Source organism: Marinobacter sp. ELB17 (genome assembly GCF_000169375.1).
In the GTDB taxonomy this organism is placed as follows: Bacteria; Pseudomonadota; Gammaproteobacteria; order Pseudomonadales; family Oleiphilaceae; genus Marinobacter.
The window spans coordinates 1-57,671 of record NZ_AAXY01000023.1 but is presented as its reverse complement, the minus strand read 5'-3'; the positions used below and the strand labels follow the sequence as shown (position 1 = coordinate 57,671).

General features: G+C 55.4%; 51 protein-coding genes, 2 tRNA genes and 1 pseudogene (1 of these 54 running past the window's edge). 19 read left to right on the top strand and 35 right to left on the bottom strand.

What is annotated here, in order from left to right; genetic code table 11:
- The 4 genes from MELB17_RS18260 to MELB17_RS18245 all read right to left on the bottom strand — a co-directional run.
- Positions 1–1,458: the 5' portion of a malate synthase G gene (locus MELB17_RS18260; protein WP_007351809.1), read on the bottom strand. 723 nt of this gene lie to the left of the window's left edge; only the first 1,458 of its 2,181 coding nucleotides appear in the window; it begins with the start codon at positions 1,456–1,458; the stop codon falls past the left edge of the window.
- A 100-nt stretch (positions 1,459–1,558) separates the two neighbouring features.
- The gene (locus MELB17_RS18255) at positions 1,559–2,629 is read right to left on the bottom strand and encodes an RNA-guided endonuclease InsQ/TnpB family protein (protein ID WP_007351808.1); all 1,071 of its coding nucleotides are present in this window, start codon (positions 2,627–2,629) and stop codon (positions 1,559–1,561) included.
- Positions 2,630–2,789: 160 nt separating this feature from the next.
- A complete protein-coding gene (gene cysS / locus MELB17_RS18250; RefSeq protein ID WP_007351807.1) occupies positions 2,790–4,184 on the bottom strand; it encodes a cysteine--tRNA ligase in 1,395 nt (464 codons plus the stop codon).
- A gap of 77 nt (positions 4,185–4,261) precedes the next feature.
- Positions 4,262–5,932 (bottom strand): glutamine--tRNA ligase/YqeY domain fusion protein, encoded by a 1,671-nt coding sequence (locus tag MELB17_RS18245; RefSeq protein WP_007351806.1) that lies wholly within the window; start codon positions 5,930–5,932, stop codon positions 4,262–4,264.
- 148 nt (positions 5,933–6,080) lie between these two features.
- On the opposite strand from MELB17_RS18245, the gene MELB17_RS18240 reads away from it, so the two are divergent.
- A complete protein-coding gene (locus tag MELB17_RS18240) occupies positions 6,081–6,590 on the top strand; it encodes a peptidylprolyl isomerase (protein ID WP_007351805.1) in 510 nt (169 codons plus the stop codon).
- Positions 6,587–7,312, top strand: coding sequence for a UDP-2,3-diacylglucosamine diphosphatase (lpxH, locus tag MELB17_RS18235; RefSeq protein ID WP_007351804.1), 726 nt, complete (start codon positions 6,587–6,589; stop codon positions 7,310–7,312). The genes MELB17_RS18240 and lpxH overlap by 4 nt, the downstream gene beginning before the upstream one ends.
- A gap of 1 nt (position 7,313) precedes the next feature.
- Here lpxH and MELB17_RS18230 read toward each other — a convergent pair whose 3' ends face one another.
- A complete protein-coding gene (locus MELB17_RS18230; protein ID WP_007351803.1) occupies positions 7,314–7,745 on the bottom strand; it encodes a MaoC family dehydratase in 432 nt (143 codons plus the stop codon).
- Between the two features lie 250 nt (positions 7,746–7,995).
- Between MELB17_RS18230 and phbB the strand changes: the two genes are divergently transcribed.
- Positions 7,996–8,745 (top strand): acetoacetyl-CoA reductase, encoded by a 750-nt coding sequence (gene phbB, locus MELB17_RS18225; RefSeq protein WP_007351802.1) that lies wholly within the window; start codon positions 7,996–7,998, stop codon positions 8,743–8,745.
- A gap of 100 nt (positions 8,746–8,845) precedes the next feature.
- Here the strand turns inward: phbB and MELB17_RS18220 are convergent, their stop codons facing one another.
- The 4 genes from MELB17_RS18220 to MELB17_RS18205 all read right to left on the bottom strand — a co-directional run bounded on the left by MELB17_RS18220 (position 8,846) and on the right by MELB17_RS18205 (position 12,309).
- A complete protein-coding gene (locus MELB17_RS18220; RefSeq protein WP_007351801.1) occupies positions 8,846–9,808 on the bottom strand; it encodes a hypothetical protein in 963 nt (320 codons plus the stop codon).
- A gap of 3 nt (positions 9,809–9,811) precedes the next feature.
- Complete coding sequence (gene yghU / locus MELB17_RS18215; RefSeq protein ID WP_007351800.1) at positions 9,812–10,690, bottom strand: glutathione-dependent disulfide-bond oxidoreductase; 879 nt, start codon at positions 10,688–10,690, stop codon at positions 9,812–9,814.
- A 77-nt stretch (positions 10,691–10,767) separates the two neighbouring features.
- Positions 10,768–11,538: a ferredoxin--NADP reductase gene (locus MELB17_RS18210; RefSeq protein ID WP_007351799.1), complete on the bottom strand. Its 771-nt coding sequence runs from the start codon at positions 11,536–11,538 to the stop codon at positions 10,768–10,770.
- Positions 11,539–11,562: 24 nt separating this feature from the next.
- Positions 11,563–12,309 (bottom strand): tRNA-(ms[2]io[6]A)-hydroxylase, encoded by a 747-nt coding sequence (locus tag MELB17_RS18205; protein ID WP_007351798.1) that lies wholly within the window; start codon positions 12,307–12,309, stop codon positions 11,563–11,565.
- 196 nt (positions 12,310–12,505) lie between these two features.
- Between MELB17_RS18205 and acnB the strand changes: the two genes are divergently transcribed.
- Positions 12,506–15,109: a bifunctional aconitate hydratase 2/2-methylisocitrate dehydratase gene (acnB, locus tag MELB17_RS18200; protein WP_007351797.1), complete on the top strand. Its 2,604-nt coding sequence runs from the start codon at positions 12,506–12,508 to the stop codon at positions 15,107–15,109.
- A gap of 188 nt (positions 15,110–15,297) precedes the next feature.
- Here acnB and putP read toward each other — a convergent pair whose 3' ends face one another.
- The 12 genes from putP to MELB17_RS18140 form a co-directional block, all read right to left on the bottom strand.
- A complete protein-coding gene (gene putP / locus MELB17_RS18195) occupies positions 15,298–16,788 on the bottom strand; it encodes a sodium/proline symporter PutP (RefSeq protein ID WP_007351796.1) in 1,491 nt (496 codons plus the stop codon).
- A 240-nt stretch (positions 16,789–17,028) separates the two neighbouring features.
- Entirely contained in the window at positions 17,029–20,208 is a 3,180-nt protein-coding gene (gene putA / locus MELB17_RS18190; RefSeq protein ID WP_007351795.1) for a bifunctional proline dehydrogenase/L-glutamate gamma-semialdehyde dehydrogenase PutA, read from the bottom strand.
- A gap of 245 nt (positions 20,209–20,453) precedes the next feature.
- Positions 20,454–21,227, bottom strand: coding sequence for an AraC family transcriptional regulator (locus tag MELB17_RS18185; protein WP_007351794.1), 774 nt, complete (start codon positions 21,225–21,227; stop codon positions 20,454–20,456).
- Positions 21,228–21,325: 98 nt separating this feature from the next.
- A complete protein-coding gene (gene tmk, locus MELB17_RS18180; RefSeq protein WP_007351793.1) occupies positions 21,326–21,955 on the bottom strand; it encodes a dTMP kinase in 630 nt (209 codons plus the stop codon).
- Positions 21,952–23,070 carry an endolytic transglycosylase MltG gene (gene mltG, locus MELB17_RS18175; protein ID WP_007351792.1) on the bottom strand — a complete coding sequence of 373 codons (1,119 nt, stop codon included), beginning with the start codon at positions 23,068–23,070 and terminating at the stop codon, positions 21,952–21,954. The genes tmk and mltG overlap by 4 nt, the downstream gene beginning before the upstream one ends.
- A 5-nt stretch (positions 23,071–23,075) precedes the next feature.
- Positions 23,076–23,936: an aminotransferase class IV gene (locus tag MELB17_RS18170; protein WP_007351791.1), complete on the bottom strand. Its 861-nt coding sequence runs from the start codon at positions 23,934–23,936 to the stop codon at positions 23,076–23,078.
- A gap of 128 nt (positions 23,937–24,064) precedes the next feature.
- Positions 24,065–24,298, bottom strand: a complete 234-nt coding sequence (gene acpP, locus MELB17_RS18165; protein ID WP_014871749.1) for an acyl carrier protein — start codon at positions 24,296–24,298, stop codon at positions 24,065–24,067.
- A 133-nt stretch (positions 24,299–24,431) separates the two neighbouring features.
- Entirely contained in the window at positions 24,432–25,175 is a 744-nt protein-coding gene (gene fabG, locus MELB17_RS18160) for a 3-oxoacyl-ACP reductase FabG (protein ID WP_007351789.1), read from the bottom strand.
- Positions 25,176–25,242: 67 nt separating this feature from the next.
- Positions 25,243–26,181 carry an ACP S-malonyltransferase gene (fabD, locus tag MELB17_RS18155; RefSeq protein ID WP_007351788.1) on the bottom strand — a complete coding sequence of 313 codons (939 nt, stop codon included), beginning with the start codon at positions 26,179–26,181 and terminating at the stop codon, positions 25,243–25,245.
- A 162-nt stretch (positions 26,182–26,343) separates the two neighbouring features.
- Positions 26,344–27,375, bottom strand: a complete 1,032-nt coding sequence (gene plsX / locus MELB17_RS18150; protein ID WP_007351787.1) for a phosphate acyltransferase PlsX — start codon at positions 27,373–27,375, stop codon at positions 26,344–26,346.
- Between the two features lie 25 nt (positions 27,376–27,400).
- A complete protein-coding gene (gene rpmF, locus MELB17_RS18145) occupies positions 27,401–27,580 on the bottom strand; it encodes a 50S ribosomal protein L32 (RefSeq protein WP_007351786.1) in 180 nt (59 codons plus the stop codon).
- A 135-nt stretch (positions 27,581–27,715) separates the two neighbouring features.
- On the bottom strand, positions 27,716–28,270 hold the full coding sequence (locus tag MELB17_RS18140) for a YceD family protein (RefSeq protein ID WP_007351785.1): 555 nt from the start codon (positions 28,268–28,270) through the stop codon (positions 27,716–27,718).
- 91 nt (positions 28,271–28,361) lie between these two features.
- Here MELB17_RS18140 and MELB17_RS18135 point away from each other — a divergent pair, with 91 nt between their 5' ends.
- Positions 28,362–29,015: a Maf family protein gene (locus MELB17_RS18135; protein ID WP_007351784.1), complete on the top strand. Its 654-nt coding sequence runs from the start codon at positions 28,362–28,364 to the stop codon at positions 29,013–29,015.
- A 59-nt stretch (positions 29,016–29,074) separates the two neighbouring features.
- Here the strand turns inward: MELB17_RS18135 and MELB17_RS18130 are convergent, their stop codons facing one another.
- Genes MELB17_RS18130 through rluC form a run of 3 tightly spaced genes read right to left on the bottom strand, consistent with a single transcriptional unit; the run spans position 29,075 to position 31,770 of the window.
- A complete protein-coding gene (locus MELB17_RS18130; protein WP_007351783.1) occupies positions 29,075–30,100 on the bottom strand; it encodes a S49 family peptidase in 1,026 nt (341 codons plus the stop codon).
- Positions 30,101–30,130: 30 nt separating this feature from the next.
- Entirely contained in the window at positions 30,131–30,778 is a 648-nt protein-coding gene (locus tag MELB17_RS18125) for an HAD family hydrolase (protein ID WP_007351782.1), read from the bottom strand.
- Complete coding sequence (gene rluC, locus MELB17_RS18120; protein WP_007351781.1) at positions 30,775–31,770, bottom strand: 23S rRNA pseudouridine(955/2504/2580) synthase RluC; 996 nt, start codon at positions 31,768–31,770, stop codon at positions 30,775–30,777. The genes MELB17_RS18125 and rluC overlap by 4 nt, the downstream gene beginning before the upstream one ends.
- A 612-nt stretch (positions 31,771–32,382) precedes the next feature.
- Here rluC and rne point away from each other — a divergent pair.
- Together rne and MELB17_RS18110 are read left to right on the top strand one after the other, a co-directional pair.
- Positions 32,383–35,661 (top strand): ribonuclease E, encoded by a 3,279-nt coding sequence (rne, locus tag MELB17_RS18115; protein WP_007351780.1) that lies wholly within the window; start codon positions 32,383–32,385, stop codon positions 35,659–35,661.
- Between the two features lie 2 nt (positions 35,662–35,663).
- Positions 35,664–36,206 (top strand): YecA family protein, encoded by a 543-nt coding sequence (locus tag MELB17_RS18110; RefSeq protein ID WP_007351779.1) that lies wholly within the window; start codon positions 35,664–35,666, stop codon positions 36,204–36,206.
- 60 nt (positions 36,207–36,266) lie between these two features.
- Here MELB17_RS18110 and MELB17_RS18105 read toward each other — a convergent pair whose 3' ends face one another.
- Positions 36,267–37,178 (bottom strand): PHP domain-containing protein, encoded by a 912-nt coding sequence (locus MELB17_RS18105; RefSeq protein ID WP_007351778.1) that lies wholly within the window; start codon positions 37,176–37,178, stop codon positions 36,267–36,269.
- Between the two features lie 116 nt (positions 37,179–37,294).
- On the opposite strand from MELB17_RS18105, the gene MELB17_RS18100 reads away from it, so the two are divergent.
- The 3 genes from MELB17_RS18100 (at position 37,295) to MELB17_RS18090 (ending at position 38,700) form a co-directional block, all read left to right on the top strand.
- Positions 37,295–37,594, top strand: a complete 300-nt coding sequence (locus MELB17_RS18100; RefSeq protein WP_007351777.1) for a YciI family protein — start codon at positions 37,295–37,297, stop codon at positions 37,592–37,594.
- A gap of 138 nt (positions 37,595–37,732) precedes the next feature.
- The gene (locus MELB17_RS18095; RefSeq protein WP_007351776.1) at positions 37,733–38,404 is read left to right on the top strand and encodes a TIGR04211 family SH3 domain-containing protein; all 672 of its coding nucleotides are present in this window, start codon (positions 37,733–37,735) and stop codon (positions 38,402–38,404) included.
- 5 nt (positions 38,405–38,409) lie between these two features.
- On the top strand, positions 38,410–38,700 hold the full coding sequence (locus MELB17_RS18090; RefSeq protein WP_036185443.1) for a PilZ domain-containing protein: 291 nt from the start codon (positions 38,410–38,412) through the stop codon (positions 38,698–38,700).
- 78 nt (positions 38,701–38,778) lie between these two features.
- Here the strand turns inward: MELB17_RS18090 and rraA are convergent, their stop codons facing one another.
- Positions 38,779–39,255, bottom strand: a complete 477-nt coding sequence (gene rraA, locus MELB17_RS18085; protein WP_227498963.1) for a ribonuclease E activity regulator RraA — start codon at positions 39,253–39,255, stop codon at positions 38,779–38,781.
- 164 nt (positions 39,256–39,419) lie between these two features.
- Entirely contained in the window at positions 39,420–41,792 is a 2,373-nt protein-coding gene (ppsA, locus tag MELB17_RS18080; protein ID WP_007351773.1) for a phosphoenolpyruvate synthase, read from the bottom strand.
- Between the two features lie 396 nt (positions 41,793–42,188).
- On the opposite strand from ppsA, the gene iscB reads away from it, so the two are divergent.
- Both iscB and MELB17_RS18070 read left to right on the top strand, forming a co-directional pair.
- Complete coding sequence (iscB, locus tag MELB17_RS18075) at positions 42,189–43,532, top strand: RNA-guided endonuclease IscB (RefSeq protein WP_083796431.1); 1,344 nt, start codon at positions 42,189–42,191, stop codon at positions 43,530–43,532.
- 56 nt (positions 43,533–43,588) lie between these two features.
- Positions 43,589–44,404, top strand: coding sequence for a pyruvate, water dikinase regulatory protein (locus tag MELB17_RS18070; protein ID WP_007351771.1), 816 nt, complete (start codon positions 43,589–43,591; stop codon positions 44,402–44,404).
- Between the two features lie 29 nt (positions 44,405–44,433).
- On the opposite strand, the gene MELB17_RS18065 is transcribed toward MELB17_RS18070, so the two are convergent.
- On the bottom strand, positions 44,434–47,358 hold the full coding sequence (locus MELB17_RS18065; protein ID WP_007351770.1) for an insulinase family protein: 2,925 nt from the start codon (positions 47,356–47,358) through the stop codon (positions 44,434–44,436).
- A gap of 199 nt (positions 47,359–47,557) precedes the next feature.
- Between MELB17_RS18065 and MELB17_RS25805 the strand changes: the two genes are divergently transcribed.
- The 3 genes from MELB17_RS25805 to MELB17_RS18055 are packed head-to-tail and all read left to right on the top strand — an operon-like array spanning position 47,558 to position 49,065.
- Positions 47,558–47,743, top strand: a complete 186-nt coding sequence (locus MELB17_RS25805) for a hypothetical protein (RefSeq protein WP_007351769.1) — start codon at positions 47,558–47,560, stop codon at positions 47,741–47,743.
- A gap of 48 nt (positions 47,744–47,791) precedes the next feature.
- Positions 47,792–48,217 carry a hypothetical protein gene (locus MELB17_RS25800; RefSeq protein ID WP_007351768.1) on the top strand — a complete coding sequence of 142 codons (426 nt, stop codon included), beginning with the start codon at positions 47,792–47,794 and terminating at the stop codon, positions 48,215–48,217.
- Positions 48,214–49,065, top strand: coding sequence for a 6-carboxytetrahydropterin synthase (locus MELB17_RS18055; RefSeq protein WP_007351767.1), 852 nt, complete (start codon positions 48,214–48,216; stop codon positions 49,063–49,065). Before MELB17_RS25800 ends, MELB17_RS18055 begins: the two co-directional genes overlap by 4 nt.
- A 178-nt stretch (positions 49,066–49,243) precedes the next feature.
- On the opposite strand, the gene MELB17_RS18050 is transcribed toward MELB17_RS18055, so the two are convergent.
- From MELB17_RS18050 to gltX, 3 genes are all read right to left on the bottom strand, one after another.
- Positions 49,244–49,319 (bottom strand) — tRNA-Glu (locus tag MELB17_RS18050).
- An 11-nt stretch (positions 49,320–49,330) separates the two neighbouring features.
- A tRNA-Ala gene (locus MELB17_RS18045) sits at positions 49,331–49,406 on the bottom strand.
- A gap of 143 nt (positions 49,407–49,549) precedes the next feature.
- Entirely contained in the window at positions 49,550–51,037 is a 1,488-nt protein-coding gene (gene gltX / locus MELB17_RS18040) for a glutamate--tRNA ligase (RefSeq protein WP_007351766.1), read from the bottom strand.
- Positions 51,038–51,303: 266 nt separating this feature from the next.
- Between gltX and MELB17_RS18035 the strand changes: the two genes are divergently transcribed.
- The 4 genes from MELB17_RS18035 to nadS all read left to right on the top strand — a co-directional run bounded on the left by MELB17_RS18035 (position 51,304) and on the right by nadS (position 54,513).
- The gene (locus tag MELB17_RS18035; protein ID WP_198136518.1) at positions 51,304–52,380 is read left to right on the top strand and encodes a zinc ABC transporter substrate-binding protein; all 1,077 of its coding nucleotides are present in this window, start codon (positions 51,304–51,306) and stop codon (positions 52,378–52,380) included.
- A 170-nt stretch (positions 52,381–52,550) separates the two neighbouring features.
- Positions 52,551–53,744 carry a trans-sulfuration enzyme family protein gene (locus tag MELB17_RS18030; protein WP_007351764.1) on the top strand — a complete coding sequence of 398 codons (1,194 nt, stop codon included), beginning with the start codon at positions 52,551–52,553 and terminating at the stop codon, positions 53,742–53,744.
- A 32-nt stretch (positions 53,745–53,776) separates the two neighbouring features.
- Positions 53,777–54,232 carry a type II toxin-antitoxin system RelE/ParE family toxin gene (locus tag MELB17_RS18025; protein WP_007351763.1) on the top strand — a complete coding sequence of 152 codons (456 nt, stop codon included), beginning with the start codon at positions 53,777–53,779 and terminating at the stop codon, positions 54,230–54,232.
- A complete protein-coding gene (gene nadS / locus MELB17_RS18020; protein ID WP_007351762.1) occupies positions 54,229–54,513 on the top strand; it encodes a NadS family protein in 285 nt (94 codons plus the stop codon). Before MELB17_RS18025 ends, nadS begins: the two co-directional genes overlap by 4 nt.
- Positions 54,514–54,587: 74 nt before the next feature.
- Here the strand turns inward: nadS and MELB17_RS18015 are convergent, their stop codons facing one another.
- From MELB17_RS18015 to MELB17_RS26370, 4 genes and pseudogenes are all read right to left on the bottom strand, one after another.
- Positions 54,588–56,180: an MBL fold metallo-hydrolase RNA specificity domain-containing protein gene (locus MELB17_RS18015; protein WP_007351761.1), complete on the bottom strand. Its 1,593-nt coding sequence runs from the start codon at positions 56,178–56,180 to the stop codon at positions 54,588–54,590.
- 84 nt (positions 56,181–56,264) lie between these two features.
- Positions 56,265–56,777: a hypothetical protein gene (locus MELB17_RS18010; RefSeq protein WP_227498960.1), complete on the bottom strand. Its 513-nt coding sequence runs from the start codon at positions 56,775–56,777 to the stop codon at positions 56,265–56,267.
- Between the two features lie 32 nt (positions 56,778–56,809).
- Positions 56,810–57,124 (bottom strand): DUF1778 domain-containing protein, encoded by a 315-nt coding sequence (locus MELB17_RS18005; protein WP_007351759.1) that lies wholly within the window; start codon positions 57,122–57,124, stop codon positions 56,810–56,812.
- Positions 57,125–57,203: 79 nt separating this feature from the next.
- Positions 57,204–57,609: pseudogene (locus MELB17_RS26370) on the bottom strand (polysaccharide biosynthesis protein); the annotation flags it as partial.
- Positions 57,610–57,671: the final 62 nt, after the last annotated feature.

The following is a 57,671-nucleotide window of genomic DNA, read 5'->3' as shown; positions in this document are numbered from 1 at the left end:
CCACGTGGCCTGCTTCATTTTCCCTTTGCGGATAAACGGAGCGAGCTTCATGGAGGTGTGGATTTCGTCACCGGTGCGGTCCAGGAAGCCGGTGTTAATAAACGCCACGCGATCTTTCGCGGCGTGAATGCAGGCCTTCAAGTTCACCGTGGTGCGGCGTTCTTCATCCATAATGCCCACTTTCAAGGTAAAGCGCGGCAAGCCCAAAGCGTCTTCCACCCGGCCGAAAAACTCGTTGGTAAACGCAACTTCTTCCGGGCCGTGCATCTTCGGCTTAACAATATACACCGAGCCTTGGGTGCTGTTCTGAAACCGGCTGTTGCCTTTCAGGTCGTGTATGGCCATCAGCGATGTCATCACGCCATCCAGCAGGCCTTCCGGCACTTCGCTGCCATCTGCCAGCAGAATCGCCGGGTTGGTCATCAGGTGGCCCACGTTACGGATGAACATCACGCTGCGGCCCTTCAGTTGCAGTTCGCTACCATCGGCGGCGGTGTAAACGCGATCCGCGTTCATCTTGCGGGTTAACGGCTTGCCACCTTTTTCAAAGGTTTCTTCCAGACTGCCATTCATCAGGCCCAACCAGTTGCGGTAGGCCAGAACTTTGTCGTCTGCGTCTACTGCGGCTACCGAGTCTTCACAATCCATAATGGTGGTCAGCGCCGATTCCATCAACACGTCTTTAACGTGGGCACCATCGGTTTTGCCAATGGGATGGGTAGCGTCAATCTGGATTTCAAAGTGCATGCCGTTTTTAACCAGCAAAATGCCCGTAGGGGCGTCTGCCGAACCTGTGTAACCCACAAAACCGGTTTCATCTTTCAAGCCGATGTTGTTACCGTTTTGCAGATCCACAACCAGTTTGCCACCCGCAACATGATAGAGTGCTGCGTCTTTGTGACTGCCAGAGGCTAAAGGCGCTGAACTGTCCAGAAGGTCACGGGCAAATTCGATGACGAGCTCGCCGCGCTTGGGATTGTAGCCTGCAGTTTTTTCGGCGCCGCCTGTTTCAGGGATCGCGTCAGTGCCGTAAAGCGCATCGTACAAACTACCCCAACGGCTGTTGACTGCGTTCAGGGCAAAGCGAGCGTTCATGATTGGCACAACAAGCTGTGGCCCCGCCATGACGGCTACTTCGGGATCTACGTTAGCCGTGGAAATGTTGAAATTAGCGGGCTCGTCAACCAGATAACCGATTTCTTTCAAGAAATCTTTATAAACGTGCATATCCGGAGTCTGGTGCTGGTGATTATGGTTCCAGGCGTCCAGTTTTTCCTGCAGGGAATCGCGTTTGGCTAGCAGCTCACGATTGCGGGGCGCAAGATCGTTGACGATTTTGGCGAAGTCTGCCCAGAATTTGCCTGCGTCCAGACCCGTTCCAGGGATCGCTTCATTATTAATGAAGTCGTATAAATTCCCGGCAACCTGAAGACCGTCAAGCTGTACGCGTGATGTCATCGTATTTCCCTCAGTAAGTTAAGAAATTCCCGAACGCAATATTCTACGTGATAGCGCGTATCGGATCATACCCCAATTGACATCCTTCCCCACCAAACGCCTAACCGGCTTTTTGGAAGGGGATTCCTACCTCTAGACGCTTATGCCCAAGCGCGAGAATGTTCCTGGCCGCATTGGAATCGCGGTTGTGAGTGACACCGCACTCACAGGTCCATGCCCTTATTCCAATACCTGCTCTACCTTTCGGACTGTTGGGGCTCAAAGAGCCACAACACGAGCAAGTCTGGGTGGTGTACCGTTCATCAACTTCCAGAAAAATCCCGCCTGCGCTCTCGCATTTGTATGACAACAGGGTTTTTAGTGTGGACCAGCCAGCGTCGAGCACCGACTTGGCCATAGTGGTTTTTGCCAGGCCGGAGCTGGACACATTGCCGACAACGATCAGGCCGTTGTTATTGACCAGCTCACGACTGAATTTGTGCAAAGCATCGTGCCGGCGATTGCGGATTTTGGCGTGAATCGCCTTCACCCGCTGCTTTTTTCTCGCTCGCTGGGCCACCGCCAGCTTTTGCTGCTGATCCCGATAGAAGCGACCCGCTTGCAGCGGCTCGCCCGAACTGGGCGTGGCCGTGGTCTTCAGGCCCAAATCCAGACCCACGCTGCCAGTGCCACACCAGCGATCGGGTTTTACCGAGGCAACCACGCAGAAATACCACCGACCTCGGGCGTCCTCAGAAAAGCAGCCAGAGCGGAATTTGTACTGAGACAAACCGTAGCTGTCCCAGACCCGATAATGCTGACCGTGGAACCGAACCTGCCCGTTGCTCCAAACCGCGGCGCCGGTGTTCACCGGCACCCAGCCGAGCGACCGGCGAACCCCGTGGGTTTTACGCCACGCGAGTTTGGATTTTCGGAACTGCTTGCGGCGTGTGACGTATTCCTGGGCAACGACCTGAAGTGTTTGGCTGTGAAGGCCTAGAAGCTTGCCGGCACCCTTGGTATAAGGATGAAAATCGAAGGCCGACAGAAACTGTCCTCTCTCCCGAATGCTGCGATGACTGAGTTCATTCACAAAATTCCACACACTGTTAACAGCCGCGGCCTGACCGCGCAGCACATTAGCGTGTTTGTCCCGAACTCGGACTTTGAAGGTTTTGGTGAACTCAGCCATACTGTATATAATCACAGTTTTTTTGCTAAGACAAGACCTCTGTCGAGGTCACGCTATCCATCCCCACCCAAATGTTAAGAAAGTCGCTCCCGCTCCACTTGAGTCAATTGGATGGGGTATTTTCTTAATAAACTAAGGTTTAGACAGCGTTTTAGGCGGCTTAGCCGCGCCGCCAGCTGGTACCCTCGCGGGAATCGTCCAGAATAACTCCCCGCGCTAACAGCTCGTCACGAATCTGATCCGCGCCGGCGAAGTCGCGGGTTTTACGGGCGTCCGCACGGGACTGAATCATCGTTTCAATTTGCCCGGCACTCAACTCATTGCCCTGCCCGCTGTCACTCTGGAAAAACAGCTCCGGGTCTTGCTGTAACAAACCCAGCACCGAGCCCAGGCGTACCAGCACCGTAGCGCTGGCAGCGGCGGCTTGTTCGTCACCGTCACGGCGCTGCTGGTTCATCTCGCCGGCGAGCGCGTGCAGAGTCGCCATCGCGCCTGCACAGTTGAAATCGTCATCCATGCGCTTGACGAACAGAGTGTCGTGTGCAGTCCGCGCCACCGCATCGCTGGCCAGCGGAGTGACACCGCGCAGCGCATTGTAAAGCTTGGTCAGGCTACGACCGGATTCAATAAGATTGTCTTCTGAGTAATCCACCTGGCTGCGGTAATGGCTGGACACTAAAAAGTAGCGCACCACTTCCGCCGGATAGGTTTCCATAATCTCGCGGATGGTAAAAAAGTTGCCCAGTGACTTGGACATCTTTTCTTTGTTCACCCGAATGGCGCCGGCGTGCATCCAGGTATTCACAAACGTGTGTCCGGTGGCGCATTCGGACTGGGCAATTTCGTTTTCGTGGTGGGGGAACAACAGGTCTGGCCCACCACCGTGAATATCAAAGGTGTCACCCAGGCAGTGATTGGCCATGGCCGAGCACTCAATGTGCCAACCCGGGCGACCATTGCCCCATGGCGACGGCCAGAACACTTCATCAGGCTTCGCCGCTTTCCACAGGGCAAAATCCGCCGGGCTGCGTTTTGCCTGTTCTACGTCCACCCGGGCGCCCGCCAGCAGGTCTTCCAGTTTTTTCTTGCTGAGCTTGCCGTAATCCGCAAACGACGATACCAAAAAATACACATCGCCGTTGTCTGCAGCGTAGGCGTGGCCACCGGCAATCAGAGTTTCAATCATCGCGATCATGTCGCTAATGAACGCTGTAGCACGGGGTTCAGCGTTGGGCGACAACACACCAAGACGGGCTTCGTCTTCGTGCATGGCGGCAATCATGCGCTCAGTCAGGCAGGTGTACACCTCGCCATTTTCATCGGCGCGGCGCAGAATTTTGTCGTCTATATCGGTAATGTTGCGCACATAGTTCACATCAAAACCACTGTGGCGCAAATATCGGGTGATCACATCAAACGCTACCAACACCCGAGCGTGGCCCAGATGACAGTAGTCGTACACGGTCATGCCGCACACGTACAGGCCGACTTTGCCCGGTTCTATGGGTTTGAACTGTTCTTTTTTCTGGCTGAGGGTATTGTAGATTCTGATCACAAAATGCTCTCGTTTACCGTTTCATTGCGGGCCTGAACGCAACGAGCCGACCTTTTAAAAGGCCGGCTCGTTGTGAATTATTTACCCCAGGAATCGCGTAGGGTGACGGTGCGATTGAACACCGGCTTGCCAGCATTTTCCGTCAGCTTCTGGTCGAAGAAAAAGTACCCTTCACGCTCGAACTGATACGGCAGATCGCTCGCCGGCGACGCCAGATTGCGTTCGGCACGGGCGCCTTTCAAAACCACCAAAGATTGTGGGTTCAGGTGGTCCAGCATGTCGCCTTCTTTATCGCTGTCTGGCGTTTCCGCGTTGAACAGGCGATCGTAAACGTTGATGTCGCACTCCACGCTGTTCGTTGCAGATACCCAGTGAATCACACCATTGGGCTTGTAGCCCTCAGGGTTCACGCCCAGAGTGTTTTCGTCGTATTCGCACTTCAGCTCGACAATCTCGCCACTCTGGTCGCGGATAATTTCGCGGCAAGTCATCACATAACCACCGCGCAGGCGCACGGCCTGGTCCGGTGCCAGTCGCTTCCATTTGCGTGGCGCTTCCAGGGCGAAATCTTCCCGATCAATAAACAGGGTTTGGCTCCAGGTCACTTCGCGACTGCCCATGTCCGGATTTTGCGGATGCACCGGCAGCACCAGGGTTTCGGTTTTGTCAGCCGGGTAGTTGGTCAGAGTTACCTTCAATGGACGCATCACGCACATAGCGCGGGGCGAACGGATGTTCAAATCTTCGCGAATGGCGAACTCCAGCATGCCCACGTCTACGGTACCGCCAGCTTTGTTCACGCCGATCATGTCGCAGAAGGTGCGCAAAGACTCAGGTGTGTAACCGCGGCGGCGCAACCCTGAAATGGTGGGCATGCGCGGATCGTCCCAACCGTCAACGATGCGCTCGTCCACTAAACGTCTGAGTTTGCGTTTGCTGGTGATGGTGTAGTTCAGGTTCAGCCGCGCAAATTCAATCTGGCGCGGGTGACAAGGTACGCTGATGTTGTCCAGCACCCAGTCATACAGCGGACGATGGTCTTCGAATTCCAGCGTACACAGGGAATGGGTAACGCCTTCCAGCGCGTCTGAAATCGGATGGGTGTAGTCGTACATCGGGTAGATGCACCATTTATTGCCGGTCTGGTGGTGTTCAGCGTAGCGGATACGGTACAGGATCGGGTCACGCATGTTGATGTTGGGCGACGTCATATCAATCTTCGCCCGCAGCACCATTTCGCCGTTTTGGAAATTACCGTCGCGCATCTGGCGGAACAGTTTCAGGTTTTCTTCCACCGCGCGCTCGCGATAAGGGCTGTTGCGGCCAGGCTCTTTAAGGCTGCCGCGGTAGTCCGCCATTTCGTCGGCGCTGAGGGCACACACGTAAGCATTGCCGCGCTCAATCAGCTCTTCCGCAAAGTTGTACAGGGCATCAAAATAGTCCGAGGCAAAGTGCACCTTTCCTTGCCATTGATAACCGAGCCACTCCACATCCGCTTTTATCGCGTTGATGTATTCCTGGCTTTCTTTTTCCGGGTTGGTGTCGTCAAAGCGCAGATTGCATTCACCGCCAAAGGTATTGGCAATGCCAAAATTCAGGCAAATGGCTTTGGCGTGGCCAACGTGCAGGTAACCGTTGGGCTCCGGCGGGAAACGGGTCACTACCGTGGCTGTGTGCGCGCCTTTGGCGACGGCGTCTTCAATCAGGCTCTGAATAAAGTTATGGGCTTTCTTGGGCTCGGCGCTCATACAATCTCTGCAAAAAGGAGGTGGATCTGAGCGGGCTATTATACGCATAAAAGCACAGCAGACTCATGCACCGAGCCAAAGTCTTGCGTACAATGGCGAACAACACGAGCATTGCGCGCAACCTTACCCCACAAAACAGGAAAACCCGATGATTCTGCTGACAACCAACCACGGCCCTATCAAGCTGGAACTGGATTATGACAAAGCACCGGAAACCGCTAAAAACTTCGAAAAGTATGTGCGCGAGGGCTTTTTTAACGGCCTGATATTTCACCGGGTGATTAGCAACTTCATGGTTCAGGGCGGCGGCTTCGAACCGGACATGAGCCCGCGCAAAACCCGCGAGACAATCAAGAGTGAAGCCGATAACGGCCTCAGCAATATGATTGGCACCGTTGCCATGGCTCGCACCATGGACCCGCACTCCGCAACCGCGCAGTTTTTCATCAACGTTGAAAACAACGGTTTCCTGGATCATTCCGCCAAAACTGCGGAAGGCTGGGGTTATTGCGTCTTTGGCAAAGTGGCTGAAGGCATGGACGTCGTCGACAAAATTCGCGCAGTGCGCACCACGATGAAAGCCGGCCACCAGGATGTTCCTGCTGACGACGTGATCATCGAAAAAGCCGAAGTGCTTGAGGACGGAAACGCAGCGTGACCACGCTGTTCATTTCCGATCTGCATTTGGAAGAGTCACGCCCGGACATTACCCGGGCGTTTCTTGCCTTCTTAAAAGATCGCGCGGTGAGTGCTCACACACTGTACATTCTGGGCGATTTCTTTGAAGCCTGGATTGGCGACGATGAGCACACGCCCTTGCAGGAACAGATTGCTGCAGCATTGAGGCAGGTCAGCGACGGCGGCACCTCTGTGTATGTAATGCACGGCAACCGGGACTTTTTGCTGGGCCAGGATTATTGCAAGCGTCTTGGGGCAACCCTGCTGGACGACCCGACCGTGATTGATCTGTACGGCACCCCTACCCTGCTGATGCACGGCGACAGCCTGTGCACCGCCGATGTGGAATATCAGAAATTCCGCGCCAACATGCGCAACCCGAAAACCCAGCAAATGCTGCTGGCTCGCCCGCTGAAAGACCGCCAGCTGATGGCTCGCCAACTGCGCGAACTGAGCATGGCCAAGAACAAGGGCAAGACCCAAGCCATTATGGATGTGACGCCAGAGGAAGTGGTGCGGGTGATGGAACAGCATAACGTGCCGCAGCTGATTCACGGCCACACCCATCGCCCGGCCCGGCATCCGTTGCAGGTGAATGATCAGCCTGCTGAGCGGATTGTGCTAGGGGATTGGGACAGCCACGTTTGGTGGCTGGAAGCCGCAGCGGACCAGCCGCTGCAGCTGAACAAACAGGCGTTTTAAATCAGGCCGGGCGGCTATCGACCATATTGGTGGCGTAACCCTCGGCAACCACTTTGCCATCGACCGTGCAAACAGTTTTCAGCTTGACCCGGCGCCGTCTCAGATCAATTTCCTGTACTTCCGCACTCGCCACAACAGTGTCACCAATAAACACCGGCGCCTTAAAGCGCAGCTGCTGGTCAATGTAGATCGCACCCGGCCCAGGTAACCTCGTGCCAAGCACCGCAGAGATCAGCGCTGCGCTGAACATACCGTGAACAACGCGAGCTTTGAACGGAGTGGTTTTGGCGTAATCGTCGTTCAGGTGAACCGGGTTGTTATCGCCGCTTAACTCGGCAAACTGCACAACGTCTGCGTCGGTGATGATTTTGGTCACGCTGGCTGTCATGCCTACTTCCAAATCTTCCAGATAATAACCGTGTAACTCGTCCATCGTGATCTCTTTTTTGGTCAGCAAAATCCGGGGCAACCGCACACCGGCGCAAACACACACGTAAAGCGTTTTAACAAAACAACAGGTATTCAACTAAAGCCCAACAGCGCTTTCATATCGCCCTGCTACACTACAAATGTAACCTGATTTTCATCGTTGAAACAGACTACTAAAATACCAACCGGCAGACACACAAACTATTGCTGGGCTGAATTAACGGAATATGAAATAAAACCCAAGGGAGAATTATATGCCAAATCGTGTCGCCATTGTGACGGGTGCAATCGGAGCCTTAGGCACCGCAATGTGCAAACAGCTAACCGATCAGGATCGTACCGTTATCGCCACTCACCGCCCAGGCGACGAGCCGCGTAAAAAAGCTGAACAGTGGCAAAAAATCATGGCCGAAGCAGGCTACACCGTTAACATTATGCCGGTAGACGTTGCCAACTATGACAGCTGCAAAGTCTTTATGGAAAGCGTGGAAAAAGAGTTCGGCCCTGTAGATGTGCTGGTCAATAATGCCGGCATCACCAACGATGCACCGTTGAAAAGAATGGGGGCAGATCAGTGGACCCAGGTGATCAACGTTAACCTGAACTCCATGTTTAACATGTGCCGCCACGCGTTCGAGGGCATGTGCAACCGTGGCTTTGGCCGCATTGTAAACATATCCTCCATTAATGGTGGCAAAGGCCAGTTCGGGCAGAGCAACTACGCTGCGGCCAAGGCCGGCGTTTACGGCTTCACCAAATCGATCGCACTGGAAGGCGCCCGTAAAGGCGTTACCGTAAACTCGATTTCGCCGGGCTACATTGATTCCCCGATGGTGCGCGCAGTGCCTGAGAAAGTGCTGGAAAGTATTGTTGCAGACATCCCGGTGGGCCGCCTTGGGCAGCCAGACGACATTGCCCGCGCGGTGGTGTTTTTGACCGCCGAAGACGCTGGCTTTGTGACTGGCGCAGACCTGGTGGTCAACGGTGGCCAGTTCATGGGCTAACGCCAAACCCTGAAGCGCCTAAAGTGAAAAAAAAGCCGGAGTGAATGAACTCCGGCTTTTTTAATAACTAGGGTATAAGAGTGCATCCAGCTGGCGGCGATCAGGATTCCGGCAGTGCCATTACGTCCGGCTCGCGATAGGTGTTCAGACGCTTGCGCCAACCGGGCAACCACTGCTCGCGTTCGCGCGCCTGAGTCGCCAGATCAGCGCGGCGGGTTAACACTTTATCGGCCGCTTCGCGGAACTGTTGCAACACCGGATCGGCAGATTGCTCCGGCATGGCTTGAAGAACCTGCAGCAAGCCCCAGCCCTCACCTTGATAACGCTCAGACACGGCTAACCCTTCGCCCTTAAAGTTCACATAATCCACCAACGCATAAACTCCGCCCGGTGTTTGGCTCAGCTGCGCCAGGTGATTGCTTACCGCAAGCTGCCCGGCCAATGGTGCCGCATCAACAACGGTCTTTATAGATGCTTGCGCGCGGCGAAATATGAACTCGGCCTGAACACCCTGAGTGCCCGCCAAAAACTCTCGCAGTTCTGCTAGCTGGGGTGAATTCTCCACCGCATCAAAGGCAGCCTGGTCTGCCCAAGGCGCATCAAACGGCTTTAGCTCCCGCAGCCAGTCCGGAATAGACCGCTGGCGCTGGGCCATGTAATCGATCAGTGTGGGAAAGCTCTCGACAAAACCTGCTTCAACGTCTTTCGGGTACCAAATAAAATGACCGATACCGAGTGACGGAAACGCCTCGCCGTCGTTCCAGTGCACCAGGCAGCGAAACTGCCCCGCGCATTCGTTATGGAAAATCTGCTGGCCAATCCAGTCAAGCTGCGCGGGTTTCAACACCAAAGAAATATCGCTAACGCCGCCACCGTCCACCTGCGGCTGATTCACATCCAGAGTCTCGGGCTCCGGATTTGCGCTCTGCCCAGCCAGCCCGATATCCGCGCTTTGTTCGCAGCCAGACAGCAGTGCCGCCAGAGCGGCTGCCAGCATCAAGACCAAAGGTGCAGACGCTCGACCGCGATACTTGCACTGCCTGCCAATAATATTTTGGCCCACCGTTCAGACGCCCTCGCCCGGGTTTATTTTATCTTCAGTGCGCAGTTCGAAATCGCTGGCGTCATGGCGCTCGCGGAGCTGTTTATGAGGCTCGCCAGTCACTTTATTCACCATACGGCCACGCTGCACCGCCGGGCGCTTTGCCACTTCTGCAGCCCAGCGCAGCACGTGAGTATAGCTTTGCGCGTCCAGAAATTCCGCTGCTTCGTACACCAGATTATTTACCAGTGCTCCGTACCAGGGCCAAATCGCAATGTCTGCGATTGTGTAGGTGTCACCCGCAATATAGCGATTGTCCGCTAGCTGCCTATCCAGCACATCCAGCTGGCGCTTTACTTCCATCGCGTAGCGGTCAATCGGGTACTCGTATTTTTCCGGTGCGTAGGCGTAGAAGTGGCCAAAACCTCCGCCCAACATCGGCGTGCTGGCCATCTGCCAAAATAGCCAGTTCAGGGTTTCGGTGCGGCCGGCGGCGTCTTCAGGCAACAGTGCGCCAAATTTTTCGGCCAGGTACAACAGCATAGAACCCGACTCAAACAGCCGCTGCGGCGGTTGCGCAGAGTGGTCCAGCAGCGCCGGGATTTTGGAGTTCGGATTAATCTCGACAAAACCACTGCCAAACTGATCGCCCTCGCCAATGTTGATCAGCCAGGCGTCGTATTCGGCATCCACAAAGCCAAGCTCCAGCAGTTCCTCCAGCATCACGGTTACTTTTACGCCGTTGGGCGTCGCCAGTGAATACAGCTGAAACGGATGCTTGCCTATCGGCAGCGCCTTATCGTGAGTAGCACCGGCAATCGGCCTGTTAATGCTGGCGAAAGCACCGCCGTTGGCTTTGTCCCAAGTCCATACCTTTGGCGGTGTGTAAACGTTGTCTGACATTATTTACCCTCCGAATTGCGAAGTGAATGTGTGGCGCTGGCCGACGCAATCGGCGGGCAGAAAACCTTAAGAGAACCTTACTGCTCCACAAACGCCCGCTCGACAACGTAATGCCCCATATCTCCCCCACGAGCTTCTTTAAAGCCCATGCTGTTGAGTATGGCGCAGGTGTCTTTGAGCATACTGGGACTGCCGCAAATCATGAAGCGATCATTCTCGACATCAAACTCTGACAAGCCCAAATCCTGGGTGATTTTTCCGCTTTCCATAGCGTGTGTCAGCCGCCCGGTGTGGCGAAAGGGTTCGCGGGTTACCGTAGGGTAATACAGCAGTTTGCCATCCACCATTTCACCAAAGAACTCGTTCTCTGGCAGGGCCTCGATTTCGTGCTGGTATGCCAATTCGGTAGCGTAACGCACACCGTGAGTTATGATCACTTTATCAAAGGCTTCATACACGTCCGGATCTTTTATGATGCTCATAAAAGGGGCAAGACCGGTGCCGGTGGCAATCAGCCACAGATTTTTTCCTGGCAGCAGGTTGTCTAGAATCAGCGTACCGGTAGGCTTACGACTAACAAGAATTTCATCACCTACTTTTATTTTCTGTAGCTTGGACGTCAACGGGCCGTCTTGCACTTTGATGGAGAAAAACTCGAGCTCTTCTTCATAATTTGCGCTAGCGATACTGTAGGCGCGCATCAGCGGTTTGCCTTCCGTTTCCAGGCCGATCATCACAAAGTGGCCATTCTTGAAGCGAAAGCCGGGGTCGCGACTGGTTTTGAAGCTGAACAGAGTATCGTTCCAATGGTGCACACTGGTGACGGTTTCTTTAATCAAATTGCTCATTTCACCCTCTTGTGTCAATTCGCGTTAAATAGGAATAGCGTGTTTGTCAGCGACCGGCTGCGTCAGCGGGCCGCTGTGAAAACGAAACTCGGAATCTGGCTGTTCAATCAACTCTTGTTCGATGGCCAGAAAAACCGCAACTCTGTCGTCAACCGCGCCGCCGTTGGCCTGTTCGGCCAAAGCCAGGTAGTCGCGGTAATGGCGGGCTTCGGATTTCAGAAGTCCGTTATAAAAATTTGAGAGCTCGGTATCAAGATACGGTGCCAGGGTCGCAAAGCGTTCACAGGAACGCGCTTCAATAATGGCGCCAATCACCAGCAAATCGACCAGGCGGCCAGGATCGGTGCTGCGCACTGCGACGCGCAGGCCTGCGGCATAGCGCGCCGGGGTTAAGTGGCCATAGCTAATTCCGCGCGCCGTCATCAAAGCCAGAACCTGTTCAAAGTGCCTTAACTCTTCCCGCGCCAATCGCGACATCTTGTGCAGCAGCTCGGCGTTATCCACGTAGCGGTACATCAGGCTGAGCGCTGTAGAAGCCGCTTTTTTCTCGCAGTGGGCGTGGTCAATAAGCAGCAAGTCCTGATTCGCCAGAGCATTATCAATCCAGGCCTGAGGCGTCCGGCACAGTAAAAAGTCATTAATACTACCATGAGCACCCTCGTAAATACGTTCGTTAGTGCTGTCGATATTAGTCTCGATAGTACTATCGATAGTGCTGTTGATAGTGCTGTTGATAGTGCCGTAAATAGTGCCCTGCAGATCGTCGTTCATGGCATCCCGAACATTGGGTTAAAATTGATGCGCCAGTATAACGCAGCTAACAAATCTCTCCGACCTCTGTCCAATTTAACTTTATAAGGGCTTTCCTATACAATACAGCGCCAGTTTAAAGCCTTTTCACCATAACATTTCCGCCAGGCGCGTTGCGCCAACAAAGCGGAACACTCCAACCGATGAGGGTCAAACCGTGTTAGAAGCCTACCGTGAACACGTTGCCGAGCGTGCAGCTCTGGGTATTCCACCCAAGCCTCTGAACGCCGAACAAACCGCCGCACTGGTGGAACTGCTGAAAAAGCCGCCCGCCCCTGAAAACGAAGACGAAAATGTACTGATTGACCTGTTGGAAAACCGTGTTCCGCCCGGGGTGGATGAAGCCGCCTATGTAAAAGCCGCGTTCCTGACCGCCCTTGTGAAAGGCGAAGCCAACTCCCCAGCAATTAACAACGGCAAAGCAATCCAGTTGCTTGGAATGATGCAGGGCGGCTATAACATTACCACTCTGGTGGACCTGTTAGACAATCCCGAACTGGCCGAACCCGCCGGCATTCAACTCAAACGCACTCTGCTGATGTTCGACGCTTTCAACGATGTGAAAGTGAAAATGGACGCCGGCAACGCCGTTGCCAAAGACGTGATTGAATCTTGGGCTAACGCCGAATGGTTCACCAAACGTAACAAAGTTGCCGACAGCATCAAAATGGTGGTGTTTAAAGTCACCGGCGAAACCAACACCGACGATCTATCGCCAGCACCCGATGCCTGGTCACGCCCTGACATTCCGTTGCATGCCCGCGCTGCTTATAAAATGACCCGCGATGGCCTGAGCCCCGAAGAACATGGTGTTATCGGCCCCATGAACCAGATTGCCGACATTAGCGCCAAAGGCCTGCCCGTTGCTTTCGTAGGTGACGTTGTAGGTACCGGCTCTTCCCGTAAATCCGCCACCAACTCGGTGCTGTGGTTCTTCGGTGACGACGTCCCTGGCGTGCCGAACAAGCGCGGCGGCGGTGTGTGTATCGGCAGCAAAGTTGCCCCTATTTTCTTCAACACCATGGAAGACGCGGGCGCGCTGGTATTCGAAGCGCCGGTTGACGACATGAACATGGGCGATGTGATTGATATCCGCCCGTATGAAGGCAAAATTCTCAACGAAAACGGCGACGTGATCTCTGAATTCAGTTTCAAGTCCGACGTGATTCTGGACGAAGTTCAGGCTGGCGGCCGTATTCCGCTAATCATCGGCCGCGGCCTGACCACCAAGGCCCGTGAAACACTGGGCCTTGGTGCTACCGACCTCTTCCGCCTGCCAGACGACCCCGAAGTTGGCACCAAGGGTTTCACCCTGGCGCAAAAAATGGTCGGCAAAGCCTGCGGACTGGAAGAAGGCCAAGGCGTTCGCCCCGGCACCTATTGCGAACCGAAAATGACCACCGTGGGTTCCCAGGACACCACCGGCCCGATGACCCGTGACGAACTGAAAGATCTGGCGTGCCTGGGTTTCCAGGCCGACCTGGTCATGCAGTCATTCTGCCACACAGCCGCTTATCCCAAGCCGATTGACGTGGAAATGCAGCACACCATGCCAGACTTCATGCGTACCCGTGGCGGTGTTTCCCTGCGCCCGGGCGACGGCATCATCCACTCGTGGCTGAACCGCATGCTGCTGCCCGATACCGTAGGCACCGGTGGTGACTCCCACACCCGTTTCCCCATGGGCATCTCCTTCCCGGCCGGTTCTGGCCTGGTAGCGTTTGCCGCTGCCACCGGCGTTATGCCGCTGGACATGCCGGAATCGGTGCTGGTGCGCTTCAAAGGCGAACTGCAGCCCGGCATTACCCTGCGTGACCTAGTGCACGCCATTCCCCTTTACGGCATCAAGCAGGGCATGCTGACCGTAGAGAAGAAAGGCAAGATCAACGAATTCTCTGGCCGCGTGCTGGAAATCGAGGGTCTGGAGCACCTGACCGCAGAGCAGGCGTTCGAGCTGTCTGACGCCTCTGCCGAGCGCTCCGCTGCAGGCTGCACCATCAACCTGTCAGAAGAGTCGGTGGCCGAGTATCTGCGCTCCAACATCACCATGCTGCGCTGGATGATTGCCGAAGGTTACGGCGACGCGCGTACTCTGGTGCGTCGTGCCCAGGGTATGGAGGCCTGGCTGGCCAAACCTAGCCTGATGCGCGCCGATTCCGATGCCGAGTACGCTCACATCATCGAAATTGATCTGGCCGATATCAAAGAGCCGATCGTGTGCTGCCCGAACGATCCGGACGACGCCCGCATTTTGTCCGATGTCGCCGGCGACAAGGTCGACGAAGTGTTCATCGGTTCGTGCATGACCAACATTGGTCACTTCCGCGCCGCCGGTAAACTGCTGGAGCAGAACAAAGCACCCCTTAAAGTCCGCCTCTGGATGTCTCCGCCCACCAAGATGGACGAGTCCCAGCTGATGGAAGAAGGCTACTTCAAAATCTACGGCGACGCCGGTGTGCGTACCGAGATGCCGGGCTGTTCGCTGTGCATGGGTAACCAGGCGCGGGTAGGCGCTGGCACCACCGTGCTGTCTACATCTACCCGTAACTTCCCCAACCGCCTGGGCGATGGCGCCAACGTGTACCTGACCTCTGCGGAACTGGCGTCGGTAGGCGCAATTCTGGGTAAACTGCCGACACCGGCAGAGTACATGGAGTACGCCAAGAACCTGAACAGCATGTCGAAAGAGATCTACAACTATCTGAGCTTTGACAAGATGGACAACTACACCAGCAAAGCTGCAGAAGCCGATATCGCCTAAGCCTTTGTAAGGACCAAACCGGAGACCAAGCCAAACCGGGGACAGATTTGAAATCTGTTTCCTATCCTAAGAACGCCAGCCCGAGAGCTGGCGTTTTTTATGCCCAGACACAAAAAAAGAGGCCCCAAAGGAGCCCCTTTCATCACCAATCTGGGACAGATTTGAAATCTGTCCCCTATCCTCTTCGTTTACCGCTCGATGTGCTGATATTCACCGGTAGCAGCCGTCATGCTGCTTACAGCCATGATCGCAATCCAGGAAGCGATAAAGCCAGGAATGATCGCGTAAACACCCGGACCACCCATGAACTCACCACCCCAGCCCAGTGAAATCCAGACCATAACAGTAACCGCACCCACAACCAGACCAGCGATGGCGCCGGTACCGTTAGTGCGCGGCCACATCAGCGACAACAGAATCAGCGGACCAAACGCGGCACCAAAGCCTGCCCAGGCGTTACTGACCAGCCCCAGAACCTGAGAGTCGGGATCAGATGCAATAAACGCAGCAACCAGTCCAACCAGAACCACACAAACACGACCAACGTTCACGCACTCGCGATCAGTTGCTTCTTTGCGCAGGAACAGGCGATAGAAGTCTTCAGTCAGAGAAGACGAGGACACCAGAAGCTGGCTGGAAATGGTACTCATAACCGCAGCCAACAGCGCAGCATAGAGGAAACCCGTAATTAACGGGTGAAACAGCAAGCCAGACAAGATGATAAAGAGAGTTTCCGGATCATCGATCTCTATACCATTGCGCACTGCATAAGCCCGGCCAAAGACACCCAGAGAAATGGCACCGATCAGCGAAATAGCCATCCAACCCATACCGATGTTGCGGGCAATCGGAACATCTTTAAGGGTACGAATAGCCATAAAGCGCACTATAATATGAGGCTGACCAAAATAACCCAGGCCCCAGGTAACCGCAGAAAGCCATCCAATAAAGGTCAGCCCTTCTGTCCAGGACAAGAGCGTGGGGTCAATTTCATTCAAGGTCTGAGCCGCCTGCATATAACCACCGCCGCCTTCACCAAAGAGCACAACCGCCGGCATAAGAACCAGCGCCAGCATCATGATGACGCCCTGAACAAAGTCGGTCATGCTCACTGCCAGGAAGCCGCCAACAACCGTGTACACCAGTACCACGCCCAGTGTGATGATAATACCCACGGCGTAGTCGCTCAGGCCACCGAAGTTGAAAATGCCGGAAAACGCACTTTCGAACAGCTTACCGCCAGCAACCAGGCCAGACGCGGTGTAAACGGCAAAAAAGATAACGATGACAATCGCCGACACCGTGCGCAATGAAAACGCTTGGGTCGGGAACCGGTTTGCCAGAAAGGACGGAATGGTAATGGCATTACCATAATGAACCGTTTGTTCGCGCAGTCGGGGCGCAACCAGCGTCCAGTTTACGAACGCGCCCACAAACAGGCCAATACCGATCCAGGCTGAGGCCAAACCAGATACGTACAACGCACCCGGAAGACCCAGAAGTAACCATCCGCTCATGTCCGAAGCGCCAGCCGAAAGGGCCGCCACCTTTGGACTGAGCGATCGCCCACCCAACATGTAATCTTCGGATGAGGACGTAGATGTGCGCATCGCATAAATGCCGATAGCAATCATGAGCGCAAAATAACCAATTAAACTGATCCAAACGCCAATAGCCATGAAACTCCTCCAGTTCAAATAGGACGGAATCAACTCCGACCGTTCGGCGCATTCACCCGGTAAATTCAGATGGTCGCACCGTTTGTTTTTTTAACTTTCTTTGTTTTCGCCTGATAAAGCTCGACTACCTACAACGTATGCCTCGACCTCACAACACTTACTGCCTCCCTACCGTTTCATTTCGTTTCTTTTCGTTTCGTGCTGTTTCCATTCCCTACTGATTTAAGAGCATCTCACCCCTCAAACCTTTTCAATACCCAGCGACAGCAATGATGCGTTACCGCCTACCGCTGTGGTGTTAATCGTGCGAGTACGTTCGGTAGCGAAACGTAACACGTAGTGTGGGCCACCCGCTTTCGGGCCAGTGCCGGACAGCCCGCGCCCACCAAATGGTTGCACCCCAACCACCGCACCAATTTGGTTACGGTTAACGTAGCAATTGCCCACTTTTACCCGGCGTTCGATGTAGGTGGCGGTGGATTCGCTACGGCTGTGAATACCCAGCGTAAGGCCGTAACCGGTGGCGTTGATTTCGTCGATAACCTTGTCGAGCTGTTCCGCCTCATAGCGTATTACGTGCAAAATGGGACCGAAATGCTCACCGTCCAGATCGTTAATGCTGTCAATACCGTAGGCAGACGGAACTACAAAATAACCTGCGGAACAATCGCTTGGCAACTCTCTGCGCCCAATCAACCGAGCGTTGGCTTCAAGATTGACCAAGTGTTTCTCAAGATTCTCTTTGGCTTTCTGGTCGATCACCGGACCCACGTCAGTGCTGTGGCTTTGCGGGTTGCCGACCACCAGCTCATTCATAGCGCCCGCCAAAAGGGTTTCCATGCGATCGGCTACGTCTTGCTGAACGTAAAGAACCCGCAGTGCTGAACAGCGTTGACCTGCACTGGCGAACGCAGACTGCACCACGTCGCGCACAACCTGTTCGGGTAAGGCGCTGCTGTCAACAATCATCGCGTTCTGGCCGCCGGTTTCGGCGATCAGCGGCACAATAGCACCGCTGCGTTCCGCCAGCGTGCGGTTCAAAAAATGTGCAACCTGGGTCGAACCGGTAAAGCAGACGCCGGAAATGCGTGAATCTGGAGTCAGCACCTTACCGAGTTTGGCGCCGTCGCCCGGCAAGAACTGCAGCACATTGGCCGGGAAACCGGCTTCCAGCATCAGCTCCATTCCACGCATAGCCACTAGACTGGTCTGCTCTGCGGGTTTTGCAATCACGGTATTACCCGCTACCAGGGCCGCCATAATTTGGCCCGTGTAAATAGCCAGCGGGAAGTTCCAGGGGCTGATGCACAGGAAAACGCCGCGGCCTTCCATGTACAGCTCGTTGCTTTCCCCGGTGGGCCCTGGCAGTGCGATGGCTTTGGCAAAGCGGGCACGGCCATCGTTGGCGTAGTAGCGGCAGAAATCGACGGCTTCACGCACTTCGTCAATACCGTCCTGCATGGTTTTCCCGGCTTCCTGGCAGCACAGAGCGATCAGCTCTTCCATGTGCTTTTCCATCAGGTTCGCGAACTTTTCAAGGCACAGAGCGCGCTCTTCAACCGGGCGCTCATTCCAGTTGGGGAAGCCGGCAAAGGCCACTTTTAAGGCGTCCTCCGCGTGTTTTTCATCAGCCCAAACGACGTCGCCTACCCGTTTGCTTTGGTCATAAGGCGCGCGCACTTCGGTTTTATCGCCGTCGCTGCGGCGCTCGCCGTTAATGACCGGGCAAGCGTGCCAGCGGGTGCTGTTCCACTTCTGCAGATTGTTTATTAACGGCTCCAGCTGGGATGCCACGTGAATATTAATGCCGCGGGAATTACGGCGCTGCTCGCCAAAAATATCCATAGGCCCAGGAATGCGACTGTTTGCCAGCGAGTCGTATTTCTGCAGTTCCTGCACCGGGTTTTGCACCAGGTCTTCAATCGGTGTACCGGCATCTACCAAGCGATGTACAAACGAGGAGTTGGCGCCATTTTCCAGCAACCGCCGAACCAGATACGGCAGTAGATCTTTATGGGCACCCACCGGGGCATAGATACGAACCGGAATGTCGTGTTCTTGAAGAATGCTGTTGTACAGGGCGTCACCCATACCGTGCAGGCGCTGGAACTCAATTTTGCGATTGCGTTTCTTGGCCATAGCCAGAACCGCCGCAACCGTGTGTGCGTTATGACTCGCAAGCTGCGGGTACAGAGCACCCTGAGTGTAATCACTCAGCAAGAAGCGCAGGCACGCCAGATAGGAAGTATCGGTGGCTTCTTTGCGAGTGAATACCGGATAGCTTTCAATGCCCATTTGCTGGCACATCTTGATTTCAGTGTCCCAGTAGGCGCCTTTCACCAAGCGAATAGGAATTTCGTCACCGGTTTCCTTCGCCAGCTTGGTCAGCCAACACAACGCCGGCAGAGCGCGCTTTGAGTAAGCCTGAATAACCAAGCCGAAACCGCCCCAGCCTGATGCGGCCGGTGACTTCAGGATTTTCTCAAACAGCTTCAGCGACAATTCCAGCCGGTCCATTTCTTCGGCGTCTATGGTGATAGACACGTCTTTGTCACGGGCAAACTGCACAAGGTCACACACGGTACTGTACAGCTCGGTGAGCACCCGGTGCTCCTGGGAAACTTCATAACGTGGGTGCAGAGCTGACAGCTTGATGGAAATCGACGACCGCGGAGCGTTATTTTTCGGATCAGGATCGTTGCCGACCGCCTCAATTGCCTGTAGATAGTCTTTAAGGTAGCGATCAGCATCGTCTTGCGCCATCGCGGCTTCGCCGAGCATGTCGAAGGAATAGCTGTAACCCATCTTGCGGTCATCACGGGCCTGTTTCAGGGCTTCGTTGATGTCACGGCCCAATACAAACTGCTTGCCCATAATGGCCATGGCTTGGTTCATGGCGCCGCGAATCACTGGCTCGCCGCTGCGTTTAACCAAGCGGTTCCAGACGTTCGACGGTGAACCATCGAGGCGCTTGTCCATCTTCACCACACGGCCGGTCAGCATCAAACCCCAGGTGGAGGCGTTAACCAGTGTCGATTCACTGCGCCCAACGTGTTTTTTCCAGTCAGCACTCAACATTTTGTCTCTGATCAGCGCGTCAGCGGTGTGCTTGTCCGGAATACGCATCAGCGCCTCAGCCAAACACATCAACAAAATACCTTCCTGGGTATCCAGGCTGTATTCCTGAAGCAGCGCGTCAATCATGTGCACGGCGCCGTCTTGCGCGCGCACTTTCCTAATCAGCGAACTGGCGGTATCGGTTATCGCCTTGTGCTCGGAGGCGTCACTCTGTGCAAGCGGTATCAGCTCTTTCAGATAGGCGGCTTCGTCTACCTGATAGTTTTCCGTTAATCCCTGCCAGAAGAAGGAACGCGGCTGCTCTTGAAACGCCGGCTCCAGAACCTTACTCGCACGAAACATAAAGACACCTCTGCCAAAAACGGATACCCAGGGAGCAAATCTGTCTCCTATGCAGGCATACCAAGAAAATCGATTGGCTGTTTATCGATACCAATAGGCATACATTAGTATTACTACGGATCTCGATCTTTCAAATTTCTACTGTTTATTTGCAAAATCCTGCGGAAATTGACTTCGCCCGCTAAAAACCTGAAAAATCAGATGCAATTGGAAGAAATCGAAAGAAAACGGAAGGAAATCGGAGCTTAACACCGAGCACGCAGAGCACTCGCGGTCGTTCCGCGGTACTTTTTCAGCGCGTTGGCCAATGCACTTTGAGAAGAAAATCCGGTACGGTGGCTAATTTCAGACACAGACAGTGACGTTCTCTCAAGCAGTTTCGAGGCTTGCTCGAGTCGGGTTTGCAAAAGAAATTGATGGGGTGTGGTGCCGGTACTCTGGCGGAACAGATCGTGAAAGCGGCTGACACTCAGGCAAGAAACGGCAGCCATGTCCCGAACGCCAATGTCACGATGCAGATTTTCAAGCAAAAAACGGCGTACCATTTCCGGGTTCACAACGTTGCGCAGCGGCGCAGGTTGCCGCGGCGTTTCTGCCAGGCGCTGAGCCAGGCAATGCAGAATCGTCCCCGCGAAGTGCTGGTGCAGTGAGCTGTTTTCCGGGGCCCGGTCAAACTCGTCGGCGGCAAACTGCACCAGGCCCTGAAGGCGGTTGTCCAGGCTCAAGGTGCTGGATTGCCGGAACAGAGGTTTCAGGCGTTGATGGTGGCTGTGAGCACGGCTGCCAACGCTGGGCATATAAGGATCGACATCGATCACCAATACATGATTACGCTGGTCACCGCTGTAATCATGGCGAGCACCTGTGGGAACCAGGCACGCACGCCAGGCATCAATGTGGGAAGCATTGCCATCAACGAACAAATCGGCCTCCCCCTGCACACCCACAACCACCTGATGATGTTCGTGGCGATGCTGGTGCGAAGCGGTAGGCAGTTTCAACAGCTTTGCGTTCAGCATAAGTTCCGCTCTTTGACGCGGATAAGCGCCTTTCAGGATTCACTCGTGTGCACGGAGAATCCGCGTACCCTAAAGTAAAGCAGTCATCGCGCAAATATTCAAAGACTGACTATCTCTTGAAACAAGCGCTTCACATCGGCACTGACCCGCGCCAGCGGTTGGCCGGCGTCAACAATGTGATAACGCTGAGGGTCGTGACGGGCACGCTGCAAATAGGTCGCGCGAATGCGGGCGAAGAATTCAACGGTTTCCTGTTCAAAGCGGTCCAGCTCTCCACGCTTGCGGGCGCGAGCCATGCCGGTTTCCACTGGCGCATCCAGCAGCACAATATGGTCAGGGCGAAGCTCGCCCTGCACCAGCGTTTCCAGCAACCCTATACGCTCGGCAGGCGTGCCGCGGCCACCGCCCTGGTAGGCGAAGGTCGCATCGGTAAAACGGTCACACAGCACCCACTGCCCGGCTGTTAGCGCCGGCAGTATACGTGTATGCAGGTGCTGGGCACGAGCGGCGAACATCAGTAGCAGCTCGGTCAGCTCATGCACCGGTTCATCCCGCGGCGCCAGAAGGAGCTCACGAATCGCCTCGGCCATAGGTGTACCGCCGGGCTCGCGGGTGACCAGAACGTTTATACCCACAGCGCGCAAGCTGGCCGCGGCAGTGGCCAACTGGGTGGACTTCCCCATCCCTTCGGTGCCTTCAAAGGTTATAAAACGGCCCCGCTGACTCATGGCTGTTTTTCCTGTACTTCCTGTTGTGCGGAACTGCTCTCGGTGGCGGCCTCATCGGGCGCAACGGGCGCCGGAGACGACCGGTAATCACTACGCCGGTTCAGCTGGAACTGCCGAACCGCCCGCTGGTGTTGAGCCAGAGTATGGGAAAACGTGTGCGTGCCATCACCGCGAGCCACGAAAAACAGCGCTTTACCGTCAGCGGGGTGCAGGGCTGCGTGAATGGCTTCGCGACCGGCCAGGGCGATGGGCGTGGGCGGCAGGCCGTCAATTCGGTAAGTGTTGTAAGGCGTGTGCATCTGCAGATCTTTACGGGTAATACGGCCTTTATACTGGTCACCCATGCCGTAAATCACCGTTGGGTCGGTTTGCAGGCGCATGCCCTTGTGCATGCGCCGCACAAACACGCCAGCTACCTGCTCACGCTCGTGCGCTGCGCCGGTTTCACGCTCGACAATAGACGCCATAATCAGAGCTTCGTAAGGCGTTTTGTAGGGCAAATCCACAGCCCGGGCAGCCCACTCTTCCGCCAGCACGCTCTGCATACGGTCGAACGAGCGCTGCAGCACATCAAGGTCGGAGTTGCTGCTGATAAACAGATAGGTATCAGGGAAAAACCAACCTTCGGGATGCTCGCCTTCGGCACCTACCGCCGTCATGATTTCAGCGTGGCTCCAGTCTGCTGTTTTTTGTTGCAGGCGCGGAGCCGCGGCCAGCGCCTTGCGCACATCGGCAAAGGTCCAGCCTTCGATAAATTGCAGCGCCCAGTGTTTGGTGTCGCCGTCGATCATCATTTGCAGCATGTTTTTCGGGCTTTGGCCGTCTATAAATTCATACTCACCGGCCTTAACCAGGGTTTGCTGCGGATGCAGCTTGCCGTATACCCGCAACCACAGGCTATCGGGCACCAGGTTCTGTTGCTCCAACTGCCGGGCAACCTGGCTAAAAGCGGTACCTTGGGGTACGGCGAACAATTGCGGCTGTTCCAGCTGGCCTGGCACATCCAGAGTTTTCAGGCCTTGGAACACCCACAGTGCCGTTCCGGCCGCCATCAGCAGCGCCGCTGCCAGCATCATTAGAATTAATTTATTCAACAAGGACAGTTTTTTAAACAAGGAATCTATTCCAGAGTGGTCAGCAGGTCACAGATTGTCGCAAGTCCGCCGGTGACAGGCAAATGAGCATCAGCCAATTGATAAACCGGCACCACACCCAGCACGCTACTGAGCAAATACAGACCTTCGCAGGCCGGCACCCTAAGGTCAGCCAGCCTGAGCGAACGCTCCAATACCGGTTCACCGCGGCGGCGCAGGCAATCCAGCACCCACTGGCGCATCACACCGTCTACCGCCAGAGCCGTTGCCGGCGGCGTTATCCATCCGGCAGTGGTTTTTACCAGTAGATTGGTTCTGGTGCCCTCTACCAGGCAATCGTTGTGGTCACGCATGATCAACTCGAAAACCCCATCGGTCAGTTCACGAGCCGCCATCACCTGCTCCAGGCGATTCAGGGTTTTCATACCGGCCAACTGTGGGCTAACCGTTAATCTTTGCCGTGCAATATCCGCGACCACCCCCGTTGCAGGCGGCAATGGCGGCAACGGCCCGGCGCTGATCAGTAACTGCGGGCGGCTGTTACTGTCTGGGCGATAGCCGCGCCCGCCCGGGCCACGGCTAAGAATCAGCTTCAGCACCCAGCCACCTTTCCCGGGCCAGCCGCCGGTCCCGGAATGGGCGTCGGATTTCTCGCCAAAACCCGAAGCATAGCGTTCCGCCGCAAATTGGCAGGCGCGGCTCAGGGCATCGTGGGCAACCGTAATACCCAGGCGTTCGGCATCGGCTAGCAGTCGGCGCTGGTGGCGGCCCAGCAGTGCGCCACGCTGGCCCTGCATGCGAATCGTTTCAAACAGTCCGTCACCATAGGCCAGCCCGCGGTCATTCGCCGCCAGCCCGCCCTCTTCCGCCCATACAACATTCACCACCTGCCCGCTCCCACTTTCGATTCCTTCTCTTTTTCCGCTTCCGCTTTCGAGCCGTTTTTTGCCAATAAAAAAGCCGCGCCTTGAATTACCAAGGGCGGCTTTTTTATTGCCTACCGAACGTCAGCGTATCAGGTATGCGATACGATGTAGTCGATGGCATTCTGAACGCTGGCCAGCTTTTCGGCTTCTTCGTCAGGAATTTCAGTTTCGAATTCCTCTTCCAACGCCATAACCAGCTCAACGGTGTCCAGTGAGTCAGCGCCCAAATCTTCAACAAAAGAAGATGAGTTCTGAACTTCGGACTCTTTAACGCCCAACTGCTCACAAACAATCTTCTTAACGCGCTCTTCAACTGTACTCATAATGTCCTCACTTTGTGTGTCAACCAAGCAACCAATTGCTGCTAGTTTAGTGTATAGCCTAACTGCAAACAAGCAGCGGCTGTTGGTAACCAATTGTGCGCCAAGGGTTTACCGCACATGCCCGCCTGCGGGCTTAACCCATGTACATACCGCCGTTTACGTGAATGGTTTCACCCGTCACATAGGCAGCTGCATTCGATGCCAGAAACGCGACAACTGCCGCGACTTCTTCCGGCTCACCCAAACGACCCGCGGGAATAACGTTCAGCATAGCGTCACGCTGACCGTCGTCCAGTTTACGGGTCATATCAGTATCAATAAACCCTGGAGCCACACAGTTGGCAGTAATTCCACGGGCAGACATTTCTTTTGCCAGGCTTCTAGTAAACCCTTCAACACCGGCCTTGGCCGCACAGTAGTTACCTTGACCCGCGTTACCCATGCTGGCAACGACCGAGCTGATATTAATCACCCGGCCCCAGCGCGCTTTTGCCATACCGCGCAGTACCGCTTTACTGGTGCGGTATACGCTGGTCAGGTTGGTTTCCAGCACATCGGCCCAGTCATCATCTTTTAAGCGTAGTAGAAGGTTATCACGGGTAATACCGGCGTTATTGACCAGAATCAGCGGAGCGCCAGATTTTTCGGCGATCGTTTTCAAACCGTCTTCAATGCTCTTCGGGTTGGCAACGTTCATCACCAAACCGTAGCCTTTGAAGCCACCGGCCTGCAATTCGGCGCTGATCGATTCAGCACCTGCGGTGGTGGTGGCGGTACCGATCACTTCGGCACCCTGCTCTGCCAAAGCCCGGGCTACGGCTTTACCAATTCCCCGGGTAGCACCGGTAACCAGTGCAACTTTGCCTTCCAGAGACATGCAATGCTTCCTTATTCAGTATTCAGTGCGAATTTATAGTTGAATAATCAACAGATTCAGCCTGTTTTCAGGCTTTAGGAAACGCTGCCAGTGCTTTTTTCAAGTTGGCTTCGTCTTCAATATGGTAGACCGCCAAATCGCGATCTATACGTTTGATCAGCCCTGCCAGTACTTTTCCGCTGCCGCATTCAACGGCCACTTCTACACCATTATCAACCAGAGTGCGCACCGAATCGGTCCAGAGTACTGGCGAATACAGCTGTTGCAAAAGGTTTGACTTAAGCTTGGCGGAATCTGTCTCAGCCGCGGCGTTAACATTTTGTATAACAGGTACACGGGCGTCGCTGAACCTTACCGCGTCTAAAGCTTCTGCCAGCTCTTCAGCCGCGCCTTTCATCAGCGCGCAATGTGATGGCACACTGACCGGAAGCACCATCGCTTTGCGCGCGCCTTTCTCTTTACAGGCTTCAATCGCGCGATCGACAGCGGCGGTATTACCGGCAATCACCACCTGGCCCGGAGCGTTAAAATTCACCGCCGATACCACATGCCCTTGAGCCGCACTGGCACAAGCCGCAATCACGTCGGCGGATTCCAGGCCAAGAATAGCAGCCATTTTACCTTCACCGGCGGGCACCGCTTCTTGCATAAGTTCACCGCGCAGCCGCACCAACTTAACGGCTTCCACAAAATCCAGGCTCTCGGCTGCGACCAGTGCACTGTATTCACCCAGGCTGTGGCCGGCGAAAAAGTCCGGCACAACACCACCTTCTACACACCACTGGCGCCACAGAGCCACGCTCGCTGTGAGCAATGCAGGCTGGGTAATCATGGTCTGATTCAGCTCTTCAATCGGGCCTTTCTGGCACAGCTGCCACAGGTCATAACCCAACACGTTAGACGCATCGTCAAAGGTTTTGTTAATAATGGGCCAAGTCTCGGCGACTGCAGACAACATGCCGATAGACTGAGAACCCTGGCCGGGGAAAATAAAGGCTGATTTCATAGGGCGAATCTTATCGTCTTTAAAGGTTTGCGAAAGTTAGCCAATAGTGCAAGCCAAGTCGTACACGCCAGAGTGGCTATCAGTGCTTGGCCAGTACCGGGCAAAATCAATTTAGCCGCAGTGTAGCCTATGCGCCAAGCCAGCGCAGGTTCTGCGCCCTGATCATAACAGGATTTCATCAAGCCGTTCGTTAATGCGCCGGGGCACCTCGCACTCAACCTCACGCACTGCCAGGCGAACCGCTGCCAGCACAGCACGCTCATTGGCATTACCGTGGCTTTTAACCACTACCCCCTGCAGGCCAAGCAAACTGGCTCCGTTATGACGCGACGGATCAATTAGCCACAACAGTTTCCGCAGCAGCGGCTTGGCCAGCAAGCCCACGAAACGCCCATACAGCGAGCGCGTGAACGCCTGTTCCAACAGCTCAATTAACAGCCCGGCCACACCTTCGCCGGTTTTCAGAGCGATATTACCCACAAAACCGTCGCACACTACTACATCGGCAACATCACGGAACAGATCGCTGCCCTCCACGTAGCCAATGTAGTTAATAGTATCGCTCTGGGCCAGTAAGTGGGATGCAAGGCGCACCTGTTCATTGCCTTTGATCTCTTCTTCACCCACGTTCAAAAGTGCCACACGGGGTTCAGACGTACCGGATACAGCGGTGGCCAACAAAGACCCCATAAGTGCGTACTGGTAAAGATTTTCAGCGCTGGCGTCCACGTTGGCCCCCAGGTCCAGCACGTGGCAGCGACCCCTTAACGACGGTACAAGTTTGGCGATCGCGGGGCGCTCGATACCCGGATACATGCCAATGATACTGCGCCCAAAACCCATCAGAGCTCCGGTGTTGCCGGCACTAACGCAACCGCCGGCTTTGCCCTCGGCAACCAGGCGCACAGCCACCGCCATCGACGAGTTTCGCCTGTGGCGCAGGGCGAACGACGGGCGATCATTCATTCGCACCACGTCGGCCGCTTCCTCAATACGGATGCGGCTGTGACCCTGTGGCGCGCTCTTTAACAACAAAGCCTCAAGCTCGCTCCGGATTCCCACCAGAATGATGCTCAAGGCTTTATTTTCGTGCACTGCCTGAACCGCCGCCGAAACAGTCACCGCAGGCCCACGATCACCGCTCATGGCGTCAATCGCAATTGTGACAGGCTTCACCGTGTGTGTTTCAGGCATAGATCAAAGCCATTCCGTAACGGAATTACTCGTCGCGCGCTTCAATTACCTGCTTACCACGATAGAAGCCGTCAGGCGAAACGTGGTGGCGGCGATGCACTTCACCAGTAGTGACGTCGGTAGACAGCGCAGTGGCGCTCAGCGCGTCGTGTGAACGACGCATGCCACGCCTGGAACGGGTTTTACGACTCTTCTGTACAGCCATGATTCAACTCCTGACCTGTAAACGCAATCCTGAGCTAAAACGCTGCAAGTCATGCGTATGGTTATTAATGAAAATGAAATGCGCTGAAAACCGATTTTGAAACAATAGTTCGAAAACACAGTTCAAAAAAAGCTTTCAGTGCTTCGTGTTCTTAAGACCCGCCAGCACACTGAACGGATTCTCGGCGGATTTCCCGGCCGGCTTTTCTGCATTGCTGCCAGGCTCCAGGGCTTCAAGATCTTCCCGCGCCGGGCACTCGTCGCGTTCATGGAGCGGGAACGGCGGTAGCACCAACAACAGCTCGTCTTCAACCATAAACCAGAGGTTCGCGTTGAAGTCGTTTGTCAAAAACGGTTCAAGGCTCTGCGGTAACCGTTGCGCCTGCTCGTCACTGGTTACTAGCCCCAACTCAAAGTGTGAACGCAACGTTACCTGCATTGGCCCCATGCAACGCTGACACTGCAGCTGTACCGGAGCCGCCAGCTCTCCACTTACGACACGGCGACGTTCAGGATCCATCCGAAAGGACAGGCGAACGCTACAAACGGCGTTGTCATCCAGGCCCATAACGGCATCGCGGAAACGGGATAAGGCTCCAGTAGGCACTTCGCCTTCCAGAACCGTATGCTGTTCCGCCAACTTGTATGGATCGACGGATTTGGGTAGCTTGGGATTTATCGCATTTGACATAGGCGCGCAATTCTAGGGGCGACATGGCCCCGTGTCAAAGACTTCATCGGCTTTTGGCCGGGTTTTACGAATAGCCCAACAAGGATACACCATGGCAAACGCATCTTTTCCCCGCAGCGACCACGCCAAGCAAACCGATAATGACGCTGCGCCCGCCCTGGTGCTGGCGTCGTCTTCGCCTTGGCGGCGGGAGCTGCTTCAGCGCCTGGGCCTGAATTTCAACTGTGCCAGCCCGAATATTGATGAAAGCTCGGCCAACGGCGAAGCGCCGCAAGAACTGGCTTTACGCCTGGCCCGGCAAAAAGCCGAAGCCCTGGCTGAACAATACCCGCACCATTGGATTATCGGCTCGGACCAGGTCGCCTGCCTGGCCAATGGCGAACTTCTCGACAAACCCGGAACACACAGCAACGCCGTGAGCCAGCTCACCCGCAGCAGCGGGCAACAGGTGTCCTTTTATACCAGCCTGTATTTACTAGACAGCTCTAACGGTGCCAGCCAGCAGCATTGTGAGCCATTCAGCGTGCAGTTTCGCTCCCTGAGCCTGGCGGAAATAGAAGCCTATTTGCGTCGTGAGCAACCCTACCAGTGCGCTGGCGCCTTTATGATGGAAGGCCTCGGAATCACTTTGTTCGACAGCCTGCAGGGGCAAGACCCGAACGCGCTGATTGGCCTGCCCCTGATTGCTCTCAATCGAATGCTCATTAACTGGCACTGCAACCCGCTGCTGCAAAACGCCCGCTAGCGCGTGAGCACCAACGTATTAACGCAACCTTTTACCTCAACTCCAGTTAACGCAGCTCTTTACCGCAATTCCAGGCGCTGCTCGCTGACGTACTGCGCCACACCGTGGCCCACCGAAACGCCAAGCTGATCCATCAGATTCCGAAGCGGCGAGCGCGCGCGACTGTAATCAACCAGATTCTCATGGCCGACAATCTGCCGTGCTACATAGGAGGCACTGCCGAGGCCATCAATCAACCCAAGTTCCAGCGCCTGTTCACCGCTCCATATCAGGCCACTGAACACTCTTGGGTCGTCTGCGAGGCGATCACCACGACCTTGCTGCACGGCCGCAATAAACTGCCCGTGCGTGTTTTCCAGAACGCTTTGCCAGAACGCCACCTCTTCTGGCTTCTCGGCAGAGAACGGGTCTAGAAAACCCTTACTCTCGCCGGCGGTGTACAGCCTGCGCTCTACCCCCAGTTTTCCCATTACTTCGGTAAAACCGAACCCGCCAGCAACCACCCCAATGGAACCTACCAGGCTGGCGCGATTGGCGTAAATTTCATCGGCCGCGGACGCAATGTAGTAAGCGCCCGAGGCGCCGATGTCGGAAATTACCGCGTACACTTTCTTATCGGGATATTCAGTCCGCAGGCGCTTGATTTCGTCGTACACGTATCCGGATTGCACCGGGCTGCCACCCGGGCTGTTGATGCGCAAAATCACCGCAGCGGCGTCAGGCTCTACAAACGCCGCGCGCAATGAACTGACAATATTATCGGCGCTGGCCAACTCATCGGCGGCAATGGGCCCATCTACGCCTATCACTGCGGTGTGCATGCCACCGGTCGCACTTTCGAGCCCCTGCCCCAGCGGAAACTTGAACAGCAACACGATCCCGAACAAATACGCAAAAGTCAAAAACTTGAAAAAGATGCCCCAACGCCGGCTTCGGCGCTGCTCCACCTGCATCGACATGACCAGTTTTTCAATCAGTTTGTGGTCCTGACGGCTCTGCTTTCCTTCGCTTGCGGCGGCTACTGCCGCTGGCTGATCATTCCAGCCTGGCTTGCCGTCGTTTTTGCCTGAATCCCATTCGCTCATCACGTATCCTCTATGGTTACTGCTTTATTTCTACAAACCCAAAACCTGACGCAAATCTGTGACCGTTTCAACAATGGCGTGGGGCGCATACTGGCCCAGCACGTCACGCTTGTGCACCCCCCACTCCACGCCGATGGATGGCATGCCAATGCGTTGCGCCATGTCCAGATCGTAGCGAGTATCGCCAATCATCACCGCCTGTTCAGGCTTGATACCATAAAACTCCAAAATCCGCGCCAACATCGCTGGGTCTGGCTTTGAGCGGGTTTCGTCGGCGCACTGGGTGATCCCGAAATGCGGGCCCAAACCGCTGGAGCTAAGCGCGAAATCCAGCCCGTTCCGATTTTTACCGGTGGCTACAGCACAGTGACGCCCGGCGCCGCGCAAATCCGTCAGGGTATCGGCAATACCGGCAAACACATTTTGCGGGGTTGTCATTTTTTTGAAAAAATACTCACGATAGCTCTCACGCATACCAGCGATGCTTGCAGCGCTAATGCCGGGGTATAACTTCTGCATTGCCTCTTCAATGCCCAGCCCGATAATATCCCGGTAAGCCTCGCGCGCAAGCGCCGGAAAACCCAAGGCGGTCGAGGCCAGGTGCAGACTCTCGGCAATGTGCTCTATCGAGTCCACCAAGGTCCCGTCCCAATCGAAAATAACCACTTTTACGTTCATGAATTGCGTCCTGTGCGGGCTGCAAGTTTCTGTAAGGCCGCCGCGAAGGCGTTGTCATAAGGTGCTTCCAACTTCAGCGCAGGGCTTTGGCCGTCGCTGTCGGGCGGCAAACTCAACTCCAACGCCCGTGCGTGCAGCATCAGACGCGAGCCCCCCAATGCACGAAACGCCTTCAAACTGGCATCGTCCATATATTTGTCGTCACCGGCAATAGGGTGGCCGGCAAAGGTGGCGTGCACGCGAATCTGATGAGTACGGCCGGTGACGGGTGACGCCTCCACCAGGCTGTAACCGTCGTAGCGCTCCAGGCATCGAAACAACGTCAGCGATTCTTTACCGGAACTGTCCACTTTTACCCGGCGTTCGCCGTTAGGCATCTCATAACGCAGCAACGGCTGAGCCACCTTGCCCATCCCTGCCGGCCAATCGCCCGATACAAGGGCGTGGTAATGCTTACGAATGTGCCTGTGCCGCAGTTCATCTTGCAGGTAACGCAGCGCCGAGCGTTTCTTCGCCACCATCACCAATCCAGAGGTATCCCGATCAAGCCTGTGCACCAATTCCAGAAATCGCGCCTGTGGTCGCCCGGCCCGCAGCACCTCAATCAGCCCGAAGCTCAAGCCGCTGCCGCCATGAACCGCAATACCGGATGGTTTATTCACCACCAGCAGCTGTTCGTTCTCAAACACCACAGCCGCCTCTATCACCGCCTGCACCCTGTCGCCGGGCGCGGCCTGGGGCACCTTTTCTTTGCGCACCACCGGAGGGATGCGCACTTGATCGCCGGTTTTTACCCGGGTGTCAGGCTTTACACGGCCCTTGTTAATTCGAACTTCGCCTTTGCGAACAATGCGGTAGATGATACTTTTAGGAACACCCCGCAGCTGCGCCATCAGGAAATTGTCCAGACGCTGGCCGTCATTGTCTTCATCTACGGTTACCCACAACACAGCCGGGCGTGGGGTCTCCGGAGACGGATTTTTCTGCGACATGAAATTCCTTTAGAATGAAGCGGGCAGCGTTGCTTAGCCCGGGGAATACTGCTATATTCCGATGTGCTACGCCGTTTGTTTACGGCCTGACAGACTCCAGTCAGAAGCCGGAGCGGTTGCAGTATACCGACACTACTTGCGAGTTTGAATTGCAGTGGCTTGCAAGCTTGAAATGAAGCAGCTCTTTAGTTTGAAGTGCAATAGCAATGCCGGGCTCTTAATTATTACAGCCTCGGCAACGAAAGACTCCCCACACCCCGGTGCAGAACCAACATTGGCTGCCAACCGGCACGGGAGCCGGAACAAACCTTGCGGAACACCGCCGGGGACGACATAACGAAGATTCATTGCCACGCAAGGCCGGGCCGTCCAGTTTACGAATACGACGTAAGACCAAGCACTTGTGTGAACCTGAAAACGGATAACATGCGCCTACAGACAATCACCAGAACCGATCCTTTCCTGCCCGCGGGCACCGGAATCATCGGCGGTGGTCTAGAACCAACAGAGTTGGGTCCCGCAAGGGCTTGATTCGTCTGGCAGCCTCCACTTCGCTAATGCCTTTCTCGATGGTTTTCTGTTTAAATCAAACGACAGGAATTCATCCTTTCCATGAAAAGAATGCTTATAAATGCAACTCATCCCGAAGAGTTGCGCGTCGCCCTGGTTGACGGCCAGCGTCTATTTGATCTCGATATAGAATCCAGCTCGCGCGAGCAAAAAAAGGCCAATATCTACAAGGGTAAAATTACCCGCGTAGAGCCCAGCCTGGAAGCCGCATTTGTGGATTTTGGTGCTGATCGTCACGGTTTTCTGCCGTTAAAAGAAATTTCCAAGGAATACTTCAAAAAATCTCCCGGCCAGATCGAAGGCAAGGTCAACATCAAAGATGTGATCGCCGAAGGCCAGGAAGTGATTGTCCAGGTAGACAAAGAAGAACGCGGCAACAAAGGCGCAGCGCTGACCACCTATATTTCGCTGGCTGGCCGTTACCTGGTGCTGATGCCCAACAACGCCCGTGCCGGTGGTATTTCCCGCCGAATTGAAGGCGAAGAACGGGCCCAGCTTAAAGAAGCCATGAACCAGGTTCAGGTACCCAAGTCTATGGGTATCATTGTTCGCACCGCAGGCATTGGCCGCAACAGCGAAGAGCTGCAATGGGACCTGGACTACCTGGTACAGTTCTGGGAAGCCATTACCCAGGCCGCAGGCGAGCGTAAAGCACCCTTCCTGATTCATCAGGAAAGCAACGTGATTATCCGCGCCGTGCGCGATTACCTGCGCCAAGACATCGGCGAAGTGCTGATTGACGCCGCCGCCGTGCACGAAGACGTGTTGAATTTTGTGCGCGCCGTCATGCCTACCTTTGAAAACAAAATCAAACTGTACAGCGACGAAATCCCGCTGTTCAGCCGCTACCAAATCGAAGGCCAAATCGAAACCGCCTTCCAGCGTGAAGTAAAACTGCCGTCTGGCGGCTCTATCGTGATTGACCCGACCGAAGCGCTGGTGTCTATCGACATCAACTCCTCGCGGGCCACGAAAGGCCACGACATAGAAGAAACGGCGCTGCAAACCAACCTGGAAGCCGCTGAAGAAATCGGCCGCCAGCTACGTCTGCGGGATATGGGCGGCTTGATTGTTATCGACTTCATCGATATGACCCCGGCCCGTAACCAGCGCGAAGTAGAAAACAAAATGCGCGAAGCCCTGGAAATCGACCGCGCCCGTGTTCAGGTCGGCAAGATTTCCCGCTTTGGCTTGCTGGAAATGTCGCGCCAGCGTCTGCGCCCGTCACTGGGAGAAACCCGCAGCGAAGTCTGCCCGCGCTGTGAAGGCCAGGGCACCATTCGTGGTATCGAATCCCTGGCGCTGAGCATCATGCGCCTGATTTACGAAGAGTCTTCCAAAGACAAAACCGGCGAAGTACGTGCCGTTGTGCCGGTATCTGTGGCTACCTTCCTGCTGAACGAAAAGCGCAAGCAGCTGGCGACGATTGAAGCCAATCAGGAAGTATCGATTGTTATTGTGCCGGTTCCGCAAATGGAAACCCCGCACTTTGAAATCATCCGCATGCGCGACGACGAAACCGGTTCCGAGCACGTATCCAGCCATCAGGTGGCTCAGGAATACAGTGAGCGCGAAGAGGAAGTCGCTGACGTGACCGTGCAAGAAAAACCCGTGCGCGAACAAGCCGCCGTAAAATCTGTGCGCCCCGCCTCGCCCGTGCCTGTGCCTGCGACAAAACCGGCAGCAACACCCGCTAAAGCCGCCGCAGAGAAAACCCGTGACGAAGGCATGTTCAGCCGTTTGGGCCGTAAAATTGCGCTCTTTTTCAACGGTGAAGAAGAAAGCCAGCCTGCTGCTGATAGCAGCAGTAACCGCAACGCCAAACAGGCAGGCGGCGACGACCGCTCCAGGCAGCGCCCCACGTCAAGCCGTAATGATCGCCAAGACCGTCGCAAAACCCGCGTCGCCCGTGACGACCAGCAAGACACCCGAAGCCGTGGCGAGCGCAGCAGTAGCAGCAGCAGCTCCGGGTCCAGCAATCTCAGCGACGATAACCGAAGCAATCGCACCGACGACAGCCGCAGCCGCAGCAACCGCGGACGAACTCGCAGTGAAGGTCGCAGCGAAGACAAAACCAACGCTGGCAGCCAGAACAGCAATGCTCAAAGCAGCAGTGCCCAGAGCAGCAATTCACAGAGCAGCAGCGCCCAGAGCAATAATGTACAGAACGGCAACACCCAAAGCAGCGGCAACGACACGCGCCGCGATGGTCGCCGCGACAACCAGAATCGTAGCCGCTCCAATCGCGATTCAAGTCGTGACACAAGCCGCGATGGCAATAAGCCAAACGCTGAACAGGCGGATCAGAAGCCGGCTATAGAGCAGAAATCGGCAGAACTCCGCAGCTCAAGCCCAAGCCCAAGCTATAACGACCAGAACGATGCGCAAAGCCCCGCAGTCGCAGGCAAAGCCGGTGGTGACGAAAAACGCCGCAGCAAGCCTCGCCGCAGCCGTGGCCGTGATGGCTCACCGGCGGAGAAACCGGTATCAAACCCGGCTGAGCGCAAGGCAGCTCGCAGTGAAATTCATCAGCAAGACACGCAGCCGGAAACCCGTGACGCAGAAGACCGCGCCAAAGCGAAGGCCAAGGCCGCTGAGAAGCCCGCAGATGCTCAGGTACAGCCTTCAGCTGCTGCAACGCCTGCAGAGCAAGCAGCGCCGCAGGTTGCACAAAACCCGGCCGATGCATCGCCTGAAACAACCAGCGAGCAGCCCGTTGCAGCCAAGCCGGTAGAACAATCGCCAGAGCCAGAGGTAAGCAAACCAGCCTTGCCTGCATCCGAAGTGCCTGTTGAGGCAGCCGAGGAAAGCGCACATGTTTCTGCTGCCAAAGCCATACCTTCCCGGATAGATGCCTACAATGGCGGCACCCGAAAGGCGGCAGACAAGGCCGAAAAAGCCGACGCACCTGAGGTAGACAGCCCGGACACAGATAGCGCACCGGTCGACGCTGTCGAGGCTGAAGCCCCCAAAGCTGAGACTCATACCGCTGAGGCCACGCCGGCCGACGCAGAGGACGAAAGCGCGGATAAGGCAACCAAGCCAACCCGTAAGCGCACCCCTGCCCGCAAAGCCAAAGCGACGAAAACAGAACCCGCTAATGAGCAAGAGCCGCAGCCCGCAAACACGGACGCCAGCGACAACAATGCAGCTAAAGCCGACACTGCTGCAGAGCAGCCAACAGCAGTAGCACCGGTAGCCGACGCAGCATCCGAAACCCCGGCAGCACCCGTAGCACCAGGCCGCGCTTATAACGACCCACGTGAAGTACGTAAGCGCCAGCGCGCAGCGGACGCTGCCAAAAATGGCGGGAGCGAGTAATTATGCTGAACGACGCTGACATTGAAGCCCTGGAAGAAATTCTGTTTGCAGAGCCCTGGGGTGAAGACGCAGTAGACTTCTTCGGCTTCCACGGTTTGGTGTGTGCCAGCGTTGTAGGACCAGTAGACTTCTCGGTAGACGAGTTGTTTCTGCTGGCCACAGGCGTTGACGCCCTTCCTGGCGGCAAGGTGCCAGACGTGTTCAGTCGCTGTGTGCAGAAACTGAGCGGCGCCATGGCCAACGCGCTGGATATGGGCCTGGCCCTGGAACTGCCCGAGCCCGAAGACGATGACCCCATGAACGCACTGGAAAACTGGTGCGCCGGTTTCATCGAGACCTTTATGGAACGGGAAGACGCCTGGATGGAAGCCGCCAGCGAAGAAGAAGTGGGCGATTTGATTCTGCCCATGCTGGCGCTGTCGGGCTTATTCGAAGATGAAGATTTCCAGAACGTGCGCGACAGCGAAACCCTGTCGACACAGATGGCAGAAGCGATCCCCGATTCGCTCACCGACCTGTACTTGCTGTTCCACGCGCCGGACTGATTCGGCGCGTTAAGCTATTGCGTTATCGCGCCCACGCTTATAAAAGCGTGGGCGGCAGAATTAAAACGCGATGGGTTGTTTGAAATGATGCCAGACGGGTGAAAGCCCTTCTGGCATTTTTTGTATGCGTCCCAGCTCTGCCCAAGGCGCCTTAGGCGTATGAAAGTCACTGCCCTGAGATGCCCACAATCCCTCGCTTTGGCAAAGCTGCGCCAGAAAGTTCACATCAGACGCCGTTTGGCCCGGACTGCACAGCTCCATACCACGGCCAGCTGCACGGCGAAAATCCGCCACCAAGGCCCGCAGTTTGGTCGCGCTCAAGTCGTACTTACGCGGGTGCGCCAGCACCGCTATACCGCCAGCGTCGTTTACCCAGCGCACCACTTCTTCCAACTCCGGCCAATACGCTTTTACATCTCCCGGCTTGCCTGCGCCCAAGTGACGCTTGAAAGCCTGTGCGATATTCTTTACCACACCGGCATCCACTAACGCCTGGGCAAAATGTGGGCGCCCAGGCACATCGCCACCGGCGTGTTTGGTCGCGTGTTCTAGCAGATTATCAACCTTCAACCTGGCCAGACGCTCTACAATCGCGCCGGCACGGGCGTGGCGATTGGCATTCTGCTGCTGCAATCGCGCAAGAAACTGCGGATCATCCTCGGCAAAGTCCAGGCCTACAATATGAATGGTATGGCTTCTCCAGGCGCAAGACAGTTCAACGCCGGAAATCAGCTCAATATTGTAATCCTGAGCGGCAAGGCGCGCCGACCTCAAGCCGTTAAGGGTATCGTGATCGGTTAAGGCCAGATGGCTAACGCCCTTCTCATGCGCCCGGGCCAGCAAATCAGCGGGGCTTAGGGCGCCGTCTGAGGCAGTGCTGTGGCAATGCAGGTCGATGCACAACGGTGATTGTTGCGGTATAGTCGCGTCATGCTGCTGAGTTGGCTGTTGCTGCATAATGGTCACAAGCATTCCTGATTACGGGGAAGGGTAAAAACGAAAAGCGACCCACTATAACAGCCATCACCGATACGACCGAATCTAAACGCCGAATCTAAACGCCGAATCTAAACGAAGAGCGCTCCCTTATGTACTACGCTATTATCAGTGAAGACATCAATGACAGCCTGGCACTTCGCCAAAGCGCCCGCCCGGCTCACCTGGAACGTTTGCAGGCACTGGCCAATGAAGGCCGCTTATTGGTCGCTGGCCCGCACCCGGCCATAGACACCAATGACCCAGGCAATGCCGGCTTCAGTGGCAGCTTGGTGATAGCCGAGTTTGAATCACTTGAACATGCGCAAAGCTGGGCAGACGCAGACCCTTATGTCAGCGCCGGAGTTTACCAGCAGGTAAAGGTCAAACCGTTCAAACCGGTATTGCCCTAGTGCTCTGCAATCAATGTCGGATAAAAGTCGCCATGAGCGTTTGGTAATGAATACACGCTTGATCGACAAAGCCAGTGTGCCAGAATTACGTTCTTATCCATTTTTTGTTCAAACAGAAACTTTCAGGAACCCCGCCCAGTGACCCCTTTTCGTCTGCTTGTTGTCCTCGTTTTTGTGTTCTCGTCCATTGCCGCGGCCCAGGCCCGAACTGTGTGGGTAGACGACAAAATCTACCTGCCGGTGCGCTCTGGCGCAGGCAGCCAGTTCCGGATCATTGAGAACGCCGTTCCCAGTGGCACCGCTATGGAGCTGTTGGAATCCGACCAAAATGGCTACAGCAAAGTACGCACCACCAAAGGCACCGAGGGCTGGGTGTCCAGCCAGTATCTGAGCTCGACACCGATTGCCGCAACACAGCTCAAAAAGGCGCGTCAGGACCTGGAAACCGCACAGGCAGAAGTACGCCAGATGCAGGACGTACTGGCAAACGTGACCGGTGAACGCGACAACCTGCAAAATTCTGAAAGCAGCCTGGCTGACCGCTCGTCCGAACTTATGGCTGAGCTCAAACGTATCAGGGATATTGCCGCCAGCTCGATTAATCTTGAGCGCCGCAATGGCGAGTTGCTGCAAGAAAATCAAAAAATCCGTAATGAACTGGAAGTACTGACCGCTGAAAACGAACGCATGGAAGCCGGTAAGGAATCAGATTTCATGCTGCTCGGCGCCGGCTTGGTGCTAGGCGGTGTGTTGTTGGCACTGCTGATACCGATGCTAAAACCCACCCGTAAAAGTGACAACTGGGCCTGACTGCTATGAGGGAATATTCAGAAAAGCGTGATTTTCATCGAATGCAGGTGAACACGGATATTGATATTATAGACAGTAACGGGAATACCTTTGCCGGCGTGTGCCGTGACCTGAGCGCTTCGGGAATGCAGATTCTGGTTGCTCAGCGAATGGCTGTAGGCTCTGAGCTGCGCACCACCCTGCACCCCACCAGCGACAAGTTTCCGCCATTGGAAACCCTGTGCGAGGTGCTGCGCTGCGAGCCCGAAGGTGATGGTTTTTTGTTAGGTGTGAACATTGCCGAAGTGACTGACTAGCAATACACGGAACCAAAAGATAGGGACAGACTTGAAGTCTGTCCCTGGTTCGAATGTCCCCGATTCGTAGTCTGCCAATCAGAACAGCGCTTTTTCCGACACAATAATGCCGTTGTTGTCAGCGTACACAAAATGCCCCGGGTGGAAGGTAACGCCACCAAAGGTCACGGCAATGTTCAGATCGCCAACATCACGCTTTTCCGTTTTGCGCGGGTGGGTGCCCAAGGCTTGCACCCCAAGAGCCGTTTTGGCAATCACGTCGGCGTCACGGATACAGCCATAAATAATCAGCCCGGCCCACCCGTTACTGGCCGCTTTTTCCGCCAGCATATCCCCCAGCAGCGCGCTACGCTTTGACCCACCACCGTCGACCACCATTACCCGGCCAAGGCCCGGTAAGCCTACCTGCTGCTTCACCACCGAGTTATCTTCAAAACACTTCACGGTAACAATCTCGCCGCCAAAGTTGTCGATGGCGCCAAAATTGCGAAACCCCGGTTCAACCACCTGTACTTCCGGAAATTCGTCGCACAGATCGGGGGTTATAACGGCTATGACGGTTGCGGTGGCCACGCGGCCAACATCAGACACCTTCTCAGACACGATTTGTTCACTCCTTTTATCAGTGTGGGTCCGCTCTAATGTATCGTGATAGAACCAGACACGCCGCCTGCATCGATTGCGGGTGCAATGAATGCGATGCAGGCGGCGTCTACTCATCAGTCTGGTTTCTGATCTGCTAGAAAGAACCAGGTATCCAGCACCGAATCCGGGTTTAAAGACACGCTGTCGATGCCCTGTTCCATCAGCCACTTGGCAAGGTCTGGATGGTCAGACGGGCCCTGCCCACAAATACCAATGTACTTACCGGCTTTCCGGCAGGCCTGAATGGCGCTCGACAAAAGCACTTTTACCGCGTCGTTACGCTCGTCAAACAAGTGGGCAATAATGCCGGAATCCCGGTCCAGGCCCAAAGTAAGCTGGGTAAGATCGTTAGAACCGATAGAAAAGCCGTCAAAGTGTTCCAGGAACTGATCCGCCAGCAGAGCGTTACTGGGCAGCTCGCACATCATGATCACCCGCAGGCCATTCTCGCCCCGCTTCAGACCGTTCTCCGCCAGCAAATCCATAACCTGAGCCGCTTCGCCTACGGTGCGTACAAAAGGAATCATCACCTCTACGTTGGTGAAGCCCATTTCGTTACGCACCCGCTTCATGGCACGGCATTCCAGCTCGAAACAGTCGCGGAAGGTTTCAGAGATGTAGCGCGATGCACCGCGGAACCCCAACATCGGGTTTTCTTCATCCGGCTCGTAAAGCGCGCCGCCAATCAGGTTGGCGTACTCGTTAGACTTAAAGTCTGACATGCGCACAATCACTTTCTTGGGTGCGAACGCTCCTGCCAGGGTCGAAATACCCTCCACCAGCTTGTCAACGTAAAAATCCACCGGCGAGGCGTAACCAGAAATACGTTTGTCGACCGTCAGCTGAATATCCCGCGGCAGAGTGTCGTAGTTCAACAGCGCTTTGGGGTGAACACCAATCATCCGGTTGATGATAAATTCCAGACGGGCCAAACCAACGCCTTCGTTTGGCAGCGCCTGAAAATCGAAGGCGCGGTCCGGGTTGCCCACGTTCATCATAATTTTGAACGGAATATTGGGCATGGATTCTATGGTGTTTTCGCGCAGCTCAAAGTCGAGCGCACCCTCATAAATAAAACCAGTGTCGCCTTCAGCGCAGGAAACCGTCACTTTCTGGCCATTGCTCAGCAAGTCGGTGGCATCGCCACAGCCAACCACCGCAGGAATACCCAGTTCACGGGCAATAATGGCCGCGTGGCAGGTACGGCCGCCACGGTCGGTAACGATGGCAGAGGCGCGCTTCATCACCGGCTCCCAATCTGGGTCGGTCATGTCGGTAACCAACACATCGCCGTCTTGCACCTTGTCCATTTCATTGATGCTGGTGATGATTTTCACCGGGCCGGCGCCAATCTTGTGGCCAATGCTGCGGCCTTCCACCAGCACCTTGCCGGTCTCTTTCAGTAGATAGCGCTCCATCACGTTGGCAGAAGCACGGCTTTTTACGGTTTCAGGGCGCGCTTGAACAATGTAAATACGGCCATCGTCGCCGTCTTTGGCCCATTCGATGTCCATCGGACGCTGGTAGTGATTTTCAATAATCATCGCCTGCTTGGCCAGCTCTTCCACTTCCGCATCGGTAATGCAGAAGCGGCCACGTTCGGCGGCATCCACCTTCACGGTTTCCACAAACTCACCCTCGGTCGGGTTTGTGTGATAAATCATTTTGATGGCTTTGCTGCCCAGGTTGCGGCGCAGCACCGCAGGGCGGCCAGCGGTCAGCGTGGACTTGTGCACGTAAAATTCGTCAGGGTTCACTGCGCCCTGCACCACGGTTTCGCCCAGCCCATAAGAGCCGGTGATAAACACCACACCGCGGAAACCGGATTCGGTGTCCAGAGTAAACATAACGCCGCTGGAGGCCGTCTCACTGCGCACCATTTTCTGGATGCCTGCCGACAGGGCAACCAGTTTGTGGTCGAAGCCATGGTGAACACGGTACGAAATCGCGCGGTCGTTAAACAAAGAGGCAAACACTTCTTTCACCGACGTGCGAATCTTGTCCAGACCCACCACGTTCAGGAAGGTTTCCTGCTGGCCCGCAAACGAGGCGTCTGGCAGGTCTTCCGCGGTGGCGGAGGAACGCACCGCCACCGCCATTTTAGGGTTGCCGTTTTGTAGCTGGGCATAAGCTTCAGCCAGTGCATTATCCAGCACGGCGGGGAAAGGCGTATCAATCACCCATTGGCGGATCTTCGCGCCAACGCGGGCCAGTTCGTTAACGTCGTTAACGTCCAGCGCGTCCAGGGTTTCATCAATTTTGTCTTTCAGGCCATTGGTCGCCAGAAACTCACGGTAGGCATGAGAGGTCGTCGCGAACCCGCCCGGCACAGTCACGCCAGCATTGGCGAGATTACTGATCATTTCACCGAGGGAAGCGTTCTTTCCGCCTACCCGGTCCACATCAGACATTCCCAGGTGTTCAAACCAAATGATGTAATCGTGCAAAATGCATCTCCCTTGAGTCGGTTTTGCGGAGTGTCGAATGTGGGGTGTCGGATTTGGAGTGTATAATACTGGAACTTGTGGCAATTACCTAGGGAACCGCTCCAACGTCAACTACCCCGCCCTAAAGGACGGGGCTTGTTAGAGAACACCCTGCAAGCCAGGTTGACCAGGGAAAGCGGACACCAACCCGCTATGTTTATCACAGGTCGATAAGACTCACCGCCGAATGCTTCCTCAGTTCGGCGCTCTGGAAGACTGGGATCGCGCTGGCGAAAGGCAAAGCGCCGAAGGTTCCGGTCGCCGCGCAAGCGGGAGCCGGTGATAGACATTCCCGAGGGGAGAGAGGCTTCGGCCTCCGTTACAAGGCCCGTAAGGGCATTCATTGAAAGGAAAACGATGTCGGTCTTCGTATTGGATAGACGCAAACAACCCCTGATGCCGTGCACCGAAAGGCGTGCGCGGCTTCTGCTCGACCGTAGGCGAGCCGTGGTGGTGCGTGCGTATCCGTTTACGATCCGGCTCAAAGACCGTACCGGTGGCATCACACAGCCGGTCCGTATCAAGATCGATCCCGGCAGCAAAACCACCGGGATTGCAGTGGTGAGAGAGAATAGCCAGAAGCAACACGTTCTGGCCTTGATGGAATTAGCCCATCGCGGCCGCCCCATCAGCAAGTCTCTGGATCAACGCCGGGCGTTTCGCCGCCGGCGTCGCAGTCAGCTGCGTTACCGGGCACCCAGATTCTTGAATCGAACCAAGCCGAAAGGCTGGCTAGCTCCGAGCCTCCAGCATCGGGTCGATACCACCCGAAGCTTGGTGAATCGGCTTCGATCTCTGGTGCCGGTTGTGTCTATCAGCCAGGAGCTGGTTCGATTCGATACGCAAAAGATGGAAAACCCGGAAGTCAGCGGTGTCGAATATCAGCAGGGCACCTTGCTCGGCTACGAGGTCCGCGAATACCTTCTGGAGAAGTGGGGGCGCGAATGCGCTTACTGCACCGACAAAGACACACCGCTGCAAATTGAGCATATCGACCCAAAAGTTAACGGTGGCTCGAGTCGCATCAGCAACCTGACCTTGGCGTGCCGGCCGTGCAACCAAGAGAAAGGCAGGCAGCCTCTGGCTGATTTCTTTGCATCGTCCAAGCGGCTGAAGAACCACCAGGCCAGGCTGGATCGCATCCTCAAACAGTGCAAAAAGCCCTTAAGAGACGCTTCAGCGGTCAACTCCACCCGGTGGACTCTGTATCAGACACTGAAGCAGACGGGCCTGCCGGTTGAAGTGGGTACCGGCGGCCGCACCAAGTTCAATCGCTGTCGATTGCGCATTCCAAAGACTCACGCGCTGGATGCGGCTTGCGTCGGAGAAGTTGAGATCGTAGAGGGTTGGGACGTTCCAACCTTGGCAATCAAAGCCACTGGGCGCGGCAGCTATAAGCGCACACGCTTAACGAAGCACGGTTTCCCTCGTGGATATCTGATGCGACAGAAGCAAGTACAGGGGTTTCAAACCGGAGATATGGTGCGCGCCGTTGTGCCTTCGGGTCTAAAAATGGGCACCTGGCTGGGCCGGGTCGCCGTTCGCAAGACCGGCAGTTTCAATATTCAGACAAACAGTGGTGCCATCCAGGGAATATCCCATCGCCACTGTGTTTTAACCCAACGAGCGGATGGCTACGGCTATCACATCCAACCCAACCAACCAAAGGAGGAGGGAGACAGGAAAAACGAGTCGCGCTAACGCACGACGCGCTATCCCTCCCCGACCTGAAGGACGGGGGTATCCCGCGCAAAATGATGAAACGCACCGCATTCTTTCTGTCAGACGGAACAGGCCTGACTGCCGAAGGGCTAGGACACGCGCTGCTGGCTCAGTTCGAGAAAATCGACTTTGAACGCATCACCGTTCCTTATATTGATGACGAAAACAAAGCCCACGAAATTGTGGAGCGCATCAACCTTGCCGCTGAAAACGACGATGCCCGTCCCCTGGTATTCGACACCATTGTAAACAGCGATATCCGCAGAATTGTGTCTACCGCAAACGGCTTTATGGTGGATATATTCGGAACGTTTTTAAACCCGCTGGAACAGGAACTGCAGTCTGCATCTTCCTACACCGTGGGCAAATCACACTCCATTGTGAACGGCGACAATTACGAACGCCGTATAAACGCAGTGAACTTTGCACTGGATAACGACGACGGCGCGCGCATTCGCCATTACGACGAAGCCGACCTGATTCTGGTGGGCGCATCCCGCAGCGGCAAAACACCCACGTGTTTATATCTGGCCCTGCAATACGGCGTGAAAGCAGCCAATTACCCGATTACCGAAGAAGACCTGACAGACCAGCAGCTACCAAAGGCACTGCGGCCCCACAAACAGAAAGTGTTCGGCCTGACCATCGAGCCGGAACGGCTGGCCACCATTCGCAACGAACGCAAGCCAAATTCCCGCTACGCGTCTATCAGCCAATGCATGCATGAAATTGAGGAAATAGAACTGATATACCGCCGCGAGCGCGTGCCGTATCTAAACACCACGGCTTACTCGGTGGAAGAAATATCGACCCGCATTATGGTAGCAACCGGGCTCAAACGAAATCGCTGAACCCGGTTGCTTCTTTGCTAAAGCCCGCTTTACAGCTCCTGAATACCCAGGCCCAACTGTTCCACCAGCGCTCGATTGTCGGCGCTGGTGACCACCGCAGTGCTGGCTTTTTCTGGCGCCAGCCAATCTGCAGCCACCCGTTTCAGGTCGTCAATCGTGGTTGCAAGAACCCGCTCGCGGAAACGCCCACGCTGCTCGGCGCTGCGGCCAAACAAGGCACTGTGAAACGCATGGCGCGCTGCGCCGGCCGGCGAGTGGGGTTTGTCCAGCTGGCCGATCACGCCCAGAATAGACTCTTCCAAATCTTGATAGCTGTGATCGGTTTCCACCAACCACTCCAGAGCCTTGTCAAAATCCGCCAGGGTATCGGCCAGGCGCGGGTCGCGGTAAGAAAAGAACTTGAACGTGCCGTTCACGCTGTCCTGCGCTGCACCGCCGCCATAAGCACCGCCTTTCTCGCGGATAGCACGATGCAAATAACCGTTACGCAAGAATCCGCCCAGCACCGTCAACGCGGCCGCATCCGGGTGATCAACCGCCACCGTCGGATAGGCCTTGGCGCAGAAGTTCACCTGGGTTGAAGTCAGCCAGGCTTCATGGGTGGTGTAATTCACCGGCTCCATGCGCCACGCGTTGTCTGGCGCAGACTCCGCGTTTTGCCACAGGCCTTTCACATCGTCCAGCATCGGCTGCAGTTGCTCGTCTTCACCAATCAACAGGAACTGGCGGCTTTGCTTGCCAACCTTCTGATGCAAATCCGCCAGCTTTTGGCAGAACGCCTTCAGCTCGGACGGCTCTTTCAGGGATTTATCCAATGATTTGGTGCGGCGAATGGCTTCCAGCCCGCCCAGGCGGAAACTCAACCAGGCACCCGGGCTCATGCCCTGGGCCGCGGCGCTCATGGCCAACGCATGGCCACTGCCAGTAACGGCTTGCTCACGACGGGCGCGAATCTGGGCAATAATTTCCGCAATGCGGCCGGTTTCATCAAAACGGGCGTTGCTGTAAACGTCTTTCAGCAAACGCGCCAGAGCGTCACTGTTGCGCGCCAGGGCCTTACCGCTGAACACCAGGTAACCGGACATATCCTGCACGTTGTCAATCTTGCCCTTGCTGACAAAGCTGGCCGAAATGCCGCCAGTCTCTGCGGAGATGCGGTCCTGCATCTGCAGGTAATCCAGCTCACCACAGCCCACTTCTGAAATCAGCGCGGTGTAATAAGGCATCAGCGCCAGCTCTTCTTCATTCAACGACGGCAGTGGCAATACCACCTGTTGATAAACCAATCCGTTGGTACCGCGGGCATAGACCGTGGCCGACAGGTCGCCATCAAAACGACCTTCTGGCTCTGGCATCTGCAGGGGCACATCGGTCAAATCCACCTTCGGCAGAATTGAATCGTCGTCTTTGCGGGTTTGTCGTTCCTCCAAAGCCTGGGCGCGCTCAACGATCTGTGCTGTTTCTTCGTCGCTCAGCTTGGCCTTGCGCTGCGCCAGGGCCGCACGGATAGACTCGGTACGCAGGCCTTCCAGCTTGTCGTCCGGGCGCAGGGTCAAGGTTACCCGGTGCGGGTTGTCCAGCAGCTTGCGACGAATCAGGTTCGGCACAAACTGTGGGTCCTGAATTTTCTCCCGCAGACGAGCCAGAACCGGCTCCAGATCCAGCAGATCCACCGGGTCACCACCGTGCACCATTGGCGAAATAGCGGACATGATCAGCTGCAAACCGTAGGGGAAACCGTCACCGGAAATTTCGCGCTGGTGCAGTTCCAACTGATGCAAAATCGCTTCCAATCGTTCACTGCTAACGCCGTCGTCAACAACCTTCTTCAAGGTGTCTTCAATCAGCTGCTCAAGCGCTTGTTGCTGCGCAGGCTCGCTGCCTTCTATACCGCACACGAACGTCATTTCACGGTTGGAATCTTCCAGCCCGCACAAAGGCGAAGGCGCCTGGCCCAGCTCGGTGGTTTCCAAAGCGCGCATCAGCGGTGAGGCGCTGTTATCCAGCAGCACCGAAGACAACAACTGGCCTTCCAGGTTTTCTTCCAAGTCAAAACTGTGGCCTAACAGCCAGCCCATCACAATATGAGTTTTGGCTTCCGTTGGTTCGCCTTCGTTAACGGCGTAAGCCTGCTCTACCCGCAGCGGCGCGAACATGCGTTTTTCATCGTAAACCGGAAGCTTTACATCCAGCTTGTCAAAACGCTTAAGCACCAGCTCTTCGAAGCGCTCCTGATGCTCAACGGCCGGAATATTGCCGTAGGTCGCAAAAATCGCGTTGCTGGGGTGGTAATGGTGCTTATAGAACGCCAACAGGTCGTCATAGGACAAATCGGTAATGTGATCCGGCTCGCCACCGCTGTTGTAATGGTAGGTCGTGGTGGGAAACAGATGGCTGGACAGATTCTGCCATAGCTGAGACGTGGCCGAACTCATAGCGCCCTTCATCTCGTTGTAAACCACACCGCGATAGACCAAATCGCTGGTCGGATCTTCCGGCTTGTCGAACTCCAGGCGGTGGCCTTCCTGGGCAAAATCCAGTTTATCCAGCTTGGAGAAAAACACCGAATCCAGATACACGTCCAGCAAGTTGTCAAAATCCTTGCGGTTCATGCTGGCAAACGGGTACGCGGTCCAGTCGCTGCTGGTGAAGGCGTTCATAAAGGTATTCAGCGATCGGCGAATCATCATAAAGAACGGATCGCGTACCGGATAACGCTCGCTGCCGCACAGTGCGGTATGCTCCAGAATGTGAGCCACGCCGGATGAGTCCATCGGAAACGTCCGCAAAGCCACGAAGAACACGTTTTCATCGTTGTCTGCGGCCATGTGCAAGTGGCGCGCGCCCGTCTTTATATGGCGGTATTCTTCAACATCCAGATTCAGGGTGCCGATGTGGTGGGAACGGATTTTTTCAAACGCCGGGTGCATTGCGTTGTCAGATGTTGCAGCCATTCAAACTGTCCTGTTGTTGACTCGAGAAACGAATCGAGAGATGAATCGAGAGTTAAACCGAGAGTTAAACCGAGAGTGAACCAATTATGGGTTGCGCGGTAAAATCGTTACACACTGGCACTGTTGCAAGGTGATACGCTATAAACAGATACGATGTAAGAAGCGCAAAGGTACAGCGTAACACGGCTTATCCGTTATCATGCAGCACACCCGGTGCAACAAGGTTATTGCTATCACTATGGGCACAATAGAAAATACCTCCGGCAACTCCGCAGACTCAAAAGCACCAAAACCGTCCCCGGCATTGAACACCAGTCAGGCGCCTGGCGACCCAATTCCGGCCCGTGAAGTCGCCGCTTACTGGGATGAGCGCAGGCGCTACTGAAAAGCATCCGCAAAACACCGGGCGGTGCGCCATCACTACTGGCGAGCCATGGCGGTTTATCTGTTGCGGCGGGTATTGTGGTCATTCGGATTTTTCCCGGTGTTTTTCGCCTTCTGGATTCCGCTGGTGCTGGCCCAATTTAATCCGGTTGTGCTGTCCAATGATATGATTGCGCTGTTGCAGGACTTCACCGACAGCAATCCGGAACTTCAGGCCAACACCCTCAGCACCTTGGTGATCGCCTGGGCGTCTATCGGCGGCTTCTTTTTGATCTTTGATTTTGTACTGTCGCCGTTCCGCTCGCCCTATGAATACGAAGCCGACGTATACATGCGCGCCTGGGAGCATCAGTACAGCACAACCGACGCGTCACTCAGCACGTCGCCCACCACATCACCAAGCACACTTTCCAGTAGCACTGGATCTAATAGCCTATTATCTAAAACACCCTCCAACACTGCGGAAGTTCCATGAATCACCTGTTTATAGACAACCTCACCGTCATCGACTTCGCCTACCTGGACGCAACCCGCGGCTTAGTGGGTGAAAGCTGGATTGCCGACATTGTTCTGGGCGGCGAACTGGACGAACAGGGCATGGTGTTCGATTTTTCACACGTCAAACGGGTGATCAAGCAGGTGATCGACGCGCAGGTAGACCACCGCTTGGTGGTACCCAAAGGCCACCCGGGATTGCTGCGGAATGACCAAACACCCCAGCACTTTGTATGGCCGCTCACCAACGGCGAACAGATCGCCCACACCGGCCCGGATGAAGCCGTGCTTTGGCTGGCCGGCGAGACCGTCACCAAAGCGGCTGTTGCGACCCTGCTGGAACACGAACTGAAAGCCGTACTGCCAAACAACGTGATCTCCGTAGACGTACACCTGCGCGAAGAAGTGCTCGAGGGGCCTTACTACCATTACGTGCACGGCCTGAAGAAACACCGGGGCAACTGCCAACGCATCGCCCACGGTCATCGCTCGCCCATTTGCATCCACCGCAACGAACAGCGAGACACAGCCCTGGAAGCCCTCTGGGCCAAACTCTGGAAAGACATCTACGTGGGCACCGAAGAAGACATCAGCCGCCGCTTTGTGGACGACAATGGCGCCGAATACATCCACTTCGAATACGAAGCCAACCAAGGCGAATTCGCCCTGACCCTGCCCGCCAGCCGCGTGTACATGATGGACACAGACACCACGGTGGAACTGATCGCCGGGCACATCGCCGATCAGCTGAAGCAGGAGTTTCCTGAAGATTCGATTCGGGTGAAGGCGTACGAGGGTGTTGGAAAAGGGGGCATGGCGTCGCGATAAGCCAGACGGGGACGGAGCCAGAAGGGGACGGATTTCAAATCCGTCCCCTTTTAGATAGAAGCCTGGGGACAGATTTCAAATCTGTCCCCAGGCTTGACCCTGTATTACAGGCACAAAAAAACCACCCGAAGGTGGTTTTTCTGATGGCTTGCCGGTGGACTAAACCTGCAAGCCGTATTGGCGTCCCCTAGGGGGTTCGAACCCCTGTTGCCGCCGTGAAAGGGCGGAGTCCTAGGCCGCTAGACGAAGGGGACTAGAAAAAAATTGGTGGAGCCAGACGGGATCGAACCGTCGACCTCAACACTGCCAGTGTTGCGCTCTCCCAGCTGAGCTATGGCCCCCAACGGATGCGTATATTAAGGATCGACCCCTGAGCCGTCAACCCTTTTCTGTCACTTTTTTCAGGTGTGTCGAAAACCGCCGGCATCCCTGCCGCTCGCGTTTAATAATTAAACAAATAGCGCTTACCGATTGAACAGATTGATTATTCAGCAATCAACGCAGCGTATTCTTTCTCTACCTTTTTGGTTTCCTTCTTGGAGAAACCACCCAAAATTTCCAACCCATGGCGCAAACGCGCACGGGTCATGTCTGGCCCCAACTGTTCCATAGAGTCCATCACCGACCAGGAATTCGGCGTACCGGCAATCGCCACGAACACAGCGAACATGAAATCGCCCATTTTCAGGTCCATCGCCTTGGCCAGGAACTTCACATCGGCAAATATGTTGTCTTTACTCCAGTGGCGCTGAGCCTCCAGTTGCCACAACGTAAACTGCAGTACCCGCTTCACCTGCCCTTCTTCCAATTTGTTGTGGGCGAAGCTCTCTGGCGTCAACGGCAACATGCCGCTGAACATGAATTGGGCTATGGGTGCTACATCCGAGAACACGTCGGCACGGCCCTTCACAAACGGCACCAACGCCGCCAAATCGTTCTGATTAAACCACCACTGACTCATGCGCTGCAGAAACTGCTCGTCGCTGAGCTCTTCCCGCAGCCACAGGCCATTCAGCCAGCGCAGTTTCTCGACATCAAACACCGGGCCACCCAGCGACACTCGCTGAATATCAAAATCACTGATCATCTCGTCCAGAGTGAACTTCTCGCGCTCATCCGGCATCGACCAGCCCATGCGGCCCAGATAATTGGTCACCGCTTCCGGCAAAAAGCCCATGCGTTCATAGAAATTGATGCTGGTAGGATTCTTGCGCTTGGACAGCTTGCTCTTGTCCGGGTTACGCAGCAGCGGCAAGTGGCACAGCACCGGCATGTCCCAGCCGAAATACTCATAAAGCAGCTTGTGCTTGGGCGCCGAGTTAATCCATTCCTCACCGCGCAGCACGTGAGTGATTTCCATCAGGTGGTCGTCCACCACGTTCGCCAAGTGGTACGTGGGCATGCCGTCAGACTTCAATAGAATCTGACAGTCCACCTGGGCCCAGTCGATCTCGATGGTACCGCGCAACATATCGACAACTTCGCACACGCCGTCATCGGGCACTTTCATGCGAATGACATAGGCATCGCCCGCTTCCCGGCGACGATGCACCTCTTCCGGTGACAACTCCAGGTTGCCCTTAATGCCCGGATTCAGGCCCGCGGCCTTGCGTTCCTCACGAATCACATCCAGCTCTTCAGGCGTACGAAAGCAATAGAACGCGTGACCGGCCGTAACCAGGTCTTCCGCGTACTGGGCGTAAGAATCCTTGCGCTCCGACTGGCGATAAGGGCCGTGGGGGCCGCCCACATCGGGGCCTTCATCCCAGTTCAAGCCAAGCCAGCGCAGCGCAGTCAGAATTTCCTGTTCGGATTCCGGTGTACTGCGGGCCTGATCGGTGTCTTCAATGCGCAAAATAAACTGGCCACCGTGCTGGCGCGCGAAACACAGGTTGAACAGGGCCACGTAAGCGGTGCCAACGTGCGGATCGCCAGTGGGCGACGGGGCAATTCGGGTACGTACTAAAGTCATGGGTGATTCCTGAAATAAATTCCCGAGAATAGCCTGGGAATAAGAGCATTAGAGAATAAAATAAGAGCATTAAAGATTAGAAAGTGGCCGTTAATCGTCAGTTATTCCCCATTATAACGACCAAACCGGCAAACCGCATTGTCACCAACGCTTTCGCTTCAGTCGGCATTTGCGTCGCACCTCGTTATGTAATATTATAACATTCTTAAAGCGATCAACGGCTCACCCGCCGCCTACCCTGACAAACCTGAATGGAACACCAAGCCATGAACACCCAACTGCACCTGCCCCGTGCCGCTTTTATGACCGGCCTGCTAACACTCGCCGCTGCCCTACCCGCAGCCGCAGCCGCCGACACAAACATAGTCACCTCCATCAAACCGCTGGAACTGCTGGTACGCGCCGTGGCCACCGATGACGTCACCGTTACCAGCCTTGTCGCCCCGGGCGGCAGCCCGCACAACTACACCCTGCGCCCGTCCCAACGCCGCGCCCTGGAGCAGGCCGATGCCATCTTCTGGGTAGGACCGGAGGTGGAAAGCTTTCTTACCCGCCTACTGGCCAATAACGAATTCAGCGGCAGAACCCATCAGTTGATGGGCCAGACGGACAACCACACTGAAGAAACTCCCTACGCCGACGATGATCAAAGCCGTGAGCATAATGACCATCTCGAACACCAGGCTGACGAAGAAAAACACAGTGGTCACAGTGACGAAGACGAACACAATGATCACACTGGCAAAGAAGAACACAGCGACCACAGCGACCACAGCGACCACAGCGACGAGCATGCCCAGGCTGATGATGAACACAATCACGACCACGGCACGGGTGACGACCCACACATTTGGGTAGACCCACAACACGCCCTTGAAATGGCCCGCGCCATTGCACAAACACTGTCAAAACTGGACAGCACCAACGCCCAGGCCATCCAGCAAAACCTGCAAGCGTTTGAACAACGCGTGAATGCCCGCGAAGCCAGCATCCGCGAGCAACTCGAACCGCTGCAAAACCGGAACCTGTTCTCCTACCACAGCGCCTTTACCCGCTTCGCCGAACACTACGGCCTGCAACTGCAAGGCGTGCTCACACTAAACCCGGCACTCAGCCCCGGCGCCAAACACATCGCCGAAGTACAAAACCAGCTAAAACAAACCGGCAGCGCCTGCCTGCTCACCGAACCCCAGTTCAACACTCAATGGTGGACAAGCATTACAGAGGGCCTAGACATCACCTTCAGCACCTGGGACCCACTGGCCACAGACATACCCGCCACGCCCGAAGGCTATGAGCAGTTCCAACAAAGCATCGCCGATGCCGTGCTGAACTGCCGCTAGGACAAGAGAACGAACCAGGGGACGGGTCAGGGGCGGATCAGGGGACGGATTTCAAATCCGTCCCCGTCTTAAGCTCTACCTCGGGACCAGGGGACAGATTTGAAATCTGTCCCCGCTGTTCCGGCTATAAGCTTTATGAGAAACTGCTCCCCCAAAAAGGAGCCTCAACCATGCCCGAGCACAGCCCATCACCCAATCACCACCCCGCCACCCGCATCATCCACAACCGGCGCCATCGGGACCAGCAAGGCAGCCCTTACTCGCCGGTGTACAACACCACCACCTACCGTTTCGACACCACCGCCGAACAGCTGGCCGTGGTAAAAGGTGAACACGACGGCAACCTGTACACCCGTTGGGGCACCAATCCCACCATTAAAGAGCTGGAACAAGGCCTGGCGCAGCTGGAATCAGCACAGGCCGGATTGGCGTTTGCCTCCGGCATGGCGGCCATCTCCGCCACCCTATTTGCCCATGGCCGCAACGGCATCGTATGCGTGGGCGATCTGTACGGCGGCACCCAGGAACTGCTGATGAATCATTTCGAGCCCCTGGGCATTCCCTTTATCTTCCTTCTGAACCAACAGCTGGATGAGCTGGAACAGCATCTAACCAAGCCCGGCATGCTGGTGTACTGCGAAACCCCGGCCAACCCAACCATGGCCATATTAGACATCGCCGACCTGGCCCGCCGTGCTCACGCCAAGGGCGCCTTAATGGCCGTCGACAACACCTTCGCCAGCCCCATCAACCAGCGCCCGCTGGAACTGGGCGCCGACCTGGTCATGCACAGCGCTACAAAATACCTGGCCGGCCACAGCGACTTAACCGCCGGCGCCTTCATGTCCAGCGCAGAACTCGCCAAACCCGTGGCCGCCTGGCGCAAAAGCCTGGGCCAGATACTGGCACCGGAAATGGCCGCGCTTCTATCGCGCAGCCTGCGAACCCTGCACGTACGAGTCCGCCAGCACAACGAAAACGCCATGGCCGTCGCCATTGCCATGGAAAAACACCCGAAAGTCAGCCGCGTACTCTACCCCGGCCTGCCAGATTTTCCCGGCCACCAACTCGCCAAACAACAAATGCACGGCTTCGGCGGCATGCTCAGCATTGATGTCGTAGGCGGCGGCAAAGCCGCAGAATGCGTCGAAGACCACCTGCAAGTCTTCCTGCTAGCCACCAGCCTGGGCGGCGTAGAAAGCCTGGTCAGCCAGCCAATCGCCACCAGCCACTACCGCCTGACACCCGAAGACCGGGCACAAAGGGGAATCAGCGATGGCTTACTGCGATTGTCAGTGGGGCTTGAAGATGCGGGGGATTTAATTGCGGACCTGGAGCAGGCGCTGGACAGCTTGGCGGAGTGACCCAAACATCATCACGACAGATGGAAATGTAATTGAAGCAGTGGGCGCTCAGAGCTATCGCCAGCAAGAAATTTCCATCATCGACAGACCACGTCACTTTAATGTACTATGTACACGTTCTGACGCATCAATCGAAGGTCATACACCGCGTGAGTCATGCTATTGAGTTTATTGAAACACCGACATTTACCCGGCAAATACAAGTGATTGCAACGGACGATGAACTTAAGGATCTCCAACGCACGTTGATTGCTCAACCAGACAAAGGCGATCTGATTCAGGGCACTGGCGGACTACGCAAGATACGCATGGCTCTGGGTAATCAAGGGAAAAGCGGCGGTGCTAGGGTTATTTATTTCCTGGCCTCCGCGGAGATCATTTACCTAATATTAGCGTATCCTAAAAGCACTAAAGACAGCTTGACGCCGGCCGAGAAAATCACATTGAAAGCGCTGACTCATCAATTAAAAGGGGAGGTTTCCAAATGAGCATCTTTAACGAACTCCAGACATCCTTGGAAGAAGCCATCAGTATAAAGCACGGCAAAGCTCAGGCCTCCCGAACAACTCGCCACGAAGTGGCCGATGTGAAAGCGATACGAGCTGCATTGCATGTTTCGCAAGCGGAATTTGCAAAGGCCATGGGTACTAGTGTCGATACCGTAAAAAGCTGGGAAACTAAACGCCGCAATCCCACAGGCCTCGCGGCTAAAGTACTTGCAACGATTCAGGACAACCCGGCTTATTTTAGCGAACTATCATCCCACTGATCGTTCAAGTTCGTTTTCCTGGGGACAGATTTATAAATCTGTCCCCTTTTCGGGTTTCCGGTGTTCCCGGCACGTCACTCAGCAATCACCACCCTAGATTCCGGCTTCGCCTTCAGCGCTTGCTCAAACACAACTTTTAACGCCGCCTTAGCACCCTCATCACCGTGCACCAGCCGAATTTCCTTGGGCGCATCGGGAATGCCCAACACGAAATTCAACAAGTCACTTTGCCCGGCGTGGGCGGAGTAGCCGCCTACTTGGTGAATGCGCGCGCAGATGGGGTAACGTTTATCGTCAAGTTCCACCCATCCAGCCTGATCCGGTGTTCGCACGCCGGCGTTACGGCCATATTTCAGAATATCCCGCCCTGGCGTACCCGCGGCCTGATAGCCCACGAACAACACATCGTTGCGGGCGTCGCCAAGCATGGCTTTCAGGTAGTTCACCACCCGGCCACCCGCGCACATACCAGAGCCCGCCAACACCACCGCCGGACGTTTGAAACTGGCCAGGAACTCCACAGCCTCAAGGTGGTCAGCATGGCTGTTAATCAGCGTAAGCTGGTCGAAGCCCAGCGGGTGCCGCCCTTGACTCAGTACTTCCTGGGCCTCCGCATCCCACATGGGTTTTAACTGGCGATAGATACGCGTGAACTCTGCCGCCAAAGGCGAGTCCACCACAATCTCCAGGTCCTGCCATTGCACACCCGGCGCCACCGATTCACCACCAAATTCATGAATCAAACTTTCAATTTCATACAGCAAATCCTGAGTTCGGCCAATACTGAACGCCGGTACAATCACCGTGCCACCATCCGCCAGGGCGCTCTGCAGCACTTCCTTTAACCGCAAACGCCGGGTAGTACGGTCTTCGTGATCCTTATCGCCATAGGTGCTCTCAATCACCAACCGATCAGCCCGTTCTGGCGACGCCGGGGCCGTCAGCAACGGCGCATGGGCAGCGCCTAAATCACCACTGAACACAATGCGCTCAGTAACCGGCCCAGCTTGTTCACTCCCACCCTCGCTTTCGTGTTCACCATCGTGCGCCCTATCATGCTCTCCATCACATTCTGCCGCCGTAACATCACACTCTACATACGCCGAGCCCAGAATGTGACCTGCCGGCTGAAAACGAATACCCAGAGAGCCTCCGGTTTCGTTATCCGCCTCAAACACCGAATGCCACTGCCCATAAGGCACCGGCACCAGGCGCTGGCGAATCAGCCCCAGCACTCGCTCAATCAACGCCCTATCCCGCGTAAAACCAATCTTCAGCGCGTCTTCCAGAATTTCCGGCAACATAATGGCTGAAGGCTCAGAGCATATAATCGGCCCGTTAAACCCCGCCGCCAGCAAATACGGTATGCGGCCAACGTGGTCAATGTGCACGTGGGTAACCACCAGTGCGCGAATGTGATCAATGGGAAAATCGATAGCGAGGGCGGCAATACCTGCCGAAGCAGGGACAGATTGATGAGCTAAAGGGGGGGCAGATTTAGAAATCTGTCCCCGTGCGAGCCTGCCGGCGGCGTCTGCGCCCTGAAACAGGCCGCAATCAATCAAAATACCGGCGGAAGGATGCAACCGACCAGGGGGAGTAATACTCAATTCGTGGCAGGAGCCAGTAACGCCAGAGACGGCGCCGTGGTGGGAAATATTGATCATAACAACCTCCTTGTTGCCGACTCCAGAAGCCGGCCAGCAAGGGACAGACTTAAAGTCTGTCCCTACTTTGGACTGGAACTCCACTTAGGGCTCTTTGTACATTTGGGCTATCGTTGCTACTGGCAGGAACATTCGTAGCGGATGCGATGGCAAGCATTGAAACCCAAAACTGTTATACAGCGTTTGTCTTCGAGCTACATCAGCCGAGTTTCCACAATCGAGAACATCAAGTAGAACCATCGCCGTTCCTACCCTATATGAAGCGATGTAAGCGCCTTTGAGCGCGTCGGCAAGGAGCAAACCGCCTAATCCCTGGCTTTGAGCGGAAGATGTAACCCCCATCATGCCTATGAACGCTGCGGGTACTTTCCCGTCGGGCAACGCATATCGCCGGTAGCGATTATGAAGGTCACCATAATCCACGCTATGTGCGTTGATCGAATAGAAGCCGAGAATTTCTTCGGGATTATCATTGGGACTTGTGGCTACAAATATCCTCGCCGTTCCTCCTTTCATAAGCTTCCCTGCTGTTTTCTTCAGGAAGTTATCAACTTGTTCAACGCCAGACCCAAAAGCCGCTCGATCGTGTTTATTCACGTCGAGCGGCTCAATAACTATTTCACTCCGCATCAGCGCAAAACCACCCTCTGATCATATTGAATAAAGGCGGCACGCAGTTTTTCCGTTGGGGTGGGAGGGCTCTTCAAGGCATCAAAAAAGGCATGATGATCCTCGGGTTTTAGATGTGTCACCTCATGGGCCTGTATCGTGGCAATGGCACGCTGATAAACGGCATCGATTGCGAACGCCGACACATCCTGACCTGTCATCGCTGCTGCACGTTCAACCATTTTTTTGATATGTTCAGTTGTACGAAAGTTAAAGCGAGCGGTGTTACGCTTCCCAGCCTCTGGGCTGTCTTTTGAAGTCGTTGAAGCCAACATGCGATACTCCTTTTAGATTTCAAAATACATGGTAAATTGTACGCCTTATGGGCGTACAATTCTAGTTCGAGAAAATCTTCAGGCTCACCAACGAACCGGACGAACCCAGCACATTGCCAAAACGCACCATCGAGAACACCGTACCGCTCTGGCGCTGAGCTAACCCCTGCAACACCAGCTCCGCCATGCGCTTACTGGCGCCCATCACATTGGTCGGGCGCACCGCTTTGTCGGTTGAAATCAGCACAAAACGTTCAACACCCGCCGCCACCGGCGCCGGTCACCATCACCGAACGACCGAACAGAGATGAGGCCGCCTGGGCGTTGTCTGGCCGCACCGGATCACGCCCCAGCAGGTCTTCGATTTCCAGATCGCGAATGTCATTAATGCGCGCCTGGCCGGCAATCACTTCGCTAAACGACGGCACCGTTTGCACCGGCAATTCCAGCTTTTCAAGCTGCGTCAGCAACTCGCGACGGTTCACGGCCGGCGCCGTAGTGGGAAATATTGCTCATAGCAACGTCCTTGTTGGCGGTTGGCGGTTGC

Coding starts and splice junctions, on each gene's coding strand:
- MELB17_RS18090 (WP_036185443.1), top strand. CDS start 38,410: ATGAGGGAATATTCAGAAAAGCGTGATTTTCATCGAATGCAGGTGAAC.
- MELB17_RS18185 (WP_007351794.1), bottom strand. CDS start 21,227: ATGCTGAACGCAAAGCTGTTGAAACTGCCTACCGCTTCGCACCAGCAT.
- MELB17_RS25800 (WP_007351768.1), top strand. CDS start 47,792: ATGGCGGTTTATCTGTTGCGGCGGGTATTGTGGTCATTCGGATTTTTC.
- MELB17_RS18125 (WP_007351782.1), bottom strand. CDS start 30,778: ATGAACGTAAAAGTGGTTATTTTCGATTGGGACGGGACCTTGGTGGAC.
- gltX (WP_007351766.1), bottom strand. CDS start 51,037: ATGACTTTAGTACGTACCCGAATTGCCCCGTCGCCCACTGGCGATCCG.
- plsX (WP_007351787.1), bottom strand. CDS start 27,375: ATGCCTGAAACACACACGGTGAAGCCTGTCACAATTGCGATTGACGCC.
- MELB17_RS18205 (WP_007351798.1), bottom strand. CDS start 12,309: ATGAACGACGATCTGCAGGGCACTATTTACGGCACTATCAACAGCACT.
- MELB17_RS18055 (WP_007351767.1), top strand. CDS start 48,214: ATGAATCACCTGTTTATAGACAACCTCACCGTCATCGACTTCGCCTAC.
- putP (WP_007351796.1), bottom strand. CDS start 16,788: ATGGCTATTGGCGTTTGGATCAGTTTAATTGGTTATTTTGCGCTCATG.
- putA (WP_007351795.1), bottom strand. CDS start 20,208: ATGTTTCGTGCGAGTAAGGTTCTGGAGCCGGCGTTTCAAGAGCAGCCG.
- rne (WP_007351780.1), top strand. CDS start 32,383: ATGAAAAGAATGCTTATAAATGCAACTCATCCCGAAGAGTTGCGCGTC.
- rluC (WP_007351781.1), bottom strand. CDS start 31,770: ATGTCGCAGAAAAATCCGTCTCCGGAGACCCCACGCCCGGCTGTGTTG.
- MELB17_RS18135 (WP_007351784.1), top strand. CDS start 28,362: ATGGCAAACGCATCTTTTCCCCGCAGCGACCACGCCAAGCAAACCGAT.
- MELB17_RS18035 (WP_198136518.1), top strand. CDS start 51,304: ATGAACACCCAACTGCACCTGCCCCGTGCCGCTTTTATGACCGGCCTG.
- MELB17_RS18140 (WP_007351785.1), bottom strand. CDS start 28,270: ATGTCAAATGCGATAAATCCCAAGCTACCCAAATCCGTCGATCCATAC.
- rpmF (WP_007351786.1), bottom strand. CDS start 27,580: ATGGCTGTACAGAAGAGTCGTAAAACCCGTTCCAGGCGTGGCATGCGT.
- fabG (WP_007351789.1), bottom strand. CDS start 25,175: ATGTCTCTGGAAGGCAAAGTTGCACTGGTTACCGGTGCTACCCGGGGA.
- MELB17_RS25805 (WP_007351769.1), top strand. CDS start 47,558: ATGCAGCACACCCGGTGCAACAAGGTTATTGCTATCACTATGGGCACA.
- MELB17_RS18230 (WP_007351803.1), bottom strand. CDS start 7,745: ATGGACGAGTTACACGGTTATTATCTGGAAGATTTGGAAGTAGGCATG.
- MELB17_RS18130 (WP_007351783.1), bottom strand. CDS start 30,100: ATGAGCGAATGGGATTCAGGCAAAAACGACGGCAAGCCAGGCTGGAAT.
- MELB17_RS18105 (WP_007351778.1), bottom strand. CDS start 37,178: ATGCTTGTGACCATTATGCAGCAACAGCCAACTCAGCAGCATGACGCG.
- phbB (WP_007351802.1), top strand. CDS start 7,996: ATGCCAAATCGTGTCGCCATTGTGACGGGTGCAATCGGAGCCTTAGGC.
- MELB17_RS18030 (WP_007351764.1), top strand. CDS start 52,551: ATGCCCGAGCACAGCCCATCACCCAATCACCACCCCGCCACCCGCATC.
- iscB (WP_083796431.1), top strand. CDS start 42,189: ATGTCGGTCTTCGTATTGGATAGACGCAAACAACCCCTGATGCCGTGC.
- MELB17_RS18065 (WP_007351770.1), bottom strand. CDS start 47,358: ATGGCTGCAACATCTGACAACGCAATGCACCCGGCGTTTGAAAAAATC.
- MELB17_RS18245 (WP_007351806.1), bottom strand. CDS start 5,932: ATGAGCGCCGAGCCCAAGAAAGCCCATAACTTTATTCAGAGCCTGATT.
- yghU (WP_007351800.1), bottom strand. CDS start 10,690: ATGTCAGACAACGTTTACACACCGCCAAAGGTATGGACTTGGGACAAA.
- MELB17_RS18015 (WP_007351761.1), bottom strand. CDS start 56,180: ATGATCAATATTTCCCACCACGGCGCCGTCTCTGGCGTTACTGGCTCC.
- acpP (WP_014871749.1), bottom strand. CDS start 24,298: ATGAGTACAGTTGAAGAGCGCGTTAAGAAGATTGTTTGTGAGCAGTTG.
- MELB17_RS18100 (WP_007351777.1), top strand. CDS start 37,295: ATGTACTACGCTATTATCAGTGAAGACATCAATGACAGCCTGGCACTT.
- MELB17_RS18210 (WP_007351799.1), bottom strand. CDS start 11,538: ATGAGCAATTTGATTAAAGAAACCGTCACCAGTGTGCACCATTGGAAC.
- MELB17_RS18110 (WP_007351779.1), top strand. CDS start 35,664: ATGCTGAACGACGCTGACATTGAAGCCCTGGAAGAAATTCTGTTTGCA.
- tmk (WP_007351793.1), bottom strand. CDS start 21,955: ATGAGTCAGCGGGGCCGTTTTATAACCTTTGAAGGCACCGAAGGGATG.
- fabD (WP_007351788.1), bottom strand. CDS start 26,181: ATGAAATCAGCCTTTATTTTCCCCGGCCAGGGTTCTCAGTCTATCGGC.
- MELB17_RS18005 (WP_007351759.1), bottom strand. CDS start 57,124: ATGTTGGCTTCAACGACTTCAAAAGACAGCCCAGAGGCTGGGAAGCGT.
- MELB17_RS18070 (WP_007351771.1), top strand. CDS start 43,589: ATGAAACGCACCGCATTCTTTCTGTCAGACGGAACAGGCCTGACTGCC.
- MELB17_RS18240 (WP_007351805.1), top strand. CDS start 6,081: ATGATTCTGCTGACAACCAACCACGGCCCTATCAAGCTGGAACTGGAT.
- nadS (WP_007351762.1), top strand. CDS start 54,229: ATGAGCATCTTTAACGAACTCCAGACATCCTTGGAAGAAGCCATCAGT.
- MELB17_RS18255 (WP_007351808.1), bottom strand. CDS start 2,629: ATGGCTGAGTTCACCAAAACCTTCAAAGTCCGAGTTCGGGACAAACAC.